53 protein-coding genes and 3 tRNA genes (1 of these 56 only partly in view) are annotated in these 57,671 nt (G+C 50.9%); 25 read left to right on the top strand and 31 right to left on the bottom strand.

What is annotated here, in order from left to right:
• Positions 1-16 precede the first annotated feature (16 nt).
• The 13 genes from rnr to nnr form a co-directional block, all read right to left on the bottom strand.
• Positions 17-2,458, bottom strand: a complete 2,442-nt coding sequence (rnr, locus tag G434_RS07405) for a ribonuclease R (protein WP_000076319.1) — start codon at positions 2,456-2,458, stop codon at positions 17-19.
• Positions 2,459-2,496: 38 nt separating this feature from the next.
• Positions 2,497-2,922 carry a nitric oxide-sensing transcriptional repressor NsrR gene (nsrR, locus tag G434_RS07410; protein ID WP_001177639.1) on the bottom strand — a complete coding sequence of 142 codons (426 nt, stop codon included), beginning with the start codon at positions 2,920-2,922 and terminating at the stop codon, positions 2,497-2,499.
• A 204-nt stretch (positions 2,923-3,126) separates the two neighbouring features.
• The gene (gene purA / locus G434_RS07415) at positions 3,127-4,425 is read right to left on the bottom strand and encodes an adenylosuccinate synthase (RefSeq protein WP_000527955.1); all 1,299 of its coding nucleotides are present in this window, start codon (positions 4,423-4,425) and stop codon (positions 3,127-3,129) included.
• A gap of 103 nt (positions 4,426-4,528) precedes the next feature.
• The gene (locus G434_RS07420) at positions 4,529-4,726 is read right to left on the bottom strand and encodes a DUF2065 domain-containing protein (RefSeq protein WP_001089295.1); all 198 of its coding nucleotides are present in this window, start codon (positions 4,724-4,726) and stop codon (positions 4,529-4,531) included.
• Positions 4,727-4,807: 81 nt separating this feature from the next.
• Entirely contained in the window at positions 4,808-5,812 is a 1,005-nt protein-coding gene (hflC, locus tag G434_RS07425; RefSeq protein WP_001232412.1) for a protease modulator HflC, read from the bottom strand.
• Between the two features lie 2 nt (positions 5,813-5,814).
• Complete coding sequence (hflK, locus tag G434_RS07430) at positions 5,815-7,074, bottom strand: FtsH protease activity modulator HflK (protein WP_000312488.1); 1,260 nt, start codon at positions 7,072-7,074, stop codon at positions 5,815-5,817.
• Between the two features lie 85 nt (positions 7,075-7,159).
• Positions 7,160-8,440, bottom strand: a complete 1,281-nt coding sequence (hflX, locus tag G434_RS07435; protein ID WP_000460360.1) for a ribosome rescue GTPase HflX — start codon at positions 8,438-8,440, stop codon at positions 7,160-7,162.
• Between the two features lie 76 nt (positions 8,441-8,516).
• Positions 8,517-8,825, bottom strand: coding sequence for an RNA chaperone Hfq (hfq, locus tag G434_RS07440; RefSeq protein WP_001051886.1), 309 nt, complete (start codon positions 8,823-8,825; stop codon positions 8,517-8,519).
• Positions 8,826-8,910: 85 nt separating this feature from the next.
• A complete protein-coding gene (gene miaA / locus G434_RS07445; RefSeq protein WP_001280339.1) occupies positions 8,911-9,861 on the bottom strand; it encodes a tRNA (adenosine(37)-N6)-dimethylallyltransferase MiaA in 951 nt (316 codons plus the stop codon).
• Positions 9,854-11,701: a DNA mismatch repair endonuclease MutL gene (mutL, locus tag G434_RS07450; protein ID WP_001122459.1), complete on the bottom strand. Its 1,848-nt coding sequence runs from the start codon at positions 11,699-11,701 to the stop codon at positions 9,854-9,856. The genes miaA and mutL overlap by 8 nt, the downstream gene beginning before the upstream one ends.
• A gap of 9 nt (positions 11,702-11,710) precedes the next feature.
• Positions 11,711-13,048, bottom strand: coding sequence for an N-acetylmuramoyl-L-alanine amidase AmiB (gene amiB, locus G434_RS07455; RefSeq protein ID WP_000990302.1), 1,338 nt, complete (start codon positions 13,046-13,048; stop codon positions 11,711-11,713).
• An 18-nt stretch (positions 13,049-13,066) separates the two neighbouring features.
• A complete protein-coding gene (tsaE, locus tag G434_RS07460; RefSeq protein WP_000981977.1) occupies positions 13,067-13,528 on the bottom strand; it encodes a tRNA (adenosine(37)-N6)-threonylcarbamoyltransferase complex ATPase subunit type 1 TsaE in 462 nt (153 codons plus the stop codon).
• Positions 13,500-15,047, bottom strand: a complete 1,548-nt coding sequence (nnr, locus tag G434_RS07465) for a bifunctional ADP-dependent NAD(P)H-hydrate dehydratase/NAD(P)H-hydrate epimerase (protein WP_001323087.1) — start codon at positions 15,045-15,047, stop codon at positions 13,500-13,502. The genes tsaE and nnr overlap by 29 nt, the downstream gene beginning before the upstream one ends.
• On the opposite strand from nnr, the gene queG reads away from it, so the two are divergent.
• On the top strand, positions 15,046-16,185 hold the full coding sequence (gene queG / locus G434_RS07470) for a tRNA epoxyqueuosine(34) reductase QueG (RefSeq protein WP_001294246.1): 1,140 nt from the start codon (positions 15,046-15,048) through the stop codon (positions 16,183-16,185). The genes nnr and queG overlap by 2 nt on opposite strands.
• On the opposite strand, the gene G434_RS29935 is transcribed toward queG, so the two are convergent.
• From G434_RS29935 to orn, 4 genes are all read right to left on the bottom strand, one after another.
• The gene (locus G434_RS29935; protein ID WP_100664635.1) at positions 16,168-16,221 is read right to left on the bottom strand and encodes a hypothetical protein; all 54 of its coding nucleotides are present in this window, start codon (positions 16,219-16,221) and stop codon (positions 16,168-16,170) included. The two genes, queG and G434_RS29935, sit on opposite strands and share 18 nt — an antisense overlap.
• Before the next feature lie 233 nt (positions 16,222-16,454).
• Positions 16,455-16,530 (bottom strand) — tRNA-Gly (locus G434_RS07475).
• A 157-nt stretch (positions 16,531-16,687) separates the two neighbouring features.
• A tRNA-Gly gene (locus G434_RS07480) sits at positions 16,688-16,763 on the bottom strand.
• Positions 16,764-16,973: 210 nt separating this feature from the next.
• The gene (gene orn / locus G434_RS07485) at positions 16,974-17,519 is read right to left on the bottom strand and encodes an oligoribonuclease (protein ID WP_001295188.1); all 546 of its coding nucleotides are present in this window, start codon (positions 17,517-17,519) and stop codon (positions 16,974-16,976) included.
• Positions 17,520-17,613: 94 nt separating this feature from the next.
• Between orn and rsgA the strand changes: the two genes are divergently transcribed.
• From rsgA to mscM, 3 genes are all read left to right on the top strand, one after another.
• Complete coding sequence (gene rsgA, locus G434_RS07490) at positions 17,614-18,666, top strand: small ribosomal subunit biogenesis GTPase RsgA (protein WP_000041976.1); 1,053 nt, start codon at positions 17,614-17,616, stop codon at positions 18,664-18,666.
• Positions 18,667-18,762: 96 nt separating this feature from the next.
• A complete protein-coding gene (asd, locus tag G434_RS07495; RefSeq protein ID WP_000934920.1) occupies positions 18,763-19,731 on the top strand; it encodes an archaetidylserine decarboxylase in 969 nt (322 codons plus the stop codon).
• Positions 19,732-19,752: 21 nt separating this feature from the next.
• The gene (gene mscM / locus G434_RS07500; RefSeq protein ID WP_001236793.1) at positions 19,753-23,076 is read left to right on the top strand and encodes a miniconductance mechanosensitive channel MscM; all 3,324 of its coding nucleotides are present in this window, start codon (positions 19,753-19,755) and stop codon (positions 23,074-23,076) included.
• A 150-nt stretch (positions 23,077-23,226) separates the two neighbouring features.
• Here mscM and yjeM read toward each other — a convergent pair whose 3' ends face one another.
• Positions 23,227-24,729: a glutamate/gamma-aminobutyrate family transporter YjeM gene (gene yjeM / locus G434_RS07505; protein WP_001446769.1), complete on the bottom strand. Its 1,503-nt coding sequence runs from the start codon at positions 24,727-24,729 to the stop codon at positions 23,227-23,229.
• A gap of 218 nt (positions 24,730-24,947) precedes the next feature.
• Positions 24,948-25,925 (bottom strand): elongation factor P--(R)-beta-lysine ligase, encoded by a 978-nt coding sequence (gene epmA, locus G434_RS07510; RefSeq protein ID WP_000004771.1) that lies wholly within the window; start codon positions 25,923-25,925, stop codon positions 24,948-24,950.
• A 324-nt stretch (positions 25,926-26,249) separates the two neighbouring features.
• Here epmA and frdA point away from each other — a divergent pair, with 324 nt between their 5' ends.
• The 6 genes from frdA (at position 26,250) to blc (ending at position 31,379) form a co-directional block, all read left to right on the top strand.
• Complete coding sequence (gene frdA, locus G434_RS07515; protein ID WP_001192973.1) at positions 26,250-28,058, top strand: fumarate reductase (quinol) flavoprotein subunit; 1,809 nt, start codon at positions 26,250-26,252, stop codon at positions 28,056-28,058.
• Positions 28,051-28,785 carry a fumarate reductase iron-sulfur protein gene (frdB, locus tag G434_RS07520; protein ID WP_000829498.1) on the top strand — a complete coding sequence of 245 codons (735 nt, stop codon included), beginning with the start codon at positions 28,051-28,053 and terminating at the stop codon, positions 28,783-28,785. The genes frdA and frdB overlap by 8 nt, the downstream gene beginning before the upstream one ends.
• A gap of 10 nt (positions 28,786-28,795) precedes the next feature.
• On the top strand, positions 28,796-29,191 hold the full coding sequence (frdC, locus tag G434_RS07525; protein ID WP_000208763.1) for a fumarate reductase subunit FrdC: 396 nt from the start codon (positions 28,796-28,798) through the stop codon (positions 29,189-29,191).
• A 10-nt stretch (positions 29,192-29,201) separates the two neighbouring features.
• The gene (gene frdD, locus G434_RS07530; protein ID WP_000609663.1) at positions 29,202-29,561 is read left to right on the top strand and encodes a fumarate reductase subunit FrdD; all 360 of its coding nucleotides are present in this window, start codon (positions 29,202-29,204) and stop codon (positions 29,559-29,561) included.
• A gap of 62 nt (positions 29,562-29,623) precedes the next feature.
• Positions 29,624-30,757, top strand: coding sequence for a BlaEC family class C beta-lactamase (locus tag G434_RS07535; protein WP_001376670.1), 1,134 nt, complete (start codon positions 29,624-29,626; stop codon positions 30,755-30,757).
• 88 nt (positions 30,758-30,845) lie between these two features.
• Positions 30,846-31,379 (top strand): lipocalin Blc, encoded by a 534-nt coding sequence (gene blc / locus G434_RS07540; protein WP_001238369.1) that lies wholly within the window; start codon positions 30,846-30,848, stop codon positions 31,377-31,379.
• On the opposite strand, the gene sugE is transcribed toward blc, so the two are convergent.
• The 4 genes from sugE to efp all read right to left on the bottom strand — a co-directional run bounded on the left by sugE (position 31,376) and on the right by efp (position 32,868).
• Positions 31,376-31,693: a quaternary ammonium compound efflux SMR transporter SugE gene (sugE, locus tag G434_RS07545; RefSeq protein WP_000118482.1), complete on the bottom strand. Its 318-nt coding sequence runs from the start codon at positions 31,691-31,693 to the stop codon at positions 31,376-31,378. The two genes, blc and sugE, sit on opposite strands and share 4 nt — an antisense overlap.
• A gap of 174 nt (positions 31,694-31,867) precedes the next feature.
• Positions 31,868-32,014, bottom strand: coding sequence for a lipoprotein toxin entericidin B (gene ecnB / locus G434_RS07550; protein ID WP_000239596.1), 147 nt, complete (start codon positions 32,012-32,014; stop codon positions 31,868-31,870).
• A 110-nt stretch (positions 32,015-32,124) separates the two neighbouring features.
• Positions 32,125-32,250: a lipoprotein antitoxin entericidin A gene (gene ecnA, locus G434_RS07555; RefSeq protein ID WP_000977754.1), complete on the bottom strand. Its 126-nt coding sequence runs from the start codon at positions 32,248-32,250 to the stop codon at positions 32,125-32,127.
• A 51-nt stretch (positions 32,251-32,301) separates the two neighbouring features.
• A complete protein-coding gene (efp, locus tag G434_RS07560) occupies positions 32,302-32,868 on the bottom strand; it encodes an elongation factor P (protein WP_000257278.1) in 567 nt (188 codons plus the stop codon).
• Positions 32,869-32,909: 41 nt separating this feature from the next.
• On the opposite strand from efp, the gene epmB reads away from it, so the two are divergent.
• Together epmB and G434_RS07570 are read left to right on the top strand one after the other, a co-directional pair.
• Complete coding sequence (epmB, locus tag G434_RS07565) at positions 32,910-33,938, top strand: EF-P beta-lysylation protein EpmB (RefSeq protein ID WP_000940541.1); 1,029 nt, start codon at positions 32,910-32,912, stop codon at positions 33,936-33,938.
• Positions 33,939-34,172: 234 nt separating this feature from the next.
• Entirely contained in the window at positions 34,173-35,042 is an 870-nt protein-coding gene (locus tag G434_RS07570) for a YjeJ family protein (protein WP_001008025.1), read from the top strand.
• A 49-nt stretch (positions 35,043-35,091) separates the two neighbouring features.
• On the opposite strand, the gene G434_RS07575 is transcribed toward G434_RS07570, so the two are convergent.
• From G434_RS07575 to G434_RS07585, 3 genes are all read right to left on the bottom strand, one after another.
• On the bottom strand, positions 35,092-35,445 hold the full coding sequence (locus G434_RS07575; RefSeq protein WP_000558209.1) for a DUF4156 domain-containing protein: 354 nt from the start codon (positions 35,443-35,445) through the stop codon (positions 35,092-35,094).
• Between the two features lie 137 nt (positions 35,446-35,582).
• Complete coding sequence (groL, locus tag G434_RS07580; RefSeq protein WP_000729117.1) at positions 35,583-37,229, bottom strand: chaperonin GroEL; 1,647 nt, start codon at positions 37,227-37,229, stop codon at positions 35,583-35,585.
• 43 nt (positions 37,230-37,272) lie between these two features.
• Entirely contained in the window at positions 37,273-37,566 is a 294-nt protein-coding gene (locus G434_RS07585) for a co-chaperone GroES (RefSeq protein ID WP_001026276.1), read from the bottom strand.
• Positions 37,567-37,841: 275 nt separating this feature from the next.
• On the opposite strand from G434_RS07585, the gene yjeH reads away from it, so the two are divergent.
• Positions 37,842-39,098, top strand: a complete 1,257-nt coding sequence (gene yjeH, locus G434_RS07590) for an L-methionine/branched-chain amino acid transporter (protein WP_000015852.1) — start codon at positions 37,842-37,844, stop codon at positions 39,096-39,098.
• A 15-nt stretch (positions 39,099-39,113) separates the two neighbouring features.
• Here the strand turns inward: yjeH and G434_RS07595 are convergent, their stop codons facing one another.
• A complete protein-coding gene (locus G434_RS07595) occupies positions 39,114-39,590 on the bottom strand; it encodes an FxsA family protein (protein WP_001267445.1) in 477 nt (158 codons plus the stop codon).
• A gap of 336 nt (positions 39,591-39,926) precedes the next feature.
• Between G434_RS07595 and aspA the strand changes: the two genes are divergently transcribed.
• The 11 genes from aspA to lysS all read left to right on the top strand — a co-directional run bounded on the left by aspA (position 39,927) and on the right by lysS (position 55,054).
• Positions 39,927-41,363: an aspartate ammonia-lyase gene (gene aspA, locus G434_RS07600; protein WP_000069437.1), complete on the top strand. Its 1,437-nt coding sequence runs from the start codon at positions 39,927-39,929 to the stop codon at positions 41,361-41,363.
• Between the two features lie 117 nt (positions 41,364-41,480).
• Complete coding sequence (gene dcuA, locus G434_RS07605; protein ID WP_000961959.1) at positions 41,481-42,782, top strand: anaerobic C4-dicarboxylate transporter DcuA; 1,302 nt, start codon at positions 41,481-41,483, stop codon at positions 42,780-42,782.
• A 114-nt stretch (positions 42,783-42,896) separates the two neighbouring features.
• Positions 42,897-43,235 (top strand): divalent cation tolerance protein CutA, encoded by a 339-nt coding sequence (cutA, locus tag G434_RS07610; protein WP_000883400.1) that lies wholly within the window; start codon positions 42,897-42,899, stop codon positions 43,233-43,235.
• Positions 43,211-44,908: a protein-disulfide reductase DsbD gene (dsbD, locus tag G434_RS07615; protein WP_000068915.1), complete on the top strand. Its 1,698-nt coding sequence runs from the start codon at positions 43,211-43,213 to the stop codon at positions 44,906-44,908. The genes cutA and dsbD overlap by 25 nt, the downstream gene beginning before the upstream one ends.
• A gap of 36 nt (positions 44,909-44,944) precedes the next feature.
• Positions 44,945-45,520, top strand: a complete 576-nt coding sequence (locus tag G434_RS07620) for a transcriptional regulator (protein ID WP_001188520.1) — start codon at positions 44,945-44,947, stop codon at positions 45,518-45,520.
• A 106-nt stretch (positions 45,521-45,626) separates the two neighbouring features.
• A tRNA-Phe gene (locus G434_RS07625) sits at positions 45,627-45,702 on the top strand.
• A 616-nt stretch (positions 45,703-46,318) separates the two neighbouring features.
• Positions 46,319-47,857 carry a lysine decarboxylation/transport transcriptional activator CadC gene (gene cadC, locus G434_RS07630; protein ID WP_001187196.1) on the top strand — a complete coding sequence of 513 codons (1,539 nt, stop codon included), beginning with the start codon at positions 46,319-46,321 and terminating at the stop codon, positions 47,855-47,857.
• 365 nt (positions 47,858-48,222) lie between these two features.
• A complete protein-coding gene (cadB, locus tag G434_RS07635; RefSeq protein WP_000092909.1) occupies positions 48,223-49,557 on the top strand; it encodes a cadaverine/lysine antiporter in 1,335 nt (444 codons plus the stop codon).
• A 79-nt stretch (positions 49,558-49,636) separates the two neighbouring features.
• On the top strand, positions 49,637-51,784 hold the full coding sequence (gene cadA, locus G434_RS07640) for a lysine decarboxylase CadA (RefSeq protein ID WP_001295383.1): 2,148 nt from the start codon (positions 49,637-49,639) through the stop codon (positions 51,782-51,784).
• Between the two features lie 58 nt (positions 51,785-51,842).
• Positions 51,843-53,300: a dipeptide/tripeptide permease DtpC gene (gene dtpC, locus G434_RS07645; RefSeq protein WP_000856848.1), complete on the top strand. Its 1,458-nt coding sequence runs from the start codon at positions 51,843-51,845 to the stop codon at positions 53,298-53,300.
• Between the two features lie 236 nt (positions 53,301-53,536).
• A complete protein-coding gene (gene lysS / locus G434_RS07650) occupies positions 53,537-55,054 on the top strand; it encodes a lysine--tRNA ligase (protein WP_000003806.1) in 1,518 nt (505 codons plus the stop codon).
• A 117-nt stretch (positions 55,055-55,171) separates the two neighbouring features.
• Here lysS and ghoT read toward each other — a convergent pair whose 3' ends face one another.
• The 4 genes from ghoT to yjdI all read right to left on the bottom strand — a co-directional run bounded on the left by ghoT (position 55,172) and on the right by yjdI (position 56,412).
• Positions 55,172-55,345, bottom strand: coding sequence for a type V toxin-antitoxin system toxin GhoT (ghoT, locus tag G434_RS07655; protein WP_001173343.1), 174 nt, complete (start codon positions 55,343-55,345; stop codon positions 55,172-55,174).
• Positions 55,346-55,372: 27 nt separating this feature from the next.
• Positions 55,373-55,669: a type V toxin-antitoxin system endoribonuclease antitoxin GhoS gene (gene ghoS, locus G434_RS0125725; RefSeq protein WP_000398619.1), complete on the bottom strand. Its 297-nt coding sequence runs from the start codon at positions 55,667-55,669 to the stop codon at positions 55,373-55,375.
• Positions 55,670-55,897: 228 nt separating this feature from the next.
• The gene (locus tag G434_RS07660) at positions 55,898-56,170 is read right to left on the bottom strand and encodes a GNAT family N-acetyltransferase (RefSeq protein ID WP_000405647.1); all 273 of its coding nucleotides are present in this window, start codon (positions 56,168-56,170) and stop codon (positions 55,898-55,900) included.
• Positions 56,171-56,181: 11 nt separating this feature from the next.
• Positions 56,182-56,412, bottom strand: a complete 231-nt coding sequence (yjdI, locus tag G434_RS07665; protein ID WP_000373291.1) for a 4Fe-4S mono-cluster protein YjdI — start codon at positions 56,410-56,412, stop codon at positions 56,182-56,184.
• 180 nt (positions 56,413-56,592) lie between these two features.
• On the opposite strand from yjdI, the gene G434_RS07670 reads away from it, so the two are divergent.
• A protein-coding gene (locus G434_RS07670; RefSeq protein ID WP_001216477.1) for a sensor histidine kinase crosses the window boundary here: on the top strand, positions 56,593-57,671 show its 5' portion. 553 nt of this gene lie beyond the right edge of the window; the window shows 1,079 of its 1,632 coding nt (coding positions 1-1,079); it begins with the start codon at positions 56,593-56,595; its stop codon lies beyond the right edge, outside the window.

Below are 57,671 nucleotides of genomic sequence, written 5' to 3'. Positions count from 1 at the left end.
TTGAAGAGGGTAATGATCACTCTGCCACTTTTTTCTTCGCCGCACGCTTCGCTTTGGTCGCTGCAGCTATTTTCTGCGTTTTCGCCGATGGCTTTTTCGCTTTTCTCGCGTCTTTCTTCGCCGCTTTCGGCTTCGTTTTTTTCTCACCGCTGAAGGCGCTGTCTGGCTCAAAGTTTACCTTTTTACCGACCTGACGACGCTTGCCGCCTTTTTTACCTGCATCGCCTTTTTTCGCTTTCTCGCGCGCCGTTTTACCGACGTTGCGCGGTGCGCGTTCGCTGGAGATCAGGCTAAAGTCGATTTTACGCTCGTCCATATTAACCGCTTCGACGCGAACTTCCACGCGATCGCCCAGGCGATAAGTCTGGCCGCTGGATTCACCCATCAGGCGTTGCCCTACCTGGTCAAAGCGATAGTAGTCATTGTCCAGCGAAGAGACATGGACCAGACCATCAATGAACAAGTCGTCCAGACGGACGAAGAAGCCAAAGCCAGTGACGCTGGAAATTACGCCTTTAAAGACGTTACCTACCTGGTCGAGCATGAAGTCACACTTCAGCCAGTCAGCTACATCGCGTGTTGCTTCGTCGGCACGACGTTCCGCCATCGAACAGTGCTGACCCAGTTGCAGCATCTCTTCCATCGAATAATGGTAACCGCCGGTTTCAGTAGTGTTGCCCTGATGCCCCTGCTCTTTCGCCAGCAGATATTTAATGGCGCGGTGCAGCGTCAGGTCAGGATAACGACGAATCGGCGAAGTGAAGTGCGCATAGGACTGCAATGCCAGACCGAAGTGACCACGGTTTTCTGGATCGTAAATCGCCTGTTTCATCGAGCGCAGCAGCATGGTTTGCAGCATTTCTGCGTCAGGACGATCGGCAACCGACTCCAGCAGCTCCGCGTAGTCACGCGGTTCCGGCTTGTTACCGCCCGGCAATTCCAGCCCCAGCTCCGCCAGCACTGAACGGAAAGAGGTAATCGCTTCGGTGCTCGGCTTATCGTGAATACGGAATAGTGCTGGTTCTTTGGCTTTCTCAACGAAACGCGCCGCCGAGATATTCGCCAGAATCATGCACTCTTCAATTAACTTGTGTGCGTCGTTACGCTGAGTCTGTTCGATACGCTCAATACGGCGTTCGGCGTTGAAAATGAACTTCGCTTCTTCGCTCTCAAATGAGATCCCACCGCGTTCTTCACGGGCTTTATCCAGCACTTTATAGAGGTTATGCAACTCTTCGAGATGCTTAACCAGCGGGGCGTACTGCTCGCGCAGATCCTGATCGCCCTGCAGAATATGCCAGACTTTGGTGTAGGTCAGACGTGCGTGAGAGCTCATTACCGCTTCATAGAATTTGTAGCCAGTCAGGCGGCCTTTCGACGAAACCGTCATCTCGCACACCATACACAGGCGGTCTACCTGCGGGTTAAGCGAACACAGACCGTTAGAGAGCACTTCCGGCAGCATCGGGATAACCTGCGAAGGGAAGTACACCGACGTACCACGGTTACGCGCTTCTCTGTCCAGCGGCGTTGGAGGGCGCACATAGTAGCTGACGTCGGCAATCGCGACCCATAAACGCCAGCCGCCGCCGCGTTTTTTCTCGCAGTAAACCGCATCGTCAAAGTCACGGGCGTCTTCGCCATCAATGGTGACCAGCGGTAAATCGCGCAGATCAACACGGCCCGCTTTTGCTTCTTCCGGCACTTCTTCTTTCAGCCCGGCAACCTGTTGCTCAACAGCCTGCGGCCAGATGTACGGAATTTCATGGGTACGCAGAGCAATATCAACCGCCATGCCGGTGCCCATATTGTCGCCAAGTACTTCGACGATTTTACCCACCGCTTTGGTACGGCGAGTCGGGCGTTGGGTCAGTTCAACCACCACCACAAAGCCCATCCGCGCGCCCATGATCTGATCGGGCGGGATTAAGATATCGAAGCTCAAACGACTGTCGTCAGGAACCACAAAGCCGACGCCCGCTTCGGTAAAGTAGCGACCAACAATCTGGCTGGTTTTTGGTACCAGTACGCGGACGATACGCGCTTCACGACGACCTTTACGGTCAGCGCCCAGCGGCTGCGCCAGCACCTGATCGCCATGAATGCAGGTTTTCATCTGCTCGCTGGAGAGATACAAATCATCTTTACGCCCTTCAACCCGCAGAAAGCCGTAGCCATCACGGTGGCCAATAACGGTACCTTTCACCAGGTCGAGGCGTTCCGGCAGCGCATAGCACTGACGACGAGTGAAGACCAGTTGACCATCGCGCTCCATCGCGCGCAGGCGGCGACGCAGGCCTTCAAGCTGCTCTTCGCCTTCAATGTGCAGTTCTACCGCCAGCTCATCACGGCTGGCCGGTTTTTCACGTTTGGTTAAATGTTCGAGGATAAATTCCCGACTAGGGATGGGATTCGCGTATTTTTCAGCTTCGCGTTCCTGGAATGGATCTTGTGACATCTCGGTTCCTCCGTTGCCATCTCTGATGAAGATTTTCGTCACTCCACCAGCAATAATTTATAAAGCGGTTGATTCTCTTCAACCAAATCGGCAAGCGTGTAGTTATCCAGTTCCGTAAGAAAACTTTGCACGGCCTTAGAAAGCGCCTGTTTCAACCGACAGGCAGGTGTAATGTGGCAAAACTCACTGCTGCAATTCACCAGCGATAAGGGCTCCAGCTCGCGCACCACATCACCAATACGTATCGCACTCGCCGGTTTACCCAGACGAATGCCGCCATTTTTTCCACGAACAGCAGTCACGTAGCCGGCACGACTAAGTTGATTGATTATTTTGACCATATGATTACGGGAGACGCCGTAGACGTCAGTCACTTCAGAAATACTGGTCATCCGCCCTTCTGGCAATGACGCCATGTAGATCAGCGCACGTAATCCGTAATCAGTGAAACTCGTTAACTGCACATCAACCTCAAAAGGGAAATCGGGAAAAAATACATTTATATTGATGATAAACCAGCCACAAGCTGTGTCGCTAATTTATTTCAGTTCGGGGAAGGAAAAAAGCGAGGATTTAACACTGTGTCGGATAGCGTAATGGCTTACCCGACACAGCAATGTATCACACTGTTAGCCCGGCAGGCAAAATATCTGCCAGGCGTACCAGAATTACGCGTCGAACGGGTCGCGCAGAATCATGGTTTCAGTACGATCCGGACCGGTAGAGATGATATCGATCGGCACACCGGTCAGCTCTTCAATACGCTTGATGTAGTTCAGCGCCGCCTGCGGCAGGCCGCTACGATCTTTCACGCCGAAGGTGGATTCAGACCAGCCCGGCATGGTTTCGTAAATCGGCTCTACACCTTTCCAGTCGTCAGCTGCCAGCGGAGTGGTAGTCACTTCACGACCATCCGGCATACGGTAAGCCACGCAGAGTTTCACCTCTTTCAGGCCATCCAGAACGTCCAGCTTGGTCAGGCAGAAGCCAGACAGGGAGTTCAGCTGTACCGCACGACGAACGGCAACGGTGTCCAGCCAGCCGGTACGACGACGACGACCCGTAGTTGCGCCGAATTCGTTACCCTGCTTGCAGAGGAACTCGCCAGTTTCATCAAACAGTTCAGTCGGGAACGGACCTGCACCCACACGAGTGGAGTAAGCTTTGAGGATACCCAGAACGTAATCAACATAACGCGGGCCCAGGCCGGAACCGGTCGCCACGCCACCAGCAGTGGTGTTGGAAGATGTTACGTACGGATAAGTACCGTGGTCGATATCCAGCAGCGTACCCTGAGCACCTTCGAACATGACGAAATCGCCACGCTGACGCGCCTGGTCGAGCAGGTCAGAAACGTCAACCACCATAGAAGTCAGGATGTCGGCAACAGCCATCGTATCATCCAGAACTTTCTGGTAATCAACCGCTTCAGCTTTGTAGTAGTTAACCAACTGGAAGTTGTGATATTCCATCACTTCTTTCAGTTTTTCAGCGAAGGTTTCTTTGTCGAAAAGGTCGCCAACACGCAGACCGCGACGTGCCACTTTATCTTCATAAGCAGGCCCGATACCACGACCGGTGGTGCCGATCGCTTTCGCGCCACGCGCTTTCTCACGCGCGTTATCCAGCGCAACGTGATAATCAAGGATCAGCGGACATGCTTCAGACAGCAGCAGACGCTCACGAACGGGGATGCCACGGTCTTCCAGTTCTTTCATCTCTTTCATCAGCGCGGCTGGAGACAGCACAACACCGTTACCGATGATGCTGGTTACATTCTCGCGGAGAATACCTGATGGAATAAGATGGAGAACGGTTTTTTCACCGTTGATTACGAGAGTATGGCCTGCGTTGTGACCGCCCTGGTAGCGTACAACATATTTAGCCCGTTCAGTCAGAAGATCGACGATCTTACCTTTACCTTCGTCACCCCATTGGGTGCCCAGTACGACGACGTTGTTACCCATTTTTCAAAATCACCGTTTGCTTAAAAATGGATTCTACCATCGCTTTTTCAGAGTTACAGCACTTTTTGCACTCAAAAATGACCTCGATCAGTCTGTTTTTTGTTCAGCCAATCGTTTTCCTCAACATGTAGTAGACCACAACGCCCGCAACCACAAGTCCACCGCCAAAACGACGTAAAATATTATCGGGCAAATTGGTCATCGCAGAGATCATCTTCTTCCATGCCTTCGGGTAAAGCATCGGCCCTAAACCTTCCAGTACCAAAACCAGGGCAAGCGCCAGCCAGATTGTCGAATTCATTCATTATCCTTATAGAAAAAGAAAACCACCGACATCCCTGAGGATGCGGTGGCTTTATTGACCTGTACCGCAGTCGTTATATTAACGCGTTGCGGAAGTCGGCGTCTTCATGTAGCGGAAGAAATCGCTGTCCGGGCTCATGACCATCACGTCCTGATTGCCAGAGAAGCTGTTCTCATAAGCACGCAGGCTACGGATGAATGCGTAGAAGTCCGGATCTTTACTGAATGCATCAGCAAACAGTTTGGCTGCTTCGGCATCGCCTTCACCACGCATGATGCGGCCCTGACGCTCAGCTTCTGCCAGCGTTCTGGTCACTTCATAGTCGGCAGTCGCGCGCAGTTTTTCAGCTTCTTCCTGACCTTGTGAACGGTGACGACGCGCTACCGCTTCACGCTCGGCGCGCATACGGTTGTAGATCGCTTCAGACACTTCGGTCGGCAGGTTGATCTGCTTGATACGCACATCGACAACTTCAATACCCAGCGCCGCCATACTGTTCGGGTTGATGACCGGAACTTTGCCCTTCGTCTCAGCCGTTACGCGCTCTGCCGCTTCGGCAATGGCGTTATCTGCCGCCGGGGTAGTAACTTCATCTTCTGTACCCGCAGAACCGGAGTTCAGCGCGTCACGTACTTCGAGGGTCAGACGACCACGGGAATCAGTGACGATATCTTTCACGTCCAGGCGACCAATTTCAGAACGCAGACGGTCAGAGAACTTACGTTTCAACAGCACTTCCGCTTGCGAAATGTCGCCACCACCCGTTGCCAGGTAGTAACGGCTGAAATCGCTGATGCGCCATTTGATGTAAGAGTCGACGATCAGGTCTTTCTTCTCTTTGGTCACAAAGCGGTCGGCCTGGTTGTCCATGGTCTGAATACGTGCGTCGAGCATTTTCACCGTTTCAATGAACGGTATCTTGAAATGCAGACCCGGCTCATAAACCAGAGGTTTGTTGTCATCGTCACGCAGTACCTTACCAAAACGCAGCGTAATACCGCGCTCACCTTCTTTGACGACAAAGACAGACATGTAAAGCACTACCAGCACGATGATGATAATCGCGATAACTGACTTACGCATCGTTATTCCCCCTGACGCTGGTAGTCGTTACGCTGCGCGTTGGCGCGGCGTTGGTCCATAATATCGCCCTGACTGGTGGACGACGTGTTGCTTGCTCCACTGGTTGTGGAGGAAGAGGCTGGCGGCAGACGCAGCAGATTGCTGGCACCGTTATCGCTCTTCGCCGCAGGGGCGTTACCACCTTTCAGCATCTGGTCTAACGGCAGAACCATCAGGTTGCCACCTTTATCGTTAACCAGCACTTTGCGGGTGTTACCCAACACTTTTTCCATCGTCTCGATATACAGACGCTCGCGAGTAATTTCCGGCGCAGCTTTATATTCCGGCAGAAGTTTAGCAAAGCGCGCCACTTCACCCTGAGCTTCCAGGATGGTCTGGGCCTTGTACGCACGTGCCTCTTCGAGGATACGTTGCGCCTGACCGTTCGCACGCGGCTGAACTTCGTTGGTATACGCTTCTGCTTCACGAATGTATTGCTGTTCGTTTTCACGCGCGGCAATCGCATCGTCAAACGCCGCTTTTACTTCTTCTGGCGGACGAGCTGCCTGGAAGTTGACGTCCAGCAGAGTGATACCCATGTCATACGGACGAATCGTCTCTTCCAGTTCGCGCTGAGTATCGCTACGAATCACGGTACGACCTTCCGTCAGAATGCGGTCCATGGTGTATTTACCGATAACCCCACGCAGGGCGCTGTCGGTAGCCTGACGCAGACTGTCATCCGGGCTGGTCACGCTATACAGATATTTTTCCGGATTGGTGACGCGGTACTGCACGTTCATCTCAACGCGCACTACGTTCTCGTCCGACGTCAGCATCACACCAGAAGCGGCCAGTTCACGCACGGCTTCCACGTTCACCGGTTTGACTTCGTCGATAAACGTCGGTTTCCAGTTCAGACCCGGCTCAACCAGATGGCTGAATTTACCAAAGCGTGTTACCACGCCACGTTCGGCTTCTTTAATGGTATAGAAACCACTGGCCGCCCAGATAATGACAATCGCTGCCGCTGCGATGGTAACGACACGACCGCCAAGCTGCGGGCGCGGGCCTTGCGATGAACTGCCACCGCCAGATCCGGTGCCTTTACCGCCGCCCAGACCACCAAGCTTTTTGCTCAGCTTGCGGAAGATATCATCTAAATCAGGTGGCCCTTGATCGCGACCGCCTTTGTTTCCATTTCCCTCAGAGTTGCCGCCAGGTTTGCTGCTTCCCCACGGGTCGCGGTCTTGTCCGTTATTACCGGGCTGATTCCACGCCATGTTTGTGCTCCATATTTGTTATGCGGTGATCCCTGTTGTCTTTCGACGCCAGAGGATATGACTCCACGCTTCAGACGCTACGCCGTTAGATCAGGTAATCGATCAACGCCGGTTCTTGTTTACAGAGGCGACGCCAGTCAACGATCGGCATACGAACTTGCAGACTTACGCTGCCGTCCTCCTCCATCCACTCTTTTTCTATTGCCTGAAGCTGATAAAAACGACTTCTCAGACGCCCTTCCTGCGGTGGCAGACGCAATGTATGCTGCGCCACCTCGCCGGAAAGCCGCTCCGTCAAAGCCTGAAAAAGCTGTGGTATCCCCGCTCCGGTCTGTGCGGAAAGCCAGACACGGATCGGTTTGTTCTCTTCATCCCGATCAATACGCGGTTCGAAATCTTCCAGCATATCGATCTTGTTCATCACCAGCAGGGTTGGGATCTCGTGAGCGTCGATCTCTTCAAGAACCGTATTCACCGCTTCGATGTTTTCTTGTACACGTACATCCGCCGCATCAATGACGTGCAGCAGCAATGTGGCTTGCCGCGTCTCTTGTAACGTGGCTTTAAATGCCGCCACCAGATCGTGCGGCAGGTGGCGAATAAACCCTACGGTATCTGCCAACACGGTTTCACCGACATCCGCGACGTCAATACGCCGCAACGTCGGGTCGAGGGTGGCAAACAACTGGTCTGCCGCGTAGACCCGCGCTTCGGTGATGCGATTGAAAAGGGTAGATTTACCGGCGTTGGTATATCCCACCAGCGAAACAGTAGGAACGTCGGCTTTGATACGCGATTGCCGCCCCTGCTCACGCTGCTTTTCAACTCTTTCCAGGCGCGACTGTATCTGCACGATGCGATTACGCAACAAACGACGGTCGGTTTCGAGCTGGGTTTCACCCGGACCACGCAAACCTATCCCGCCTTTCTGTCTTTCAAGGTGGGTCCAGCCACGCACCAGGCGCGTAGCCAGATGGCGCAGCTGCGCCAGCTCAACCTGCAACTTACCCTCATGGGTACGGGCACGTTGGGCGAAAATATCTAAAATAAGGCCGGTGCGGTCGATGACACGACACTCGCACAAACGCTCCAGGTTACGCTCTTGCGCCGGGCTCAGGGCATGGTCAAAAAGAACGACCGAAGCACCCGTCGCTTTGACAGCTTCCGCAATTTCAACTGCTTTACCTTCACCTACAAAATACTTTGGGTGCGGCGCTTTACGGCTACCGGTAATCACCTGCAATGCTTCGACACCGGCGGAAGAGACCAGAGATTCAAACTCCTGGAGGTCTTCCATATCTTTGTCTTGCGTAAAATAGATGTGTACCAGTACCGCCTGCTCACCAGCATCATAACGGTCAAACAAGCGTATAACCCTCTAAATAGATCAGCGGGGAACGCAGGATCGCTGGCTCCCCGTGTAAAAAAAACAGCCCGAAACCTTATTCGTTTTCTTCGCTGTCCTGTTGCGCGGAAGTATTCTGCGCGCTGCTACCATGATGGTAGTTACTGCTGGTACTGCCACCGGCGTTGTTACTGTGATGAGAAACCGGGCGAGACGGGACAACAGTAGAAATCGCGTGCTTGTAAACCATCTGGCTGACCGTGTTTTTCAACAGGATCACGAACTGATCAAAAGACTCGATTTGCCCTTGCAGCTTAATACCATTCACCAAATAAATAGAAACTGGAACACGTTCCCGACGCAGTGCGTTCAGGAACGGATCTTGTAAAGATTGCCCCTTAGCCATTCTCTCTTTTCCTTATATGCTTATTTGTACTTTGAACCTTTCGATTCTGAAAAAATTGCGCACGATACGTCTCAATTGTACACATTCAGCCTGCGATAGCACCAACAACCTGTAATACTTCGTCACGCGCCTGTTCTGGTTTTTCACTATCAAGCCAGTGAACCCCTTCCCAACCACGCAGCCAGGTTATCTGCCGCTTCGCCAACTGTCTCGTGGCGCAAACACCTCGATAAACCATTTCATCGTATGATATTTCGCCTTCAAGGTAAGACCACATCTGGCGATAACCCACGCAACGAATGGAAGGCAAGTCCGTATGCAAATCTCCTCGGGCAAAAAGCGCCCGGACTTCTGCTTCAAAACCTGAAGCCAACATCTGATGAAAACGCTGCTCAATTCGTTGATGGAGCAGTTCACGGCTCGCCGGGGCGATGGCGAACTGATGCACCTGATACGGTAGAGCGTCTCCTGACGTTTGCGTCAGTTCCGTTAAAGTTTTACCCGAAATGAAAAAAACTTCCAGTGCCCGGGAAAGCCTTTGTGGATCATTTGGATGAATCCTTGCTGCCGCAACCGGATCGATCTCCTGAAGTTGACGATGCAATGACTCCCAACCTTGCTCTGCCGCCTGTTGCTCAATTCTGGCCCGCACTTCCGGGTCTGCCGACGGTAGCGGCGACAACCCTTCCAGCAATGCCTTGAAATACAACATCGTACCGCCCACTAACAGTGGGATCCGCCCCGCCGCGGTGATATCGGCCATTTCCGCCAGCGCATCGCGGCGAAAATCAGCAGCCGAGTAAGCCTGCGACGGATCGCGAATATCCAGCAATCGGTGCGGCGCGGCGAGTAACTCTTCAGCGTTCGGCTTCGCCGTCCCGATATCCATCCCTTTGTAAATAAGGGCAGAATCAACGCTTATCAACTCTACTGGTAAAATTTTACGCAGCTCAATGGCTAACGCCGTTTTACCGGAGGCCGTCGGCCCCATCAAAAAAATCGCCTTAGGCAGGCTCGCCTTACTGATATCACTCATCTTTCAGGGCTTTTATCGCCGGATGTAAATCAACAGATTGTAACAGACCACCCGGCGGCGTTTTCACAAGTTGCGGACATAACCGTTCCACGTCCGCCAGCAGAGTTATGGCCTGCGCCATTGACCACTGCGCATGTTCGCTCATCAGATTTCGTGCAATCCACTGCGCAATATTGCCAGGTTCGAATACGGACTGCTTCGCCAGGTAGCCTATCAGTTCAGGAATCAAGATTTGTAAATTTTGTTGGCGTAAGGGTAAAGGCACGGCCCTGATGGTCACATGCTGTGCATCTGACTGGAAATCAATACCCAATTCCGCCAGGGCAGACTGCGCTTTTTCTAATGCCGATTTTTCTTCGCCAGAAACTTTTAGCCGCAACGGAATCAGCAGCGGCTGGGCGCAAACTGGCGCTTCACCCGGCGTCAGTTGCGCCTGACGCAGCCAACGTTCTGCCACTGGCAAGGCTAAAAGTGAAATGTTGCCGCCGCGCTCCAGCAACGCACAGTCGGAATGGACGATAGTCAGTACCCGACCAAAACTCTGACTGTTCGCCGCAAGTGCAGGTTCCTGCGGTTCTGGCGCTTTTGGTTTTTGCATCGGCGCGGGCGTTTGCAAAAGCTGGCGATACACTTCACCTTGCTGTTTCTGGTAGCCTGGCTGCGCATTCGGCCAGGGGGCAGCCGGACGACTGCCTGAGGCGGGCGCAGGAGTGTAACGCGGAGCTACTGGTTCACGAACTGCCGGTTCAGCAAAGTGATTGCGCCCCGCCGCCACGCGGTTTTCCGGAATGGCACGCGGTGCAGGTTGGGGGTCATCGTCCAGCGGTAGCGGCGTTTCCAGTTGCTGTTGTAGCACGCTCAGCACACCCTGATAGATAAAGTCATGCACCAGACGCGACTGATGGAAACGCACTTCGTGTTTGGCAGGGTGCACGTTGACGTCCACCTGATGTGGGTCGATCTCCAGATACAACACAAATGCCGGTTGCTGATCGGCCCCCAGTTTGTCTTCACAGGCCTGGCGGATCGCGTGATTGATCAGGCGATCGCGCATCATGCGACCATTCACATAGCAATACTGAATTTCCGCCAGTGCGGGCGTGGTGTGATTCGGATCTGCCACCCAGCCGCGCAGCGTAAGATCGCCGTGTTGCCATTCAATCGCCAGCGCTTGTTCGAGAAAAGCGGTGCCGCAAATCGCGCCTAAGCGCCGTTCTTTTTGCCCGCCTTCCGGCACTGCGCGGTACTGACGCACAATTTTACCGTTATGCGACAGGTTGATCGTGACGTCGAAACGCGCCAGCGCAATGCGGCGAATAATTTCATCGATATGGTTAAATTCGGTTTTCTCGGTGCGCAGGAATTTGCGCCGCGCCGGGGTGTTGTAGAACAGATCCAGCACCTCCAGCGTCGTTCCCACCGGATGCGCCGCCGGTTTAACCGTTACGTCCATATCGCGCCCTTCGGCATAGGCCTGCCAGGCTTCCTGCTGTTCTGCGATGCGTGAAGTGAGCGTCAGGCGCGAAACCGAACTGATACTCGCCAGCGCCTCACCGCGAAAGCCAAGGCTGATAATGGCTTCGAGATCGTCCAGAGAGGCGATTTTACTGGTGGCATGACGAGCCAGCGCCAGCGCCAGCTCATCTTTTTTGATACCGCAGCCGTTATCACGAATGCGGATAAGTTTCGCCCCACCGCGTTCGATATCAATATCGATACGCGTCGCACCTGCATCGAGGCTGTTTTCCACCAGTTCTTTGACTACCGACGCAGGTCGCTCGACCACCTCACCTGCGGCAATCTGGTTCGCCAGTTGTGGCGGTAAGACCTGAATTGGCATCAATCGTCCTTAGTTTGGCAGCGTGCGATCTGGCGTCGTCACCGTACTGGCAGTTTGTGCCGTTGCACCCTGCGGCGCAGATTGCATCGGATGCGCAAGGAAATAATTACGCAGGCCTTTGTAAATGGCTTCTGCCAGCTGTTGTTGGTAATCGTCGCTCGCCAGCAAACGTTCTTCGCTGTTGTTGCTGATAAAACCGGTTTCGACCAGTACTGATGGGATATCCGGCGAACGCAGAACGCCAAGGCTGGCGTGTTCTGGTCGACGTTTATGTATTTCGCCAATGCGTTGCAACTGGCTGATCATACTGGTCGCTACATCATACCCTACACGCTGGGAATGGCCGAACTGTAAATCCAGCACAGCCTGGCTTAAATAGGGGTCAGACTGACTGTTCGCCAGCACATCGCCCGCTCCGCCCAATAGCTCCGACTGTTTCTCATGCTGTTCCAGCCAGCTTGCCATCTCGCTGTTTGCACGACGGTTAGAGAGCACCCATACGGAAGCGCCAGTCGCACTGCGGTTTGGTGCGGCATCAGCGTGAATCGACACGAGGAAATTGGCGTTTTGCTTACGAGCCACATCGCTGCGCCCCATCACCGAGATAAAGTAATCCCCGTCACGGGTTAAAACGCCTTTAAACATCGGATCGTCATTGAGCAAAGTACGCAATTTACGCGCGATGGCGATGGTGACATTTTTCTCCCGCGTACCACCGGGGCCGATAGCGCCAGGATCCTGACCGCCGTGTCCGGCATCAATAGCGATGATAATTTTATCGCCTGTGTTAGCCGTCGCGCGCGCTGCCGGACGCGTTACCGTATTACTGCTGATAACACCCGTAGTGCGGTTACTTTCCGTTTTAAACGGATTGCGCGCCGGTTCGCTGACGCGCGGTGCGACAACCGCAGGCGTTTCAACGCGTTTCGCAACCACAGGCGGCGGAGGAGGCGGTGGCGGCACATCGGCGTTAATCGTAAAGACGACAGTGTAATTGCTGCCATTCTGCCGCTTCACCGCTTCGGTTTTACCGTTTTCGGTAAGATCAACCACCAGCCGTAGCGTTTGTGCATCTTTAGGCGTTCCGGAGCGAATCGCCTTCACCAGATTATTGCCGCTGAACAACAACGGCAGCCCCTGAATCACGCCCGTTTGTTTGATATCGAGCGCCACGGTGCGTTTGCTTTGATGGCTAAACGCATAATCAGGATCGCCAATAAAACTCAACGTTATCCGCGCCTGTTGATTACCGTTAGAAACCTGAATATCAGAGAGCGTCGCGGCACCCACCTGCGCGCACAGCAGCAGCAACGTCGCTACCAACCAATTTCTGATGCGATACATCATCCCGCCACCTTTCAAAGGTTAACCGGCTAAACGCGCCAGCAACAATTCACCCGCAGAGGAAACCGCACTCACGCGCGCCTCACGGCCTTGTGCCTGATAATCAATGTGTATTTCGACATCCGGGTCAGGAAGAACACCTGTACCTTGTTGTGGCCACTCCACCAGGCAGATGGCATCGTTGGCAAAATAATCGCGGATCCCCATAAACTCCAGCTCCTCGGGATCGGCGAGGCGGTACAAATCAAAGTGATAAACCATTAAGTTGTCGAGCGTATAGGGTTCGACCAGCGTATAAGTGGGGCTTTTGACATTACCCTGATGGCCCAAAGCCTGCAAAAAGCCCCGGCTAAAGGTGGTTTTACCTGCGCCTAAATCGCCATACAGATAGATTACGGTTGCGCCATCGCAGGCTTTCGCTACCCGCTCGCCCAGGTCTAATGTTGCCTGCTCATCAGGGAGCGGAATTACTCGATTCATCATGGTTTTTATCAGTCACTTCCGGGTTAACAATACGCTGTAGCGTGGAAAAGAGATCGGTTGCCAGCATCCCGCGCGTTCCAAAACGCGCCGCCAGTACGTCAGCTGCCGCACCGTGCGCGACGCAGCCCGCACAGGCTGCATCATACGGCGACAGTTTTTGCCCAAGCAATGCGCCAATAATACCAGAGAGCACATCGCCCATGCCGCCGCTCGCCATGCCTGCATTCCCGGCATCAATAATGCCTAAAGCGTCAGGATGGGCGGCGACCACGGTTCCGGCACCTTTCAGCACCGCTACGCCGCCATAACGTTGTACCAGACGTTTGGCGCAATGTAAGCGGTCACTTTCAATTTCAGCGACGGAACAGCCTAACAACCGTGCGGCCTCGCCAGGATGCGGCGTGATCACGCGATTGTGACGCTTATCGGGATTGATTGCCAGCAGGTTCAATGCATCGGCATCCCACAACATCGGTTTGCGAAAATTCTCAACTTTTTGCAGGGCTTTTTTCCCCCACTCTTGCTGACCCAGACCGGGACCAATCACCAGCACATCGGCCCATTCCAGGCTTTCGGTAAGAGAGTCCATCGTCAGTTCATGCACCATCAATTCCGGTCGTGCAGTCAGCAGCGGCGCAATGTTTTCACTGCGGGTCAATACTCGAACTAAACCAGCACCAGCACGCAGTGCCGCTTCCCCCGTCATACGAATAGCTCCCGCCGTGCCGTGATCGCCGCCAATAATCACCACTCTCCCGTGATCGCCTTTATGCGATGTCGGGCGACGCGGTTTCAGCCAGTGAGAAAGTTGTTCTGCCGAAAACCGCTGAATTTTCGTCTCCTGACCTGCCAGCCAGCTATCCAGCCCCAGTGAGTCAAAATGCAGTTGTCCGGTAACATCCCGCGCTTTTCCAGTGAGCAAGCCTGGTTTCAGCGCAATAAAAGTGATGGTGTGATCGGCGTTGATCACCGCGCCTGGCGTAGCGCCAGTTTCAGCCAGCAGGCCGGAAGGGATATCAACCGCCACAATCGGCGCAGGATGGGAATTAGCGTGGTCGATTAACTGGCTAATGGATTCGCGGGGTGCTTGCTGCAAGCCGGTACCGAGCAGCGCATCAACAATCAGATCTACCGATTCGGGCCAGACAATATTCGAAGCATGGATCTCGCCTCCCGCGTTTAACCATGCTTCGCGTGCCAGCGCGGCCTCTTCCGGCAACGGTTTGTCACTTTCCTGGGCCAGCAGCGTGACCTCAATACCGACCGCTTTGGCCAGTCGCGCGACCACGTAGCCATCGCCGCCGTTATTACCATGACCGCACAGCACCAGCCAGTGGCGGGCGTCAGGATAAGCCGTGCGACACACCAGGAATGCGGCTTCGCCAGCGCGAAGCATCAGCTCATAGAGTGTGAGCCCCAGCGCATCTGCCGCCTCGCGTTCTCCGCGGCGGATATCGTCGGCGTACCAGACGGTGTGTGGTATACTTACGGGGTTTTTCTTCATTGTATGGTCCGTCATGTCAGAGCCCCTCGATCTCAATCAGTTAGCGCAAAATATTAAACAGTGGGGGCTGGAACTGGGCTTTCAGCAGGTAGGTATTACCGATACCGATCTCAGCGAGTCCGAGCCCAAACTGCAAGCATGGCTGGACAAACAATACCACGGCGAAATGGACTGGATGGCGCGTCACGGTATGCTGCGCGCTCGCCCCCATGAGTTATTGCCCGGTACGCTGCGCGTGATCAGCGTGCGGATGAATTACCTTCCTGCTAACGCCGCATTTGCCAGCACGCTGAAAAACCCCAAACTCGGCTATGTTAGCCGTTATGCGCTGGGCCGTGACTATCACAAGCTTCTGCGCAACCGACTCAAAAAGCTGGGCGAGATGATTCAGCAACATTGTGTTTCGCTGAATTTTAGACCGTTTGTCGATTCTGCGCCTATTCTCGAGCGCCCGTTAGCTGAAAAAGCAGGACTTGGCTGGACAGGTAAGCACTCACTTATCCTCAATCGCGAGGCCGGTTCGTTCTTCTTTTTAGGCGAATTGCTGGTCGATATTCCGCTGCCCGTGGATCAACCAGTCGAGGAAGGATGCGGTAAATGCGTGGCCTGTATGACGATTTGCCCGACCGGTGCCATCGTCGAGCCATATACCGTCGATGCTCGCCGCTGTATCTCTTATCTCACCATCGAACTGGAGGGGGCGATCCCGGAAGAGTTGCGACCGTTAATGGGAAATCGTATTTATGGTTGCGATGACTGCCAGCTTATCTGCCCGTGGAATCGCTATTCGCAACTCACTACAGAAGACGATTTCAGCCCGCGTAAGCCGCTACACGCACCGGAACTCATTGAGTTATTCGCCTGGAGTGAAGAGAAGTTTTTAAAAGTCACGGAAGGTTCGGCGATTCGCCGTATAGGTCACCTGCGTTGGCTGCGTAATATTGCCGTAGCCTTAGGCAATGCGCCCTGGGATGAAACGATTCTGGCGGCGCTGGAAAGTCGTAAAGGTGAGCACCCACTTCTTGATGAGCACATAGCGTGGGCGATTGCGCAGCAAATCGAGAGACGAAATGCGTGCATAGTCGAAGTGCAATTGCCGAAAAAACAGCGTCTGGTTCGGGTAATTGAAAAAGGGTTACCGCGTGATGCCTGATTCATCCACAGCTTGTGAATAAAAATAAAAACGCATTGCAATTCAAGACGAATAAAATCGTCAAGTGATCGACTCGACAAAACGAAATCTTAATTTTTAACTTATCTATCAATAGATTAAAAAAATACTATTCACCGTGCGAAGTTTCTTTGAAATTAAGATTACGGCCTGAGGCTGTGGATAACTCTGTTTACAAGAGTTTGTCAGAGACAACAAAAACCAGCAATAACGCATCGCGTCGCTGTGGATATTTTATTGAGAGAAGAATTTGGAGCGGGAAACGAGACTCGAACTCGCGACCCCGACCTTGGCAAGGTCGTGCTCTACCAACTGAGCTATTCCCGCTTAATCTTCGTCTTTCGAACCGCTACTGCCTTGGCTGCCTTCACTCACCTTAGTCACTTACTTTTGTAAGCTCCCAAGGATTCGTTCAGTTGCCGCCTTGTCGCAATTCGAAATACTGCGATTGGGTGGTCTGTGCTTTGCAGCACTTTTCAAATTTTGGAGCGGGAAACGAGACTCGAACTCGCGACCCCGACCTTGGCAAGGTCGTGCTCTACCAACTGAGCTATTCCCGCGTACTACTTAATTTTGCTTTCGTAATTTTCGCATTTCTGCGTCGTTACGGGAGGCGCATTATACGAGAAATCTTTCCCTCTGCAACCCCCCTAAAAAATTTTTTTTGAGTTTTTATCTCAAATGCTGAAATTATCAGCAAGACGTTCAATTTAGCGTCAAAATCACGCCGCCGCAAGTGGATTCCGGCGCTTACGTGACCAGGAAAAATTTTACAGCTTGATAAAATGCTCGCGGTAGTAAGCCAGTTCTGCCACCGACTCACGGATATCATCCATCGCCTGATGCGTCCCCTGCTTGGTAAAACCATCAAGAATTTCCGGCTTCCAGCGGCGCGCCAGCTCTTTCAGCGTGCTGACATCAAGATAACGGTAGTGGAAGTACGCTTCCAGCTCCGGCATGTATTTAAACAGGAAGCGACGATCCTGGCCGATACTGTTACCGCAAATCGGCGATTTACCCGCAGGCACCCACTGTTTTAAAAATTCGAGCGTTGCCAGTTCAGCTTCCCGATCGCCCATCGTGCTCGCTTTCACGCGCTCCACCAGCCCGCTGGCGGTATGGGTACGGACATTCCAGTCATCCATCAGCGCCAGCTGTTCATCAGACTGGTGTACTGCAATGGTCGGCCCTTCTGCCAGAATATTCAGGTTGGCATCGGTCACCAGCGTGGCAATCTCAATAATGCGATCGCGCTCGGGATCCAGACCGGTCATCTCAAGATCGATCCAAATCAGGTTGTTTTCATTGGCACTCATGCTATTTTCCACCCATTCACAGTGACTATATTGATCCACAATTGCGTGTATCATAGATGTTTTGCCCATCAGGGGCGACCAGGAGTCTGTACGATTGAGTAAAAATAAACTCTCCAAAGGCCAGCAGCGCCGCGTGAACGCCAATCACCAGCGTCGTCTTAAAACGTCTAAGGAGAAGCCCGACTACGACGACAATCTGTTTGGCGAGCCTGATGAAGGTATCGTCATCAGCCGCTTTGGTATGCACGCTGATGTGGAATCCGCAGATGGCGACGTTCACCGCTGCAATATTCGCCGTACCATCCGTTCGCTGGTGACCGGCGACCGCGTAGTCTGGCGTCCGGGTAAACCGGCGGCGGAAGGCGTAAATGTCAAAGGGATCGTGGAAGCGGTGCATGAGCGCACCTCAGTGTTAACGCGCCCGGACTTCTACGATGGCGTGAAACCTATTGCCGCCAACATCGACCAGATTGTCATTGTCTCCGCCATTTTGCCGGAGCTGTCGCTCAATATTATCGACCGTTACCTGGTGGCCTGCGAAACCTTGCAGATTGAGCCGATTATTGTGCTCAACAAGATAGACCTGCTGGACGACGAAGGTATGGAGTTCGTCAACGAGCAGATGGATATCTACCGCAATATCGGTTATCGCGTATTGATGGTTTCCAGTCATACTCAGGATGGGCTGAAACCGCTGGAAGAGGCGTTGACCGGACGCATCAGCATTTTTGCCGGGCAGTCTGGCGTTGGCAAATCCAGCCTGCTTAACGCGTTGCTGGGGCTGCAAAAAGAGATCCTGACCAACGATGTTTCTGACAACTCGGGTCTCGGTCAGCACACCACGACCGCCGCTCGGCTGTATCACTTCCCGCACGGCGGTGATGTGATTGACTCCCCAGGTGTGCGTGAGTTCGGCCTCTGGCACCTGGAGCCGGAACAAATCACTCAGGGCTTTGTCGAATTCCATGACTACTTAGGTCTGTGTAAATATCGCGATTGCAAACACGATACCGATCCGGGCTGCGCTATCCGGGAAGCGGTTGAGGAAGGAAAAATCGCGGAAACCCGTTTCGAAAACTATCACCGTATTCTGGAAAGCATGGCGCAGGTAAAAACGCGTAAAAACTTTTCTGATACGGATGACTGACAATTAAGCTAACCGTCGTTAGAATCGTCCCCTTTTTTTCAGGATCCGGCATGTAGGCCGGATCAGGAACGACAAAACAATGGCCTGGAGGCTACCTTGTTAAATTCATTTAAACTTTCGCTACAGTACATTCTGCCGAAACTATGGCTTACTCGCCTGGCGGGTTGGGGCGCAAGCAAGCGGGCAGGATGGCTGACAAAACTGGTTATCGATCTGTTCGTTAAATACTACAAGGTCGACATGAAAGAGGCGCAAAAGCCGGATACCGCCAGCTACCGCACCTTTAACGAATTCTTTGTCCGTCCGCTGCGTGACGAAGTACGCCCAATCGATACCGATCCGAATGTACTGGTTATGCCTGCCGATGGCGTTATCAGCCAGTTGGGTAAAATCGAAGAAGATAAAATCCTGCAAGCCAAAGGCCACAACTACAGCCTCGAAGCCCTGCTGGCAGGCAACTATCTGATGGCGGATCTCTTCCGTAACGGTACGTTTGTGACCACTTACCTCTCCCCACGTGACTACCACCGCGTACACATGCCGTGCAACGGTATTCTGCGTGAGATGATCTACGTGCCGGGCGATCTCTTCTCCGTTAACCATCTCACCGCTCAGAACGTGCCGAATCTGTTTGCCCGTAACGAACGCGTGATCTGCCTGTTCGATACCGAATTTGGCCCAATGGCGCAGATTCTGGTCGGTGCGACGATTGTAGGCAGCATTGAGACGGTCTGGGCGGGCACCATTACGCCGCCGCGCGAAGGCATCATCAAGCGCTGGACCTGGCCTGCCGGGGAAAACGACGGTTCTGTGGCACTGCTGAAAGGCCAGGAAATGGGTCGCTTTAAACTCGGTTCCACCGTTATCAACCTGTTTGCACCGGGTAAAGTGAATCTGGTTGAGCAACTGGAAAGCCTGTCTGTCACGAAAATTGGCCAGCCGCTGGCAGTATCTACCGAAACCTTTGTTACGCCAGACGCTGAACCCGCCCCGCTTCCTGCTGAAGAGATCGAAGCAGAACACGACGCCAGCCCATTGGTTGACGATAAAAAAGACCAGGTCTAATCCATCAAAGGAAACGCTGACGTGCGCCTGATTATCACTTTTCTGATGGCCTGGTGCCTCAGTTGGGGGGCGTACGCCGCGACGGCCCCCGATAGCAAACAAATCTCACAAGAACTGGAGCAGGCAAAAGCGGCGAAACCCGCGCAACCGGAAGTCGTAGAGGCGCTCCAGTCTGCCTTAAATGCGCTTGAGGAACGGAAAGGTTCCCTTGAGCGCATCAAGCAATATCAAGAAGTCATTGATAATTATCCGAAACTCTCCGCTACTCTGCGCGCGCAATTAAACAACATGCGTGACGAGCCGCGCAGCGTGTCACCGGGAATGTCTACCGACGCGCTGAATCAGGAAATTCTCCAGGTCAGTAGCCAGTTGCTGGATAAAAGCCGTCAGGCCCAGCAAGAGCAGGAACGCGCCCGCGAGATTGCCGATTCGCTGAATCAACTGCCGCAACAGCAAACCGATGCCCGCCGTCAGTTAAATGAAATCGAGCGCCGCCTGGGGACGCTTACCGGCAATTCCCCGCTCAATCAGGCACAAAATTTCGCGTTGCAGTCTGACTCCGCACGCCTGAAAGCGCTCGTCGATGAACTGGAACTGGCGCAGCTGTCCGCCAATAACCGCCAGGAATTAGCGCGCTTACGCTCAGAGCTGGCGGAAAAAGAGAGCCAGCAACTGGATGCGTATTTGCAGGCCTTACGTAATCAGTTGAACAGCCAACGTCAGCTTGAGGCGGAGCGGGCGCTGGAAAGTACCGAATTGCTGGCAGAAAACAGCGCCGATTTGCCGAAAGATATCGTCGCGCAATTCAAAATTAACCGCGAACTATCGGCGGCGCTGAATCAACAGGCGCAGCGGATGGATCTCGTTGCCTCGCAACAGCGTCAGGCTGCCAGCCAGACGTTACAGGTCCGGCAGGCGTTGAATACGCTGCGTGAACAGTCGCAATGGCTGGGATCGTCCAACCTGCTCGGTGAAGCGTTGCGGGCGCAGGTGGCACGGCTACCGGAAATGCCAAAACCACAACAGCTTGATACCGAAATGGCGCAGTTGCGTGTGCAACGGTTACGTTATGAGGATCTGCTAAATAAACAGCCGCTGCTAAGGCAAATCCATCAGGCCGACGGTCAGCCGCTGACCGCCGAGCAAAACCGTATTCTGGAAGCACAGCTACGCACTCAGCGTGAGTTGCTGAACTCATTGTTGCAGGGTGGCGACACGCTACTGCTGGAACTGACCAAGCTGAAAGTCTCCAACGGGCAACTGGAGGATGCGCTGAAAGAGGTGAACGAAGCGACGCACCGCTATCTGTTCTGGACCTCTGACGTGCGCCCGATGACCATCGCCTGGCCGCTGGAGATCGCCCAGGATCTGCGTCGTCTCATTTCGCTGGACACCTTCAGTCAGTTGGGCAAAGCCAGTGTGATGATGCTGACCAGCAAAGAGACAATTTTGCCGCTGTTTGGCGCGTTGATTCTGGTCGGTTGCAGTATTTACTCGCGCCGCTATTTCACCCGTTTTCTTGAACGTTCGGCGGCGAAAGTCGGCAAAGTGACTCAGGATCACTTTTGGCTGACGTTGCGCACTCTTTTCTGGTCGATTCTCGTCGCGTCACCGCTCCCGGTGCTGTGGATGACGCTGGGTTACGGCTTGCGCGAGGCGTGGCCTTATCCGCTGGCGGTAGCGATTGGTGATGGCGTAACAGCCACCGTACCGCTGCTATGGGTAGTGATGATTTGCGCTACCTTTGCCCGCCCGAACGGCTTGTTTATCGCTCATTTTGGCTGGCCGCGCGAACGGGTTTCCCGTGGGATGCGCTACTACCTGATGAGCATCGGGCTTATTGTGCCGCTGATTATGGCGCTGATGATGTTCGATAACCTCGACGACCGTGAATTCTCCGGTTCGCTGGGACGGCTTTGTTTTATCCTCATTTGCGGTGCGCTGGCGGTGGTCACTCTCAGTCTGAAAAAGGCCGGGATCCCGCTGTATCTCAACAAAGAGGGCAGCGGTGACAACATTACCAACCATATGCTGTGGAACATGATGATTGGCGCACCGTTGGTTGCCATTCTGGCGTCGGCGGTGGGTTATCTGGCAACGGCACAGGCGCTGTTAGCGAGGCTTGAAACCTCGGTTGCCATCTGGTTTTTGCTACTGGTGGTTTATCACGTTATCCGCCGCTGGATGCTGATCCAGCGCCGCAGGCTGGCGTTTGACCGGGCGAAGCATCGCCGGGCAGAGATGTTAGCGCAACGTGCGCGTGGCGAAGAGGAAGCGCATCATCACAGTAGCCCGGAAGGGGCAATTGAAGTCGATGAAAGCGAAGTCGATCTCGATGCCATCAGTGCGCAGTCCTTACGGCTGGTGCGCTCAATTTTGATGTTGATCGCCCTGCTTTCGGTCATTGTGCTGTGGTCAGAAATCCATTCCGCTTTCGGCTTCCTCGAAAATATTTCGCTGTGGGATGTCACTTCCACGGTACAGGGCGTAGAAAGCCTGGAGCCAATTACCCTCGGTGCGGTGCTGATTGCCATTCTGGTGTTTATCATCACCACGCAGCTGGTACGCAACCTGCCCGCGCTGCTGGAACTGGCGATTTTGCAGCACCTGGATTTAACGCCGGGTACGGGCTACGCCATCACCACCATCACCAAATATCTGCTGATGCTGATTGGCGGGCTGGTCGGCTTCTCAATGATTGGTATTGAGTGGTCGAAATTGCAGTGGCTGGTTGCCGCGCTCGGTGTTGGTCTCGGTTTTGGTTTGCAGGAAATTTTCGCCAACTTTATCTCTGGCCTGATCATCCTGTTCGAAAAACCGATTCGCATTGGCGATACGGTAACGATCCGCGATCTTACTGGTAGCGTGACGAAAATTAACACCCGTGCCACCACCATCAGCGACTGGGACCGTAAAGAGATAATCGTGCCGAACAAGGCATTTATTACCGAGCAGTTTATCAACTGGTCGCTCTCTGACTCGGTCACGCGCGTGGTGTTGACGATTCCGGCCCCTGCCGATGCCAACAGTGAAGAAGTGACGGAAATCCTGCTCACCGCAGCGCGTCGCTGCTCGCTGGTGATCGACAACCCGGCACCGGAAGTCTTCCTGGTGGATCTGCAACAGGGGATTCAGATTTTCGAGCTGCGTATTTACGCCGCTGAGATGGGTCACCGTATGCCGCTACGCCATGAGATCCACCAGCTGATTCTGGCTGGCTTCCACGCCCACGGTATCGATATGCCATTCCCGCCCTTCCAGATGCGTCTGGAAAGCCTCAACGGTAAACAAACGGGGAGAACGCTGACGTCTGCGGGCAAAGGTCGTCAGGCGGGAAGTTTGTAATGCATGAAGCTGCCAAATGATGTCAACGTGGCTCATTTAGCAGCTTAACATCATCTTCAGTTATCACCGGCCCTGGAGAGTATCATCCATACGCATTACTTCCTGACAACTCATCGTCGGAGAGACGATGAGTTGCAGGATTTCATAGGATCAGTCGAGAGCTAACTCAGGTTTATTCGCCATGCGACTGCAATAGTTCTGGTAAATCGCCATCGCTAACAGCGAGAAGAAGACAGGGCCGCCAATCATCCACAATGTGCTGTCCCAGTCTCCGGCTTCAACCACAGGCTGAATAATGGTGAAGACGTTCGCAAATGTCACCACCAGAACGACAACCACCGTCGCAATCATTGCCGACATACGCGTTTTGAAAATCACAAACGGTCTGTCGAGATCCTGACGTGCTTTAAAGAATGGGAAAGCCAGCGCGAGGAACAAGTAAGGAAGCGTCATAGACACGTTCGCCATCAGCGTCAGCTTGTTAAAGAACGCCGATGCGGTACCGCCACCAAACGAAACCAGCAGGATGAAGACAGTAACCAACCCGCACTGCATCCACATGGCGATAGACGGCATCCCCATCGCATTCAGGCGCGTCATCGGTTCCGGCCACAATGCTTTCGGCGTTCCCTGGATGATGGCTTTCAGCGGTGAATAGCAAAGCGTAAAGAACGCACCGGTATAAGCGAGGAACATCGAAAGTCCGGTAATACGCGCAAACCATACGCCCAGCGACAATGACGCTTCTGGTGACAAATGCAGTGCGTTACCCAGCGTCACCCCGAGGCTCTTCATCAGCACATAGGTAATATTGCCGAGGTTAACGGAACCATTACTTAATACCTGCTGCCAGTTTGTGCTGACGCCCCATAAAAATATTGCCAGCGAATAACCGATTGAAATAACAATAGCGGCAAAAACAATACCTTTGGCAAAGTTCTTTTCTGGATTTTCCGTTTTATCGACCAGACCACCAACCGCTTCAATTCCGCCATAGGCAAAAATAGCAAATACCACAAACGATAGCATTGCCAGACCGGACTGATAACCTGGGTTCGGTGATGCAAGGAAATTAATATCCTGCGCGAAATGCCCACCATTTAATAACAAAATAGTAATGCTTACTAACAGCAATACTAAATTCAGACACATTACTGCAATACCGCCCACCGCAGTAATGCGGGCAATTTTATTAATCCCCTTTGAAGCAACGACGGTGACCAGAATCATCCATGCCACTGCCAGCAGACCAACCACCTGCGTAGGCTCCAGTCCGGCAATATGCCAGTGCTGGGTCATGTCGCTACCATAGAGGAATGTTGAGAACGGTACCCAAACTTTCGCGGAGGTACTCACCATCCAGATGATATAAGAGGAAAACCACATAAACGTACCAATGAAGGCAAAACGTGGTCCGACACTATTATTCATCCAGGAATAGATACCGCCTTCTTCTTTGCGATAAGCAGCTCCCATTTCAGCCATCATTAAGGCGAATGGAATAAAGAATAACAATGCAGAAAATATATAAAAGGGAATCGCACTATAACCCATTAAGTAATAAGCCGATGGGCTATTGGCAAATCCAAATACGGAAGTAAAGATCATCAATATGAGTCCTATCAGACTCATCTTTTTTATCGTGTGAGGCATGAAACCATCCTTCATTTCAGCGCGTGTATAAAACGCGCCCACTGAACTGCACTGCCCAACATTGAGCGGGCAGCGTAAAAACCAATACAGAATTGATACCTGGATGATATCAAATATCCAGTCTTAAATTGTGGCCTTTAGCGGAAAAATGAAAACATATGCTACAGAATGGCGCTTATCACGCCATTCTTCGCGGTTAATTCAGTAATTTTTCAGAATTATGCCCGGTCAACGCTAAAGGCGATGACTTCAGCCAGTGTCTCCGCGCCCAGCGCCAACATCACCAGACGATCAACACCTAATGCCACGCCGGAACAGTCAGGCATACCGACTTTCAAGGCTTCAATCAGATTCTGGTCAATGGGGTGCTGCGGCAAACCGCGCGCCGCGCGCTTACGGTTATCTTGTTCAAAACGTTGTTGCTGCTCACGGGCATCCGTCAATTCATGGAAACCATTCGCCAGCTCAATACCTTTATAATAAACCTCAAAGCGTTCAGCGACCCGATGATCTTCGGTACTGATTTGCGCCAGTGATGCCTGGCTGGCTGGAAAGTGGTACACAAAGGTCGGTTTTTCTTTGCCAATATTTGGCTCTACGCCAAAGGTAAACAGCAATTGTAGCAACGTGTCGCGGTCTTCTTCGGTATCAGCAACGTTGCTTAAATCCAGTTTCGCTGCCACTTCCCGCAGTTGCGTTTTGTCGGCAGAGAGCGGGTCAATTTCCAGATAACGCAAGAAAGCTTGTTGATAAGAAAGGCTTTCTGCTGCCGGGCAGTCCAGCACTTGTTGTAAGAGATCGTCCACCTCGTTCATCAACCGGTACATATCATAGTGCGGTCGATACCACTCAAGCATAGTGAACTCAGGGTTGTGATAACGCCCCATCTCTTCATTACGGAAGCTGCGGCACAGCTGGAATACCGGCCCACAACCAGCAACCAGCAGGCGTTTCATATGGTATTCCGGGCTGGTCATTAACCAGAGATTCATCCCCTGCGAATGCCCGGGGCCAACGAAACGTGTCTCAAACGGGACCAAATGAATATCGGTTACCGTCGCCTGGCTCATACAAGGCGTCTCCACCTCCAGCACTCCACGATCGGCAAAGAAACGACGGATCTCCGCCATAATCGCCGCGCGTTTTAATAAGTTAGGGATGGATGCGCTCGGCTGCCAGGATGCCGTTTCGCTCATAGTTAAATCTCCAGTTTTTGACAAGGGCACGAAGTCTACTCGCAACGCGACGGCGAGACAAATTTTACGCAGGAATCAAACAAGGGTGGGCAGTGACTAAAAAAAGCACGATCTGATGGTTTAGTAATTAAATTAATCATCTTCAGTGATAATTTAGCCCTCTTGCGCACTAAAAAAATCGATCTCGTCAAATTTCAGACTTATCCATCAGACTATACTGTTGTACCTATAAAGGAGCAGTGGAATAGCGTTCGCAGACCGTAACTTTCAGGCACTTACCCTGAAGTACGGGGCTGTGGGATAAAAACAATCTGGAGGAATGTCGTGCAAACCTTTCAAGCCGATCTTGCCATTGTAGGCGCCGGTGGCGCGGGATTACGTGCTGCAATTGCTGCCGCGCAGGCAAATCCAAATGCAAAAATCGCACTAATCTCAAAAGTATACCCGATGCGTAGCCATACCGTTGCTGCAGAAGGGGGCTCCGCCGCTGTCGCGCAGGATCATGACAGCTTCGAATATCACTTTCACGATACAGTAGCGGGTGGCGACTGGTTGTGTGAGCAGGATGTCGTGGATTATTTCGTCCACCACTGCCCAACCGAAATGACCCAACTGGAACTGTGGGGATGCCCATGGAGCCGTCGCCCGGATGGTAGCGTCAACGTACGTCGCTTCGGCGGCATGAAAATCGAGCGTACCTGGTTCGCCGCCGATAAGACCGGCTTCCATATGCTACACACGCTGTTCCAGACCTCTCTGCAATTCCCGCAGATCCAGCGTTTTGACGAACATTTCGTGCTGGATATTCTGGTTGATGATGGTCATGTTCGCGGCCTGGTAGCAATGAACATGATGGAAGGCACGCTGGTGCAGATCCGTGCTAACGCGGTCGTTATGGCTACCGGCGGTGCGGGTCGCGTTTATCGTTACAACACCAACGGCGGCATCGTTACCGGTGACGGTATGGGTATGGCGCTAAGCCACGGCGTTCCGCTGCGTGACATGGAATTCGTTCAGTATCACCCAACCGGTCTGCCAGGTTCCGGTATCCTGATGACCGAAGGCTGCCGCGGTGAAGGCGGTATTCTGGTCAACAAAAATGGCTACCGTTATCTGCAAGATTACGGCATGGGCCCGGAAACTCCGCTGGGCGAGCCGAAAAACAAATATATGGAACTGGGTCCACGCGACAAAGTTTCTCAGGCCTTCTGGCACGAATGGCGTAAAGGCAACACCATCTCCACGCCGCGTGGCGATGTGGTTTATCTCGACCTGCGTCACCTCGGCGAGAAAAAACTGCATGAACGTCTGCCGTTCATCTGCGAACTGGCGAAAGCGTACGTTGGCGTCGATCCGGTTAAAGAACCGATTCCGGTACGTCCGACCGCACACTACACCATGGGCGGTATCGAAACCGATCAGAACTGTGAAACCCGCATTAAAGGTCTGTTCGCCGTGGGTGAATGTTCCTCTGTTGGTCTGCACGGTGCAAACCGTCTGGGCTCCAACTCCCTGGCGGAACTGGTGGTCTTCGGTCGTCTGGCCGGTGAGCAAGCGACAGAGCGTGCAGCAACTGCTGGTAATGGCAACGAAGCGGCAATTGAAGCGCAGGCAGCTGGCGTTGAACAACGTCTGAAAGATCTGGTTAACCAGGATGGCGGCGAAAACTGGGCGAAGATCCGCGACGAAATGGGCCTGGCTATGGAAGAAGGTTGCGGTATCTACCGTACGCCGGAACTGATGCAGAAAACCATCGACAAGCTGGCTGAGCTGCAGGAACGCTTCAAGCGCGTGCGCATCACCGACACCTCCAGCGTGTTCAACACCGACCTGCTCTACACCATTGAACTGGGCCACGGTCTGAACGTTGCTGAATGTATGGCGCACTCCGCAATGGCACGTAAAGAGTCCCGCGGCGCGCACCAGCGTCTGGACGAAGGTTGCACCGAGCGTGACGACGTCAACTTCCTCAAACACACCCTCGCCTTCCGCGATGCTGATGGCACAACTCGCCTGGAGTACAGCGACGTGAAGATTACTACGCTGCCGCCAGCTAAACGCGTTTACGGTGGCGAAGCGGATGCAGCCGATAAGGCGGAAGCAGCCAATAAGAAGGAGAAGGCGAATGGCTGAGATGAAAAACCTGAAAATTGAGGTGGTGCGCTATAACCCGGAAGTCGATACCGCACCGCATAGCGCATTCTATGAAGTGCCTTATGACGCAACTACCTCATTACTGGATGCGCTGGGCTACATCAAAGACAACCTGGCACCGGACCTGAGCTACCGCTGGTCCTGCCGTATGGCGATTTGTGGTTCCTGCGGCATGATGGTTAACAACGTGCCAAAACTGGCATGTAAAACCTTCCTGCGTGATTACACCGACGGTATGAAGGTTGAAGCGTTAGCTAACTTCCCGATTGAACGCGATCTGGTGGTCGATATGACCCACTTCATCGAAAGTCTGGAAGCGATCAAACCGTACATCATCGGCAACTCCCGCACCGCGGATCAGGGTACTAACATCCAGACCCCGGCGCAGATGGCCAAGTATCACCAGTTCTCCGGTTGCATCAACTGTGGTCTGTGCTACGCCGCGTGCCCGCAGTTTGGCCTGAACCCCGAGTTCATCGGTCCGGCTGCCATTACGCTGGCGCATCGTTATAACGAAGATAGCCGCGACCACGGTAAGAAGGAGCGTATGGCGCAGTTGAACAGCCAGAACGGCGTATGGAGCTGTACTTTCGTGGGCTACTGCTCCGAAGTCTGCCCGAAACACGTCGATCCGGCTGCGGCCATTCAGCAGGGCAAAGTAGAAAGTTCGAAAGATTTTCTTATCGCGACCCTGAAACCACGCTAAGGAGTGCAACATGACGACTAAACGTAAACCGTATGTACGGCCAATGACGTCCACCTGGTGGAAAAAATTGCCGTTTTATCGCTTTTACATGCTGCGCGAAGGCACGGCGGTTCCGGCTGTGTGGTTCAGCATTGAACTGATTTTCGGGCTGTTTGCCCTGAAAAATGGCCCGGAAAGCTGGGCGGGATTCGTCGACTTTTTACAAAACCCGGTTATTGTGATCATTAACCTGATCACTCTGGCGGCAGCTCTGCTGCACACCAAAACCTGGTTTGAACTGGCACCGAAAGCGGCCAATATCATTGTAAAAGACGAAAAAATGGGACCAGAGCCAATTATCAAAAGTCTCTGGGCGGTAACTGTGGTTGCCACCATCGTAATCCTGTTTGTTGCCCTGTACTGGTAAGGAGCCTGAGATGATTAATCCAAATCCAAAGCGTTCTGACGAACCGGTATTCTGGGGCCTCTTCGGGGCCGGTGGTATGTGGAGCGCAATTATTGCGCCGGTGATGATCCTGCTGGTGGGTATTCTGCTGCCGCTGGGGCTGTTTCCGGGTGATGCACTGAGCTACGAGCGCGTTCTGGCGTTCGCGCAGAGCTTCATTGGTCGCGTATTCCTGTTCCTGATGATCGTTCTGCCGCTGTGGTGTGGTTTACACCGTATGCACCACGCGATGCACGATCTGAAAATCCACGTACCTGCGGGCAAATGGGTTTTCTACGGTCTGGCTGCTATCCTGACAGTTGTCACGCTGATTGGTGTCGTTACAATCTAACGCATCGCCAATGTAAATCCGGCCCGCCTATGGCGGGCCGTTTTGTATGGAAACCAGACCCTATGTTCAAAATGACGCTCTGCGCCTTATTAATTACCGCCTCTTGCTCCACATTTGCTGCCCCTCAACAAATCAACGATATTGTGCATCGCACAATAACCCCGCTTATAGAGCAACAAAAGATCCCCGGTATGGCGGTGGCGGTAATTTATCAGGGTAAACCTTATTACTTTACCTGGGGCTATGCGGACATCGCCAAAAAGCAGCCCGTCACACAGCAAACGTTGTTTGAGTTAGGTTCGGTCAGCAAAACATTTACGGGCGTGCTTGGTGGCGACGCTATTGCTCGAGGGGAAATCAAGTTAAGCGATCCCGCAACAAAATACTGGCCTGAACTTACCGCTAAACAGTGGAATGGGATCACACTATTACATCTCGCAACCTACACTGCTGGCGGTCTGCCATTGCAGGTGCCGGATGACGTTAAATCCTCAAGCGACTTGCTGCGCTTCTATCAAAACTGGCAACCTGCATGGGCTCCAGGAACACAACGTCTGTATGCCAACTCCAGTATCGGTTTGTTCGGCGCACTGGCTGTGAAGCCGTCTGGTTTGAGTTTTGAGCAGGCGATGCAAACTCGTGTCTTCCAGCCACTCAAACTCACTCATACGTGGATTAATGTGCCGTCCGCAGAAGAAAAGAATTACGCCTGGGGATATCGCGAAGGTAAGGCAGTGCATGTTTCGCCTGGGGCGTTAGATGCTGAAGCTTATGGTGTGAAGTCGACCATTGAAGATATGGCCCGCTGGGTGCAAAGCAATTTAAAACCCCTTGATATCACTGAGAAAACGCTTCAACAAGGGATACAACTGGCACAATCTCGCTACTGGCAAACCGGCGATATGTATCAGGGCCTGGGCTGGGAAATGCTGGACTGGCCGGTAAATCCTGACATCATCATTAACGGCAGTGACAATAAAATTGCACTGGCAGCACGCCCCGTAAAAGCGATTACGCCCCCAACTCCTGCAGTATGCGCATCATGGGTACATAAAACGGGGGCGACCGGCGGATTTGGTAGCTATGTTGCGTTTATTCCAGAAAAAGAGCTGGGTATCGTGATGCTGGCTAACAAAAACTATCCCAATCCAGCGAGAGTCACTGCCGCCTGGCAGATTCTCAACGCTCTACAGTAAAATTTCATCGGGTCCGAATTTTTGGACCTTTTCTCCGCTTTTCCTTGCTGTCATCTACACTTAGAAAAAAACCAGTAAGGAAACATTTATGCGCCTGCTCCCTCTCGTTGCCGCAGCGACAGCTGCATTTCTGGTCGTTGCCTGCAGTTCTCCTACGCCGCCCCGTGGCGTGACAGTAGTGAATAATTTCGATGCTAAACGCTATCTCGGTACCTGGTATGAGATTGCCCGTTTTGATCACCGCTTTGAACGTGGACTGGAAAAAGTCACCGCAACATACAGCCTGCGGGATGACGGCGGCCTGAATGTCATTAATAAAGGCTATAACCCTGACAGAGAAATGTGGCAGCAGAGTGAAGGGAAAGCGTACTTTACCGGCGCACCAACTCGCGCTGCGCTGAAAGTGTCATTCTTTGGTCCTTTCTATGGCGGTTATAACGTTATTGCACTCGATCGGGAATACCGCCATGCGCTGGTTTGCGGCCCGGACCGCGACTACCTGTGGATACTCTCCCGCACGCCAACCATTTCTGACGAAGTGAAACAGGAGATGCTGGCAGTCGCGACCCGGGAAGGGTTTGATGTCAGTAAGTTTATTTGGGTACAGCAGCCCGGTAGTTAGTGAGTGCTGAGTTTCAGACCAATAATCCCCAATACGATTAACGCCAGACTCGCCAGGCGCATCGGGTTAGCGGACTCGCCGAGCAGCACAATGCCGGTGATGGCCGCGCCGACTGCGCCAATACCCGTCCACACGGCATAAGCCGTCCCTACTGGTAACGATTTCATCGCCCAGGCAAGTAGCGCCATACTGACAATCATCGCCGTCACAGTAATAACACTTGGCGTCAAACGACTAAAGCCGTGGGTATATTTCAGGCCAACGGCCCATACCACTTCCAGCAGACCAGCAATAACTAAGATAATCCAGGACATATCAGGCTCCGGAGAATTGGGGCCGTCCCCGGTGAAAAGAGGCGTTTGCAGGTCGTCCTGCAAAGCTGATGGTTGAACGGATATTTTGCCAGGTGGCAGGGGAATTTCAACTATTACCTTTGTGACTATCGCAAAAAAACAAACGGCACGACATAACTGTCGTACCGTTATTGCTTACTGCTGCGCTTTCGTTGCTGCGCCAGAAATCGCGTTACCGCCATCAGAAATGTCTTCACCAACGCCACGCGTGGTGTTGCAGGCAGTTAATACTGTTGAAAGCACCAGAACAGAAAAGATCGCTGCAATTGTCTTCTTCACCATAACGTCTTCCTTTTAGGTAATGTTATTTATGTTTGCCTATAGCAAATTAATAATAGACAACATCACCAAAAATGATGGAAATCTGATGATTTTTCGGAAGAGAAGAAAAATTAGCTGGCAGCGCGGGAGATGGAATTACCGAGATGTTTAATGTCTTCACCAAAACCGCGAGCGGTGTTACAGCCCGTGAGCAGCGCACTGGCAAGCAAAACAAGAACGATAAGGCGTTTCATCATCTCTGACCTGAATAAGTGATGGTGCAGCCTGCAGGCCGCACCACAACCGCATTACTTCACGCGAGAGACGTATTCACCAGAGCGGGTATCCACTTTGATGACTTCGCCGATTTGTACAAACAGCGGAACTTTAACCACAGCGCCAGTAGACAGGGTAGCCGGTTTGCCGCCAGTACCTGCGGTATCACCTTTCAGGCCCGGATCGGTATCCACGATTTCCAGTTCAACGAAGTTCGGCGGAGTAACGGAGATCGGCTGACCATTCCACAGAGTTACGATACACTCTGCCTGATCCAGCAGCCATTTAGCGTTGTCGCCAATTGCTTTTGCATCAGCAGACAGCTGCTCGAAAGTTTCGTTGTTCATGAAGTGCCAGAACTCACCGTCGTTGTACAGGTAAGTCAGGTTCATATCGACAACATCAGCGCCTTCAGCGGAATCAGTAGATTTGAAGGTTTTTTCTACGCGAGTACCGGTCAGCAGACGACGCAGTTTAACGCGAGCAAATGCCTGGCCTTTACCCGGTTTTACGAATTCACTCGCTTCAACCGCGTAAGGTTCGCCGTCTAACATGATTTTAAGACCAGCACGAAAATCGTTGCTATAGTACGTTGCCATAAGGCCCTCTGAAATTTGTTAATTGGTAGCTAAGCCACAAAATGGCGCATATTGTAACCCTAAATACCCCATCCAGAGAAGATTGGTTAACGCAACTTGCCGATGTTGTGACCGATCCTGATGAACTTCTGCGTCTTTTGAATATAGACGCGGACGAAAAACTGTTGGCCGGACGCAGCGCCAAAAAGCTGTTTGCCCTGCGTGTGCCCCGCTCATTTATCGATCGCATGGAGAAAGGCAATCCGAACGATCCGCTTTTGCGTCAGGTAATTACCTCGCAAGATGAGTTTGTCGTCGCGCCCGGATTCTCCACCGACCCGCTGGAAGAACAGCACAGCGTAGTGCCAGGTTTGTTGCATAAATACCACAACCGGGCGCTTTTGCTGGTCAAAGGCGGCTGCGCGGTAAATTGCCGCTATTGCTTCCGTCGCCACTTCCCCTATGCCGAAAATCAGGGCAACAAGCGTAACTGGCAAACTGCACTTGAGTATGTTGCTGCGCATCCGGAACTGGACGAGATGATTTTCTCCGGCGGCGATCCGCTGATGGCGAAAGATCACGAGCTGGACTGGTTGCTCACACAACTGGAAGCCATCCCGCATATCAAACGTCTGCGGATTCACAGCCGTCTGCCGATTGTGATCCCGGCACGCATCACAGATGCGCTGGTTGAACACTTTTCACATTCTACGCTGCAAATCTTGCTGGTGAATCACATCAACCATGCCAATGAGGTAGATGAAACATTCCGTCAGGCGATGGCTAAGTTGCGCCGGGTAGGCGTTACTTTGCTGAACCAGAGCGTTCTGTTACGTGGTGTGAACGATAACGCGCAAACGCTGGCAAACCTGAGTAATGCGTTGTTCGATGCGGGCGTGATGCCGTATTACCTGCATGTGCTCGATAAAGTACAGGGCGCGGCGCATTTTATGGTGAGTGATGACGAAGCACGGCAGATTATGCGTGAGTTGCTGACACTGGTGTCGGGATATCTGGTGCCTAAACTGGCGCGAGAAATTGGCGGCGAACCCAGCAAAACGCCGCTGGATCTCCAGCTACGCCAGCAGTAACTGATTAAACAGGGAAGTTTAATCTTTGCACGTTGCATAACCTTTAATTATTCATATACATTGCTGTTATTACTTTTTATATAACCAACACCAATAATTAACCTTTCTTTTCTGTTTATATAGAGTGAGCACGGCTATTTATGTTATTTTAACAACTATTACTACCAAGCCCATTTATCTGGCTTATAAATTAAAATTAATTATTTAATTGAGAAATGGTTAGGGAGAACCTACATGGCCATAAGCATCAAGGGTGTTAATACCGGTGTTATTCGCAAGAGCAATAATTTCATTGCACTGGCGCTGAAAATTAAAGAGCCTCGCAATAAAGAATCGTTGTTCTTTCTGTCTGTCATGGAACTGCGCGACCTTCTGATTGCGCTGGAAAGCCGTTTGCATCAAAAGCATAAACTGGATGCTGCTGCACGCCTTCAGTATGAGCAAGCTCGCGATAAAGTCATTAAGAAAATGGCAGAAAATATCCCAGAAATTCTGGTTGATGAGCTTAAAAATGCCGATATTAATCGTCGGGTTAACACGCTGGAACTTACCGATAATCAGGGTGAAAATCTTACCTTCGTATTAACGCTACATGACGGTAGCAAATGTGAATTAGTCATCAATGAATTGCAGATTGAAATGCTGGCGCGAGCAATCATTCATGCAATTAATAATGCGGAAATGCGTGAACTGGCATTACGTATTACCTCACTGTTAGATTTCCTACCGTTATACGATGTTGACTGCCAGGACAATGGCAATCTGGAATATGACACCTATTCCCAACCGGAATGGAAACATAACTTGTTCAACCATTATCTGGCGGTGCTTTACCGCTTTAAAGATGAAAGTGGCAAAGAACAATTTAGCGGCGCAGTGGTGAAAACGCGTGAAGCAACGCCGGGTAAAGAAGTGGAGGCGATCACTCGCCGAATGCTTGATTTCAGCCCACGACTGAAAAAACTCGCGGGTGTACCATGTCAGGTCTATGTTCGCACCGTAGCGGCAAATAACGCCCAACCGCTAACCCAGGATCAATGCTTACGCGCGCTACATCACTTACGTGTTCAATCCACCAGCAAAACTGCACCACAGGCGAAATAATCCCATCTGTTTTACTACGAGGCTGGAAGTATCCAGCCTCTGGATCCCATCAGTTCGGGCACTTATATACCTGGCCGATAATCTGGCTATCCGTCGGGACAAAACTGGACAACATCCCCTGCGACGGGCTGCTGATGCCATAAATCACGTTACCGCCCATTGCAGCAGCCTGGTTGCGCAGATCGTTTGCTGCGCCGCGCATAGAACCGCCCTCTTCACCGTGTTGCCCGGAAAGCCAGTTGCTTTGCTTACCTGTCGCAGTACCAATCAGCTGGCACTCTGCGCCTGGCTGCTCGTCCACAATGCGTACACTCTGACCGGCAGCACTCAATTCGTTGCTGGAGCTACAACCCGCCATCAGTAGCGCGGCACCGACAATCCCTGCTAAGTATTTTACGTGCATGTTATTCCCCATAATCAATGAGCTGGACGCCACTCGCGTCGTCCGTGTCTGAATCTTATACTAGAAAGATGACCAAAAGAAAAACCCCCAGACATTTCTGCCCGGGGGTTTGTTTATTTCTGCGAGGTGCAGGGCAATTACATCATGCCGCCCATGCCACCCATGCCGCCCATACCGCCAGCAGCGCCTAAGTCAGCTGCATCGTTTTTCGGCAGGTCGGTAACCATGCACTCGGTGGTGATCATCAGGCCAGCCACAGAAGCCGCGTACTGCAGAGCAGAACGGGTTACTTTGGTTGGATCCAGGATACCCATGTCGATCATGTTGCCGTATTCTTCGGTTGCTGCGTTGTAACCGTAGTTACCGTCGCCGCCTTTAACGGTGTTAGCAACAACAGACGGTTCTTCGCCGCAGTTCAGGACGATCTGACGCAGCGGAGCTTCCATTGCACGCAGTGCAACTTTGATACCCACGTTCTGGTCTTCGTTCTGACCACGCAGGTCAGCCAGTTTAGACGCTACGCGGATCAGCGCAACACCACCACCAGCAACCACGCCTTCTTCTACCGCAGCACGGGTCGCGTGCAGGGCGTCTTCAACGCGTGCTTTTTTCTCTTTCATTTCAACTTCGGTAGCAGCACCTACTTTGATAACTGCAACGCCGCCTGCCAGTTTCGCTACACGCTCCTGCAGTTTTTCACGGTCGTAGTCAGAAGTTGCTTCTTCAATCTGCTGACGGATCTGAGCAACACGGCCCTGGATTGCAGCTTCTTCACCCACGCCATCGATGATGGTGGTAGTGTCTTTGTTGATCACAACACGTTTAGCCTGACCCAGGTCTTCCAGGGTTGCTTTTTCCAGCTCCATACCGATCTCTTCAGAGATTACGGTACCGCCAGTCAGGGTTGCGATATCCTGCAGCATAGCTTTACGACGATCGCCGAAGCCCGGAGCTTTAACCGCAGCAACTTTCACGATGCCACGCATGGTGTTAACAACCAGAGTTGCCAGCGCTTCGCCTTCTACATCTTCAGCGATGATCAGCAGCGGTTTGCCTGCTTTGGCAACAGCTTCCAGAACCGGCAGCATTTCGCGGATGTTGGAGATTTTCTTGTCAGCCAGCAGGATGAACGGGCTTTCCAGTTCTACTGCGCCAGTTTCCGGCTTGTTGATGAAGTAAGGAGACAGGTAGCCACGGTCGAACTGCATACCTTCAACCACGTCCAGTTCGTCCTGCAGACCGGTACCGTCTTCAACGGTGATAACGCCTTCTTTACCGACTTTGTCCATCGCTTCAGCGATCAGTTTACCTACGGTTTCGTCGGAGTTAGCGGAGATGGTACCAACCTGAGCAATCGCTTTAGAGTCAGAGCACGGTACGGACAGCGCTTTCAGTTCTTCAACTGCAGCGGTAACAGCTTTGTCGATACCACGTTTCAGGTCCATCGGGTTCATGCCCGCAGCAACAGCTTTCAGACCTTCAGTGATGATAGCCTGAGCCAGTACGGTTGCAGTGGTGGTACCGTCGCCTGCAGCGTCGTTCGCTTTAGAGGCAACTTCTTTCACCATCTGCGCACCCATATTTTCGAACTTGTCTTCCAGTTCGATTTCACGAGCAACGGAAACACCATCTTTGGTGATGGTCGGTGCACCGAAAGATTTATCCAGAACTACGTTACGGCCTTTCGGACCGAGGGTAACTTTCACTGCATCTGCCAGTACGTTTACGCCGCGCAGCATTTTCACACGAGCGTCGTTACCGAATTTTACGTCTTTAGCTGCCATTATCTTTATTCCTTAAATTCGTATGTTCAGTGTCGTGCGCGGATTACGCTTCAACAATTGCCAGAATGTCGCTTTCGGACATGATCAACACTTCTTCATTGTCGATCTTCTCAGATTTCACACCGTAGCCATCGTTGAAAATAACGATGTCGCCAACTTTCACATCCAGCGGCTTCACTTCGCCATTTTCAAGGATACGGCCATTGCCGACAGCCAGCACTTCGCCGCGGGTGGATTTAGCCGCTGCAGAGCCGGTCAGAACGATGCCGCCAGCAGATTTAGTTTCAACTTCTTTACGCTTGACGATCACGCGATCATGCAATGGACGAATATTCATTGATAACTCTCCTTTGAGAAAGTCCGTATCTGTTATGGGTGACGCCGGAGCTTACGTGGTTTCCCGGCTGGTGACCAGAGAAATGGGGATGAGGCTTCGCCCCTTCAAGGGGGAAAAAGAAAAAAAATTCTGATCAGCACAAAATCGGGTGAAAACCCTGATTCACCTCACATTTCATCGCAATTTCTTCATCACCGTCATAAGCGAATCTGATTGTGCTACCATCGAAAATCTACGCAGTTGCCCATAATTTGGGCGCAATCGGACATCAACCCATGAGTGGACTCAAACAAGAACTGGGGCTGGCCCAGGGCATTGGCCTGCTATCGACGTCATTATTAGGCACCGGCGTGTTTGCCGTTCCTGCGTTAGCTGCACTGGTAGCAGGCAATAACAGCCTGTGGGCGTGGCCCGTTTTGATTATCTTAGTGTTCCCGATTGCGATTGTGTTTGCGATTCTGGGTCGCCACTATCCCAGCGCAGGCGGTGTCGCGCACTTCGTCGGTATGGCGTTTGGTTCGCGGCTTGAGCGAGTCACCGGCTGGTTGTTTTTATCGGTCATTCCCGTGGGTTTGCCTGCCGCGTTACAAATTGCTGCCGGGTTCGGCCAGGCAATGTTTGGCTGGCATAGCTGGCAACTGTTGTTGGCAGAACTCGGTACGCTGGCGCTGGTGTGGTATATCGGTACTCGCGGTGCCAGTTCCAGTGCTAATCTACAAACAGTTATTGCCGGACTTATCGTCGCGCTGATTGTCGCTATCTGGTGGGCGGGCGATATCAAACCTGCGAGTATCCCCTTCCCTGCACCTGGTAATATCGAACTTACCGGGTTATTTGCTGCGTTATCAGTGATGTTCTGGTGCTTTGTCGGTCTGGAAGCATTTGCCCATCTTGCCTCGGAATTTAAAAATCCAGAGCGTGATTTTCCTCGTGCTTTGATGATTGGTCTGCTGCTGGCAGGATTAGTCTACTGGGGCTGTACGGTAGTCGTCTTACACTTCGACGCCTATGGTGAACAAATGGCGGCAGCAGCATCGCTTCCAAAAATTGTAGTGCAACTGTTCGGTGTAGGAGCGTTATGGATTGCCTGCGTGATTGGCTATCTGGCCTGCTTTGCCAGTCTCAACATTTATATACAGAGCTTCGCCCGCCTGGTCTGGTCGCAGGCGCAACATAATCCTGACCACTACCTGGCACGCCTCTCTTCTCGTCATATCCCGAATAATGCCCTCAATGCGGTACTCGGCTGCTGCGTGGTGAGCACGTTGGTGATTCATGCTTTAGAGATCAATCTGGACGCTCTTATTATTTATGCCAATGGCATCTTTATTATGATTTATCTGTTATGCATGCTGGCAGGTTGTAAATTATTGCAAGGACGTTATCGACTACTGGCGGTGGTTGGCGGGCTGTTATGCGTTCTGTTACTGGCAATGGTCGGCTGGAAAAGTCTCTATGCGCTGATCATGCTGGCGGGGTTATGGCTGTTTCTGCCAAAACGAAAAACGCCGGAAAATGGCATAACCACATAATCCGGCGTTTCGACATTAATCCTGGCGATCGTCTTTATGATCAAGGCGGTCGCGGTCATCATCCTTTCGCTGGTACTCACCATCAAAAGTATTACCGCCACCGGTCCCGGCGCTAAAACCGCCGCCTGGCATGCGAGAAAAGCGCAAATGCGGCATCAACTTCACTGTCAGATGCTTTTGCACCGGCGGCAATAAAAGCAGAAGACCGAGGAAGTCGGTAAAAAAGCCCGGTAATAAAAGCAGCAAACCAGCAATGATCAGCGAAACACTTTTAATCATCTCCGCCGCTGGGTTTTCACCCGCCGCCATTTTTTGCTGCATCAGCACGAAATTCTTAAAGCCCTGGTTGCGTACCAGTGACATACCGATAACTGACGTGAATATAACCAGCACGAGGGTCAGCAATACCCCCAATACATGGGCAACCTGAATAAAGATTGAAATCTCAATATAGACATAAAGAAAAATGGCAATAAAAGGTAACCAGCGCAAAGGTTTCTCCTGTAATAGCAGCCGGTTAAACCCGGCTACCTGAATGGGTTGCGAATCGCGTTCAGCTTATATTGTGGTCATTAGCAAAATTTCAAGATGTTTGCGCAACTATTTTTGGTAGTAATCCCAAAGCGGTGATCTATTTCACAAATTAATAATTAAGGGGTAAAAACCGACACTTAAAGTGATCCAGATTACGGTAGAAATCCTCAAGCAGCATATGATCTCGGGTATTCGGTCGATGCAGGGGATAATCGTCGGTCGAAAAACATTCGAAACCACATATATTCTGTGTGTTTAAAGCAAATCATTGGCAGCTTGAAAAAGAAGGTTCACATGTCAAACAACATTCGTATCGAAGAAGATCTGTTGGGTACCAGGGAAGTTCCAGCTGATGCCTACTATGGTGTTCACACTCTGAGAGCGATTGAAAACTTCTATATCAGCAACAACAAAATCAGTGATATTCCTGAATTTGTTCGCGGTATGGTAATGGTTAAAAAAGCCGCAGCTATGGCAAACAAAGAGCTGCAAACCATTCCTAAAAGTGTAGCGAATGCCATCATTGCCGCATGTGATGAAGTCCTGAACAACGGAAAATGCATGGATCAGTTCCCGGTAGACGTCTACCAGGGCGGCGCAGGTACTTCCGTAAACATGAACACCAACGAAGTGCTGGCCAATATCGGTCTGGAACTGATGGGTCACCAGAAAGGTGAATATCAGTACCTGAACCCGAACGACCATGTTAACAAATGTCAGTCCACTAACGACGCCTACCCGACCGGTTTCCGTATCGCAGTTTACTCTTCCCTGATTAAGCTGGTAGATGCGATTAACCAACTGCGTGAAGGCTTTGAACGTAAAGCTGTCGAATTCCAGGACATCCTGAAAATGGGTCGTACCCAGCTGCAGGACGCAGTACCGATGACCCTCGGTCAGGAATTCCGCGCTTTCAGCATCCTGCTGAAAGAAGAAGTGAAAAATATCCAACGTACCGCTGAACTGCTGCTGGAAGTTAACCTTGGCGCAACAGCAATCGGTACTGGTCTGAACACGCCGAAAGAGTACTCTCCGCTGGCAGTGAAAAAACTGGCTGAAGTCACTGGCTTCCCATGCGTACCGGCTGAAGACCTGATCGAAGCGACCTCTGACTGCGGCGCTTATGTTATGGTTCACGGCGCGCTGAAACGCCTGGCTGTGAAGATGTCCAAAATCTGTAACGACCTGCGCTTGCTCTCTTCTGGCCCACGTGCCGGCCTGAACGAGATCAACCTGCCGGAACTGCAGGCGGGCTCTTCCATCATGCCAGCTAAAGTAAACCCGGTTGTTCCGGAAGTGGTTAACCAGGTATGCTTCAAAGTCATCGGTAACGACACCACTGTTACCATGGCCGCAGAAGCAGGTCAGCTGCAGTTGAACGTTATGGAGCCGGTCATTGGCCAGGCCATGTTTGAATCCGTTCACATTCTGACCAACGCTTGCTACAACCTGCTGGAAAAATGCATTAACGGCATCACTGCTAACAAAGAAGTGTGCGAAGGTTACGTTTACAACTCTATCGGTATCGTTACTTACCTGAACCCGTTCATCGGTCACCACAACGGTGACATCGTGGGTAAAATCTGTGCCGAAACCGGTAAGAGTGTACGTGAAGTCGTTCTGGAACGCGGTCTGTTGACTGAAGCGGAACTTGACGATATTTTCTCCGTACAGAATCTGATGCACCCGGCTTACAAAGCAAAACGCTATACTGATGAAAGCGAACAGTAATCGTACAGGGTAGTACAAATAAAGAAGGCACGTCAGATGACGTGCCTTTTTTCTTGTGAGCAGTAACTTAAAAATAACAATCCAATATCAACTTGTTAAAAAACAAGGAAGGCTAATATGCTAGTTGTAGAACTCATCATAGTTTTGCTGGCGATCTTCTTGGGCGCCAGATTGGGGGGAATAGGTATTGGTTTTGCAGGCGGATTGGGGGTGCTGGTTCTTGCCGCTATTGGCGTTAAACCCGGTAACATCCCGTTCGATGTCATTTCCATTATCATGGCGGTTATCGCCGCTATTTCTGCCATGCAGGTTGCTGGCGGTCTGGACTATCTGGTTCATCAGACAGAAAAGCTGCTGCGCCGTAACCCGAAATACATCACGATCCTCGCGCCGATCGTGACCTATTTCCTGACAATCTTTGCTGGTACTGGCAACATCTCTCTGGCGACACTGCCAGTTATCGCTGAAGTTGCGAAGGAACAAGGCGTCAAACCTTGCCGTCCGCTGTCTACTGCAGTGGTATCCGCGCAGATTGCGATCACCGCATCGCCAATCTCAGCAGCAGTGGTTTACATGTCTTCCGTAATGGAAGGTCATGGCATCAGCTACCTCCATCTGCTCTCCGTGGTCATCCCGTCCACCCTGCTGGCGGTTCTGGTGATGTCCTTCCTGGTCACTATGCTGTTCAACTCCAAACTCTCTGACGATCCGATTTATCGCAAGCGTCTGGAAGAAGGCCTGGTTGAACTGCGCGGTGAAAAGCAGATTGAAATCAAATCCGGTGCAAAAACGTCCGTCTGGCTATTCCTGCTGGGCGTAGTTGGCGTGGTTATCTATGCAATCATCAACAGCCCAAGCATGGGTCTGGTTGAAAAACCGCTGATGAACACCACCAACGCAATCCTGATCATCATGCTCAGCGTTGCAACTCTGACCACCGTTATCTGTAAAGTCGATACCGACAACATCCTCAACTCCAGCACCTTCAAAGCAGGTATGAGCGCCTGTATTTGTATCCTGGGTGTTGCGTGGCTGGGCGATACTTTCGTTTCCAACAACATCGACTGGATCAAAGATACCGCTGGTGAAGTGATTCAGGGTCATCCGTGGCTGCTGGCCGTCATCTTCTTCTTTGCTTCTGCTCTGCTGTACTCTCAGGCTGCAACCGCAAAAGCACTGATGCCGATGGCTCTGGCACTGAACGTTTCTCCGCTGACCGCTGTTGCTTCTTTCGCTGCGGTGTCAGGTCTGTTCATTCTGCCGACCTACCCGACGCTGGTTGCTGCGGTACAGATGGATGACACGGGTACAACCCGTATCGGTAAATTCGTCTTCAACCATCCGTTCTTCATCCCGGGTACTCTGGGTGTTGCCCTGGCCGTTTGCTTCGGCTTCGTGCTGGGTAGCTTCATGCTGTAATGATCAATCGCGGGGCTTCAGGCCCCGCTTTCTTTCCCGCCGACTAACATCCTTCCCCCGTCCGTTGTATAGTGACCTCTCTCTTGCGGTTCCATCTGTTCTTGCGAGGTGTTTATGCTTGATGAAAAAAGTTCGAATACCGCGTCTGTCGTGGTGCTATGTACGGCACCGGATGAAGCGACAGCCCAGGATTTAGCCGCCAAAGTGCTGGCGGAAAAACTGGCGGCCTGCGCGACCTTGATCCCCGGCGCAACCTCTCTTTATTACTGGGAAGGTAAGCTGGAGCAAGAATACGAAGTGCAGATGATTTTAAAAACTACCGTATCTCACCAGCAGGCACTGCTGGAATGCCTGAAGTCTCATCATCCATATCAAACCCCGGAACTTCTGGTTTTACCTGTTACACACGGAGACACAGATTACCTCTCATGGCTCAACGCATCTTTACGCTGATCCTGCTACTTTGCAGCACTTCCGTTTTTGCCGGATTATTCGACGCGCCGGGACGTTCACAATTTGTCCCCGCGGATCAAGCCTTTGCTTTTGATTTTCAGCAAAACCAACATGACCTGAATCTGACCTGGCAGATCAAAGACGGTTATTACCTCTACCGTAAACAGATCCGCATTACGCCGGAACACGCGAAAATTGCCGACGTACAGCTGCCGCAAGGCGTCTGGCATGAAGATGAGTTTTACGGCAAAAGCGAGATTTACCGCGATCGGCTGACGCTTCCCGTAACCATCAACAAGGCGAGTGCGGGAGCGACGTTAACTGTCACCTACCAGGGCTGTGCTGATGCCGGTTTCTGTTATCCGCCAGAAACCAAAACCGTTCCGTTAAGCGAAGTGGTCGTCAACAACTCAGCGCCACAGCCTGTGTCTGTTCCGCAGCAAGAGCAGCCCACCGCGCAATTGCCCTTTTCCGCGCTCTGGGCGTTGTTGATCGGTATTGGTATCGCCTTTACGCCATGCGTGCTGCCAATGTACCCACTGATTTCTGGTATCGTGCTGGGCGGTAAACAGCGGCTCTCCACTGCCAGAGCATTGTTGCTGACCTTTATTTATGTGCAGGGGATGGCGCTGACTTACACGGCACTGGGTCTGGTGGTTGCCGCCGCAGGGTTACAGTTCCAGGCGGCGCTACAGCACCCATACGTGCTCATTGGCCTCGCTATCGTCTTTACCTTGCTGGCGATGTCAATGTTTGGCTTGTTTACTCTGCAACTCCCCTCTTCGCTGCAAACACGTCTCACGCTGATGAGCAATCGCCAACAGGGCGGCTCACCTGGCGGTGTGTTTGTTATGGGGGCGATTGCCGGACTGATCTGTTCACCATGCACCACCGCACCGCTTAGCGCGATTCTGCTGTATATCGCCCAAAGCGGGAACATGTTGCTGGGGGGCGGCACGCTTTATCTCTATGCGTTGGGCATGGGCCTGCCGCTGATGCTAATAACCGTCTTTGGTAACCGCCTGCTGCCGAAAAGCGGCCCGTGGATGGAACAAGTCAAAACCGCGTTTGGTTTTGTGATCCTCGCACTGCCGGTCTTCCTGCTGGAGCGAGTGATTGGTGATATATGGGGATTACGCTTGTGGTCGGCGCTTGGTGTCGCATTCTTTGGCTGGGCCTTTATCACCAGCCTACAGGCCAAACGCGGCTGGATGCGCGTGGTGCAAATAATCCTGCTGGCAGCGGCATTAGTTAGCGTGCGCCCACTTCAGGATTGGGCATTTGGTGCGACGCATACCGCGCAAACTCAGACGCATCTCAACTTTACACAAATCAAAACGGTAGATGAGTTAAATCAGGCGCTCGTTGAAGCCAAAGGCAAACCGGTGATGTTAGATCTCTATGCCGACTGGTGCGTCGCCTGTAAAGAGTTTGAGAAATACACCTTCAGCGACCCGCAGGTGCAAAAAGCGTTAGCAGACACGGTATTACTTCAGGCCAACGTCACTGCCAACGACGCACAAGATGTGGCGCTGTTAAAGCATCTTAATGTCCTTGGCCTACCGACAATTCTCTTTTTTGACGGACAAGGCCAGGAGCATCCACAAGCACGCGTCACGGGCTTTATGGATGCTGAAACCTTCAGCGCACATTTGCGCGATCGCCAACCGTGAACGACACTTGCAGTGGGAAAGACGGAGGAAAATAGCGTGCAACGTGAAGATGTACTGGGAGAAGCCCTGAAATTATTAGAATTACAAGGGATTGCCAACACCACGCTGGAGATGGTTGCTGAACGTGTGGATTATCCACTGGACGAGCTGCGCCGTTTCTGGCCAGACAAAGAGGCAATCCTCTACGATGCGCTGCGTTATCTTAGCCAACAGATAGATGTCTGGCGTCGTCAGCTGATGCTGGACGAAACGCAAACCGCCGAACAAAAGCTGCTGGCACGTTATCAGGCGTTATCGGAGTGCGTTAAAAACAACCGCTATCCGGGCTGTCTGTTTATCGCTGCCTGTACGTTTTATCCCGATCCTGGCCACCCTATTCATCAACTGGCCGATCAGCAAAAAAGCGCGGCCTACGATTTCACCCACGAACTGTTAACCACGCTGGAAGTTGACGATCCGGCGATGGTAGCAAAGCAGATGGAACTGGTGCTGGAAGGCTGTTTAAGCCGAATGCTGGTGAATCGTAGCCAGGCGGATGTCGACACCGCACATCGGCTGGCAGAAGATATCCTGCGCTTCGCTCGCTGCCGCCAGGGTGGCGCACTGACCTGACAGAAACACAGAAAAGAAGCGATTTGCCGCAATCTTAAGCAGTTGAATCGCTTTTACTGAAATTAGGTTGACGAGATGTGCAGATTACGGTTTAATGCGCCCCGTTGCCCGGATAGCTCAGTCGGTAGAGCAGGGGATTGAAAATCCCCGTGTCCTTGGTTCGATTCCGAGTCCGGGCACCAAATTCATATAAACGGACCTCCACGGAGGTCCGTTTTTCGTTTCAGGACGCCACAATTTAAGCGTTCTGCCTAAAAATCATTTCTACCGAACTCAACCAGATTCTCCCCACATCACCAGCAATTTGCGGGCATATCCCAATTCGGGAAAATTTGTTCCTGAGCGATAGCACTGACTGACGTGAAATGTCGCGCGGCCCCGTGATGCTGTTGAACGTCAAATGACGTCATCAGGAGCGTAACGCATCCATAAAGCACAACCTCGGGCAGAACGCCGACTGATGAGATTTTCTGAATGAGAACAAAGAGAAATGTATCAGTCCGCTTGCTCATGCAAAGACTAACAATCCATAAAAATAGTAAGCGCTCCGGGCAATTTTCCATGGATTATTTTCTGAACATTTTTCTTTGGCAAAGATGATGAATTTTGATGGTAAGGAATATTACTTCTGGTTCTCAGTAAAATCCTTTCGTAATACTATGTGATCAAGAAGTTTATGGCTGGTAAAAATAACGTCTTGCATTCACCAATAATATGTAAATAAACCCATCTATAGATGGTAAAAATAGGTTGTGGCAATTATCATTGCATCATTCCCTTTTCGAATGAGTTTCTATTATGCAACAACCTGTAGTTCGCGTTGGCGAATGGCTTGTTACTCCGTCCATAAACCAAATTAGCCGCAATGGGCGTCAACTTACCCTTGAGCCGAGATTAATCGATCTTCTGGTTTTCTTTGCTCAACACAGTGGCGAAGTACTTAGCAGGGATGAACTTATCGATAATGTCTGGAAGAGAAGTATTGTCACCAATCACGTTGTGACGCAGAGTATCTCAGAACTACGTAAGTCATTAAAAGATAATGATGAAGATAGTCCTGTCTATATCGCTACTGTACCAAAGCGCGGCTATAAATTAATGGTGCCGGTTATCTGGTACAGCGAAGAAGAGGGAGAGGAAATAATGCTATCTTCGCCTCCCCCTATACCAGAGGCGGTTCCTGACACAGATTCTCCCTCCCACAGTCTTAACATTCAAAACACCGCAACACCACCTGAACAATCCCCTGTTAAAAGCAAACGATTCACTACCTTTTGGGTATGGTTTTTTTTCCTGTTGTCGTTAGGTATCTGTGTAGCACTGGTAGCGTTTTCAAGTCTTGATACACGTCTTCCGATGAGCAAATCGCGTATTTTGCTCAATCCACGCGATATTGACATTAATATGGTAAATAAAAGTTGTAACAGCTGGAGTTCCCCGTATCAGCTCTCTTACGCGATAGGCGTGGGTGATTTGGTGGCGACATCACTTAACACCTTCTCCACCTTTATGGTGCATGACAAAATCAACTACAACATTGATGAACCGAGCAGTTCCGGTAAAACATTATCTATTGCGTTTGTTAATCAGCGCCAATACCGTGCTCAACAATGCTTTATGTCGGTAAAATTGGTAGACAATGCAGATGGTTCAACCATGCTGGATAAACGTTATGTCATCACTAACGGTAATCAGCTGGCGATTCAAAATGATTTACTGGAGAGTTTATCAAAAGCGTTAAACCAACCGTGGCCACAACGAATGCAGGAGATGCTCCAGCAAATTTTGCCTCATCGTGGTGCGTTATTAACTAATTTTTATCAGGCACATGATTATTTACTGCATGGCGATGATAAATCATTGAACCGTGCCAGTGAATTATTGGGTGAGATTGTTCAATCATCCCCAGAATTTACCTACGCGAGAGCAGAAAAAGCATTAGTTGATATCGTGCGCCATTCTCAACATCCTTTAGATGAAAAACAATTAGCAGCACTGAACACAGAAATAGATAACATTGTTACACTACCGGAATTGAATAACCTGTCCATTATATATCAAATAAAAGCGGTCAGTGCTCTGGTAAAAGGTAAAACAGATGAGTCTTATCAGGCGATAAATACTGGCATTGATCTTGAAATGTCCTGGCTAAATTATGTATTGCTTGGCAAGGTTTATGAAATGAAGGGGATGAACCGGGAAGCAGCTGATGCATATCTCACCGCCTTTAATTTACGCCCAGGGGCAAACACCCTTTACTGGATTGAAAATGGTATATTCCAGACTTCTGTTCCTTATGTTGTACCTTATCTCGACAAATTTCTCGCTTCAGAATAAGTAACTCCCGGGTTGATTTATGCTCGGCAATATTTGTTGTTGAGTTTTTGTATGTTCCTGTTGGTATAATATGTTGCGGCAATTTATTTGCCGCATAATTTTTATTACATAAATTTAACCAGAAAATATCCCGCAATCCATTGTAAACATTGAATGTTTATCTTTTCATGATATCAACTTGCGATCCTGATGTGTTAATAAAAAACCTCAAGTTCTCACTTACAGAAACTTTTGTGTTATTTCACCTAATCTTTAGGATTAATCCTTTTTTCGTGAGTATTCTTAGCGCCAGTTTGGTCTGGTCAGGAAATAGTTATACATCATGACCCGGACTCCAAATTCAAAAATGAAATTAGGAGAAGAGCATGAGTTCTGCCAAGAAGATCGGGCTATTTGCCTGTACCGGTGTTGTTGCCGGTAATATGATGGGGAGCGGTATTGCATTATTACCTGCGAACCTAGCAAGTATCGGTGGTATTGCTATCTGGGGTTGGATTATCTCTATTATTGGTGCAATGTCGCTGGCGTATGTATATGCCCGACTGGCAACAAAAAACCCGCAACAAGGTGGCCCAATTGCTTATGCCGGAGAAATTTCCCCTGCATTTGGTTTTCAGACAGGTGTTCTTTATTACCATGCTAACTGGATTGGTAACCTGGCGATTGGTATTACCGCTGTATCTTATCTTTCCACCTTCTTCCCAGTATTAAATGATCCTGTTCCGGCGGGTATCGCCTGTATTGCTATCGTCTGGGTATTTACCTTTGTAAATATGCTCGGCGGTACCTGGGTAAGCCGTTTAACCACTATTGGTCTGGTGCTGGTTCTTATTCCTGTGGTAATGACAGCTATTGTTGGCTGGCATTGGTTTGATGCTGCGACTTATGCTGCTAACTGGAATACTGCGGATACCACCGATGGTCATGCGATCATTAAAAGTATTCTGCTCTGCCTGTGGGCCTTCGTGGGTGTTGAATCCGCAGCAGTAAGTACTGGTATGGTTAAAAACCCGAAACGTACCGTTCCGCTGGCAACCATGCTGGGTACTGGTTTAGCAGGTATTGTTTACATCGCTGCGACTCAGGTGCTTTCCGGTATGTATCCGTCTTCTGTAATGGCAGCTTCCGGTGCTCCGTTTGCAATCAGTGCTTCAACTATCCTCGGTAACTGGGCTGCGCCGCTGGTTTCTGCATTCACCGCCTTTGCGTGCCTGACTTCTCTGGGCTCCTGGATGATGTTGGTAGGCCAGGCAGGTGTACGTGCCGCTAACGACGGTAACTTCCCGAAAGTTTATGGTGAAGTCGACAGCAACGGTATTCCGAAAAAAGGTCTGCTGCTGGCTGCAGTGAAAATGACTGCCCTGATGATCCTCATCACTCTGATGAACTCTGCCGGTGGTAAAGCATCTGACCTGTTCGGTGAACTGACCGGTATCGCAGTACTGCTGACTATGCTGCCGTACTTCTACTCTTGCGTTGACCTGATTCGTTTTGAAGGCGTTAACATCCGCAACTTTGTCAGCCTGATCTGCTCTGTACTGGGTTGCGTGTTCTGCTTCATCGCGCTGATGGGCGCAAGCTCCTTCGAGCTGGCAGGTACCTTCATCGTCAGCCTGATTATCCTGATGTTCTACGCTCGCAAAATGCACGAGCGCCAGAGCCACTCAATGGATAACCACACAGCGTCTAACGCACATTAATTAAAAGTATTTTCCGAGGCTCCTCCTTTCATTTTGTCCCATGTGTTGGGAGGGGCCTTTTTTACCTGGAGATATGACTATGAACGTTATTGCAATATTGAATCACATGGGGGTTTATTTTAAAGAAGAACCCATCCGTGAACTTCATCGCGCGCTTGAACGTCTGAACTTCCAGATTGTTTACCCGAACGACCGTGACGACTTATTAAAACTGATCGAAAACAATGCGCGTCTGTGCGGCGTTATTTTTGACTGGGATAAATATAATCTCGAGCTGTGCGAAGAAATTAGCAAAATGAACGAGAACCTGCCGTTGTACGCGTTCGCTAATACGTATTCCACTCTCGATGTAAGCCTGAATGACCTGCGTTTACAGATTAGCTTCTTTGAATATGCGCTGGGTGCTGCTGAAGATATTGCTAACAAGATCAAGCAGACCACTGACGAATATATCAACACTATTCTGCCTCCGCTGACCAAAGCACTGTTTAAATATGTTCGTGAAGGTAAATATACTTTCTGTACTCCTGGTCACATGGGCGGTACTGCATTCCAGAAAAGCCCAGTAGGTAGCCTGTTCTATGATTTCTTTGGTCCGAACACCATGAAATCTGATATTTCCATTTCAGTATCTGAACTGGGTTCTCTGCTGGATCACAGTGGTCCACACAAAGAAGCAGAACAGTATATCGCTCGCGTCTTTAACGCAGACCGCAGCTACATGGTGACCAACGGTACTTCCACTGCGAACAAAATTGTTGGTATGTACTCAGCTCCGGCAGGCAGCACCATTCTGATTGACCGTAACTGCCACAAATCGCTGACCCACCTGATGATGATGAGCGATGTTACGCCAATCTATTTCCGCCCGACCCGTAACGCTTACGGTATTCTTGGTGGTATCCCACAGAGTGAATTCCAGCACGCTACCATTGCTAAGCGCGTGAAAGAAACACCAAACGCAACCTGGCCGGTACATGCTGTAATTACTAACTCTACCTATGATGGTCTGCTGTACAACACCGACTTCATCAAGAAAACACTGGATGTCAAATCCATCCACTTTGACTCCGCGTGGGTGCCTTACACCAACTTCTCACCGATTTACGAAGGTAAATGCGGTATGAGCGGTGGCCGTGTAGAAGGGAAAGTGATTTACGAAACCCAGTCCACTCACAAACTGCTGGCGGCATTCTCTCAGGCTTCCATGATCCACGTTAAAGGTGACGTAAACGAAGAAACCTTTAACGAAGCCTACATGATGCACACCACCACTTCTCCGCACTACGGTATCGTGGCGTCCACTGAAACCGCTGCGGCGATGATGAAAGGTAATGCTGGTAAGCGTCTGATCAACGGTTCCATTGAACGTGCGATCAAATTCCGTAAAGAGATCAAACGCCTGAGAACGGAATCTGATGGCTGGTTCTTTGATGTATGGCAGCCGGATCATATCGATACGACTGAATGCTGGCCGCTGCGTTCTGACAGCACCTGGCACGGCTTCAAAAATATCGATAACGAGCACATGTATCTTGACCCGATCAAAGTCACCCTGCTGACTCCGGGGATGGAAAAAGACGGCACCATGAGCGACTTTGGTATTCCGGCCAGCATCGTGGCGAAATACCTCGACGAACATGGCATCGTTGTTGAGAAAACCGGTCCGTATAACCTGCTGTTCCTGTTCAGCATCGGTATCGATAAGACCAAAGCACTGAGCCTGCTGCGTGCTCTGACTGACTTCAAACGTGCGTTCGACCTGAACCTGCGTGTGAAAAACATGCTGCCGTCTCTGTATCGTGAAGATCCTGAATTCTATGAAAACATGCGTATTCAGGAACTGGCTCAGAATATCCACAAACTGATTGTTCACCACAATCTGCCGGATCTGATGTATCGCGCATTTGAAGTGCTGCCGACGATGGTAATGACTCCGTATGCTGCGTTCCAGAAAGAGCTGCACGGTATGACCGAAGAAGTTTACCTCGACGAAATGGTAGGTCGTATTAACGCCAATATGATCCTTCCGTATCCGCCGGGAGTTCCTCTGGTAATGCCGGGTGAAATGATCACCGAAGAAAGCCGTCCGGTTCTGGAGTTCCTGCAGATGCTGTGTGAAATCGGCGCTCACTATCCGGGCTTTGAAACCGATATTCACGGTGCATACCGTCAGGCTGATGGCCGCTATACCGTTAAGGTATTGAAAGAAGAAAGCAAAAAATAATTAGCTCGTACAAGGGAAGTGGCTTGCCACTTCCCTTTTTTGCTCATAAGGAGAACACATGAAAACACCCTCACAGCCGCGCGCGATATACTATATCGTGGCGATCCAAATCTGGGAGTACTTCAGTTTTTACGGCATGCGTGCCTTACTCATTCTCTATCTCACCCATCAGCTTGGTTTTGATGATAACCATGCCATCAGCCTGTTCAGCGCATATGCTTCTCTGGTTTACGTTACCCCTATTCTCGGCGGCTGGCTTGCCGACCGCCTGCTCGGCAACCGCACTGCAGTGATTGCCGGCGCGCTGTTAATGACCCTTGGCCATGTGGTGCTGGGCATTGATACAAATACAACCTTTAGCCTGTATCTGGCGCTGGCAATCATTATTTGTGGCTACGGTTTATTCAAATCAAACATCAGCTGTTTGCTTGGCGAGCTCTACGACGAGAACGATCATCGACGTGATGGCGGTTTTTCGCTGCTGTATGCTGCGGGCAATATCGGTTCTATCGCCGCCCCCATCGCCTGCGGCCTGGCTGCTCAGTGGTATGGATGGCATGTTGGCTTTGCCCTTGCGGGTGGCGGCATGTTTATCGGTTTGTTGATTTTCTTAAGCGGTCATCGTCATTTCCAGTCCACGCGTAGTATGGATAAAAAAGCGCTCACTAGCGTTAAATTTGCCTTACCGGTATGGAGCTGGTTAGTGGTGATGCTCTGTTTAGCCCCAGTATTTTTTACCCTGCTGCTGGAGAACGACTGGTCCGGATATTTGCTGGCGATCGTTTGCCTTATTGCCGCACAAATCATTGCCCGCATGATGATCAAATTCCCCGAACACCGCCGTGCTCTTTGGCAAATTGTATTGTTGATGTTTGTCGGGACGTTGTTCTGGGTACTGGCACAACAGGGCGGCAGTACCATCAGCTTGTTTATCGATCGCTTTGTGAATCGTCAGGCATTCAATATTGAAGTACCTACTGCACTATTCCAGTCGGTGAACGCAATTGCGGTGATGCTCGCTGGGGTTGTTCTGGCCTGGCTGGTGTCGCCAGAAAGTCACGGCAACTCAACATTGCGCGTCTGGCTGAAGTTTGCCTTTGGCTTACTACTGATGGCTTGTGGCTTTATGTTGTTGGCATTTGATGCCCGACATGCAGCAGCTGACGGTCAAGCGTCAATGGGCGTGATGGTATCCGGGCTGGCGCTAATGGGCTTTGCCGAACTCTTTATTGACCCGGTGGCGATTGCGCAAATCACGCGTCTGAAAATGTCTGGCGTATTAACCGGGATTTATATGCTGGCAACAGGCGCGGTCGCCAACTGGCTGGCAGGCGTAGTGGCACAGCAGACGACAGAGTCGCAAATTAGCGGTATGGCAATTGCAGCTTACCAGCGATTCTTTTCTCAAATGGGAGAGTGGACGTTGGCTTGTGTCGCGATCATCGTCGTATTGGCCTTTGCTGCCCGTTTTCTGTTTAGCACGCCGACGAACATGATACAGGAGAGCAACGATTAACTGTCGTAAAAACAATTGGTTATGAATAAATTAACTTTCAGTTTATCACACTAGTAAATTGAGATTAATAAGTCATTTAAACCATTTTGATGGTTATTTATTAGTGATATCAACTTGAGGTAAGCGTTAGTTTCGATAAGATAAACTGAGTTATTAATAGTCGAGGCAGATAATACAGTGTACCGATCTGTCTCTTTATCTACGCTAAATTGAAAGCTGGATTTAGAGGAACCAAAATGTCTGAACGAGAAACACGGGGAGCCAATGAGGCTATTGATTTTAACGATGAACTGAGAAATCGCCGCGAAAAACTGGCGGCACTGCGTCAGCAAGGTGTGGCGTTTCCCAATGATTTTCGCCGCGACCATACCTCTGACCAGTTGCACGAAGAGTTTGATGCGAAGGATAACCAGGAACTGGAATCCTTAAACATTGAAGTCTCGGTTGCTGGCCGAATGATGACCCGTCGTATCATGGGGAAAGCCTCCTTTGTAACGTTGCAGGATGTCGGTGGCCGTATTCAACTGTACGTTGCAAGAGATAGCCTGCCAGAAGGTGTTTATAACGATCAGTTTAAAAAATGGGATCTGGGTGACATTATCGGTGCCCGCGGTACGCTGTTTAAGACGCAAACGGGTGAGCTTTCCATTCACTGTACTGAGCTGCGCCTGCTGACTAAAGCACTACGTCCTTTACCAGATAAATTCCATGGTCTGCAGGATCAGGAAGTCCGTTATCGTCAACGTTATCTGGACCTCATCGCTAACGATAAATCCCGTCAAACGTTTGTTGTCCGTTCAAAAATTCTGGCCGCTATCCGTCAGTTCATGGTCGCGCGCGGCTTTATGGAAGTAGAAACCCCGATGATGCAGGTAATTCCAGGTGGGGCATCTGCTCGCCCGTTTATTACCCATCATAATGCTCTGGATTTAGATATGTATCTGCGTATCGCGCCGGAGCTGTATCTGAAACGTCTGGTTGTAGGCGGTTTTGAACGGGTATTCGAAATCAACCGTAACTTCCGTAATGAAGGTATTTCTGTTCGCCATAATCCTGAGTTCACAATGATGGAACTCTACATGGCGTATGCGGATTACCACGATTTGATTGAACTGACGGAGTCCCTGTTCCGCACCCTGGCACAAGAGGTTCTTGGTACCACTAAAGTCACTTATGGCGAGCATGTGTTTGATTTCGGCAAACCGTTTGAAAAACTTACCATGCGCGAAGCAATCAAAAAATATCGTCCAGAAACCGATATGGCCGACCTGGATAATTTTGATGCTGCTAAAGCATTAGCTGAATCTATCGGTATTACGGTAGAGAAAAGCTGGGGGCTGGGACGTATTGTGACGGAGATCTTTGATGAAGTGGCAGAAGCACATCTGATTCAGCCAACCTTTATTACGGAATATCCGGCAGAAGTGTCACCGCTGGCACGCCGTAATGATGTTAACCCGGAAATCACCGACCGTTTTGAATTCTTCATCGGTGGTCGTGAAATCGGTAATGGTTTTAGCGAATTAAACGACGCAGAAGACCAGGCTGAACGTTTCCAGGAACAGGTTAACGCTAAAGCTGCAGGTGACGACGAAGCCATGTTCTATGACGAAGATTACGTGACTGCGCTGGAATATGGTCTGCCGCCAACCGCTGGTCTGGGTATTGGTATCGACCGAATGATTATGCTGTTTACTAACAGCCATACTATTCGCGACGTTATTCTCTTCCCAGCGATGCGCCCACAGAAATAAATTTCACTAAATGAACGAAGCAGTCAGGCGACTGCTTCGTTCGTCGTTCCGCAAATCCAGTTTTGAGGAGAGACGCTTCGTTTCAAGATAACCAGCGGGTCCACTCAACTACAGCTCCTAAAAGAGAGAAAAAAGTAATGCCACAGGCAGACTCATTGGCCAGGTTATTCCTACCAGGAATGCACTAAGTAAACGAATATGTGTTTTCTCATGTGAGATAAACCAGATAATGACAAAGGATATGTTCACACCAATCACATAAAAAATTAATATTTTAGAGAATAGTGCCATTTTTTATGTTCTTCTTATCCTTCCTGGCTACTTGTAAAACTGACGGAAATAGTCATCAACGGTCATAATGTTGAGGTCAAAATCAATATCCGGTAAGTCTAAGCATTTAAGCCTGATTAAATCTTCGATTTCACTTGCGGCTAACGATGTCGTTATTGCGAAGGAATTTTCATTCAATTGTCGTGGTATCCCATATTCATCAGCCACGATAGAGGAGAAATTCATATCATACATCAATGATCTTAACCTTAAGAACACTGAGGAATAAGATGATGGATAATCAAAAGAAACAACATAAGTATTGAACTTGTTTTTACCTTCCATAATATGACTCCTATCAATTTTAAACGCTCTGGGGACGCAAAACTTATTAACCCCGATCGATGATTCTCATATAGGAGATATTCTTTTTTTTTTGCTCAGTAAAGGGGATGACTTGGGACAAAAAAACGCGCTCTCTGACCATTCTTTGTGCATCCCCCTACCCTTCAGATGCTCTCCTGCATCACCCCGCGGAGAGCATGAAAAATATCGTGACTCTGTACTCTCCCATCAACTGCGAATATCATCATACTCCCGCGTTTTATCAAATTCGTGTTTCGCAAATGGACATAATGGGATAATTTTTCGTTTTTCCCGACGCATTTTTTCCACGACTTTCGCAACCAGCTGTTTACCAATCCCTTGCCCTTTCAGGCTTTCATCGACATCGGTATGTTCGATAATCGCTAAATTCTCTCCGGTCGGCACAAAGACAATTTCAGCGATTTGCTTGCCCTGTTCGTCATTAATGTAAAATTTATTGTGGCCTTCGCGTATTTCCATTTTACCCTCGCTTATTTATGACGGTATTTCAGCGCGCCACTCGGGCACGTATCAATCACTTTCACCACAGTGGCGACGTCGACTTCATCCGGCATGATCCACGGCTTACGTTTGAGATTAAATAACTTGCCGTTGCCACGTACGCAATTGCCAGAATGCTGACATATCGCAGTATTGAAATAGACATCGATCTTTTCGCCGGTATAACAGCGATAACCCCCGTCCAGTAGCGCCCGATCCATGACCTTCCCTCTCTCATCAGTATGGTTTTCACTATAAGCATAGCCCTGGAATCTTCATACAGCACTGGCAGTTTCCGTTGCCAGAATCTCTTCCCCTATATAGCCAATCATTCTTACTCCCTTTGAATTACCCGCCTCATCAGAGATAATGCTTAAGAAATTTGTCACACAAGGAAGCTGATGAGACATTCATTGCCCTACCGCATGTTACGCAAACGTCCGATGAAATTGAGTACCACTGTGATCTTAATGGTCAGCGCGGTACTGTTCTCGGTGCTATTGGTGGTGCATCTGATTTACTTCTCGCAAATCAGTGATATGACGCGAGACGGGCTAGCCAACAAGGCACTGGCGGTGGCGCGTACCCTCGCCGACTCGCCGGAAATCCGTCAGGGCTTGCAGAAAAAACCGCAGGAGAGCGGCATCCAGGCCATCGCGGAAGCCGTGCGCAAACGCAACGATCTGCTGTTTATTGTCGTTACCGATATGCAAAGTCTTCGCTACTCGCATCCTGAAGCCCAGCGTATTGGTCAGCCATTTAAAGGTGATGACATCCTTAAAGCGCTGAATGGCGAAGAAAATGTCGCTATCAATCGCGGTTTTCTGGCGCAGGCTTTACGCGTATTTACCCCCATCTACGATGAAAATCATAAGCAAATTGGCGTGGTGGCGATCGGCCTTGAGTTAAGCCGCGTGACCCAACAGATCAATGACAGTCGCTGGAGCATTATCTGGTCGGTATTATTTGGCATGCTGGTCGGACTGATTGGCACCTGCATTCTGGTTAAAGTACTGAAAAAAATTCTTTTTGGCCTGGAACCCTACGAAATCTCCACGCTGTTTGAGCAGCGCCAGGCCATGTTGCAGTCCATCAAAGAAGGCGTCGTTGCCGTGGACGATCGCGGTGAAGTCACGCTGATCAACGATGCCGCACAAGAATTGCTGAATTACCGTAAGTCGCAGGACGATGAGAAGCTGTCGACGCTAAGCCACTCGTGGTCACAGGTAGTAGATGTCTCGGAAGTGTTACGCGACGGTACGCCGCGCCGCGACGAAGAGATTACGATTAAAGACCGGCTATTACTGATCAACACCGTTCCGGTGCGCAGTAATGGCGTTATCATCGGTGCCATTTCAACCTTCAGAGACAAAACTGAAGTACGTAAACTGATGCAGCGACTCGACGGTCTGGTCAACTATGCTGACGCACTTCGTGAACGATCCCACGAATTTATGAATAAATTGCATGTGATTCTCGG

Origin of the sequence: Escherichia sp. KTE172, from assembly GCF_000408845.1 — a bacterium.
GTDB classification, from domain to species: domain Bacteria; phylum Pseudomonadota; class Gammaproteobacteria; order Enterobacterales; family Enterobacteriaceae; genus Escherichia; species Escherichia coli.
The sequence above is the reverse complement of the archived record's forward strand: the minus strand, read 5'-3'. Positions and strand labels throughout refer to the sequence as shown.

Excerpts from the sequence above, each read along its gene's own strand:
- rnr (WP_000076319.1), bottom strand. The coding sequence starts at position 2,458 with ATGTCACAAGATCCATTCCAGGAACGCGAAGCTGAAAAATACGCGAAT.
- purA (WP_000527955.1), bottom strand. The coding sequence starts at position 4,425 with ATGGGTAACAACGTCGTCGTACTGGGCACCCAATGGGGTGACGAAGGT.
- G434_RS07420 (WP_001089295.1), bottom strand. The coding sequence starts at position 4,726 with ATGAATTCGACAATCTGGCTGGCGCTTGCCCTGGTTTTGGTACTGGAA.
- hflC (WP_001232412.1), bottom strand. The coding sequence starts at position 5,812 with ATGCGTAAGTCAGTTATCGCGATTATCATCATCGTGCTGGTAGTGCTT.
- hflK (WP_000312488.1), bottom strand. The coding sequence starts at position 7,074 with ATGGCGTGGAATCAGCCCGGTAATAACGGACAAGACCGCGACCCGTGG.
- hfq (WP_001051886.1), bottom strand. The coding sequence starts at position 8,825 with ATGGCTAAGGGGCAATCTTTACAAGATCCGTTCCTGAACGCACTGCGT.
- miaA (WP_001280339.1), bottom strand. The coding sequence starts at position 9,861 with ATGAGTGATATCAGTAAGGCGAGCCTGCCTAAGGCGATTTTTTTGATG.
- mutL (WP_001122459.1), bottom strand. The coding sequence starts at position 11,701 with ATGCCAATTCAGGTCTTACCGCCACAACTGGCGAACCAGATTGCCGCA.
- amiB (WP_000990302.1), bottom strand. The coding sequence starts at position 13,048 with ATGATGTATCGCATCAGAAATTGGTTGGTAGCGACGTTGCTGCTGCTG.
- tsaE (WP_000981977.1), bottom strand. The coding sequence starts at position 13,528 with ATGATGAATCGAGTAATTCCGCTCCCTGATGAGCAGGCAACATTAGAC.
- queG (WP_001294246.1), top strand. The coding sequence starts at position 15,046 with ATGTCAGAGCCCCTCGATCTCAATCAGTTAGCGCAAAATATTAAACAG.
- nnr (WP_001323087.1), bottom strand. The coding sequence starts at position 15,047 with ATGACGGACCATACAATGAAGAAAAACCCCGTAAGTATACCACACACC.
- orn (WP_001295188.1), bottom strand. The coding sequence starts at position 17,519 with ATGAGTGCCAATGAAAACAACCTGATTTGGATCGATCTTGAGATGACC.
- yjeM (WP_001446769.1), bottom strand. The coding sequence starts at position 24,729 with ATGCCTCACACGATAAAAAAGATGAGTCTGATAGGACTCATATTGATG.
- epmA (WP_000004771.1), bottom strand. The coding sequence starts at position 25,925 with ATGAGCGAAACGGCATCCTGGCAGCCGAGCGCATCCATCCCTAACTTA.
- frdB (WP_000829498.1), top strand. The coding sequence starts at position 28,051 with ATGGCTGAGATGAAAAACCTGAAAATTGAGGTGGTGCGCTATAACCCG.
- frdC (WP_000208763.1), top strand. The coding sequence starts at position 28,796 with ATGACGACTAAACGTAAACCGTATGTACGGCCAATGACGTCCACCTGG.
- frdD (WP_000609663.1), top strand. The coding sequence starts at position 29,202 with ATGATTAATCCAAATCCAAAGCGTTCTGACGAACCGGTATTCTGGGGC.
- G434_RS07535 (WP_001376670.1), top strand. The coding sequence starts at position 29,624 with ATGTTCAAAATGACGCTCTGCGCCTTATTAATTACCGCCTCTTGCTCC.
- blc (WP_001238369.1), top strand. The coding sequence starts at position 30,846 with ATGCGCCTGCTCCCTCTCGTTGCCGCAGCGACAGCTGCATTTCTGGTC.
- sugE (WP_000118482.1), bottom strand. The coding sequence starts at position 31,693 with ATGTCCTGGATTATCTTAGTTATTGCTGGTCTGCTGGAAGTGGTATGG.
- ecnB (WP_000239596.1), bottom strand. The coding sequence starts at position 32,014 with ATGGTGAAGAAGACAATTGCAGCGATCTTTTCTGTTCTGGTGCTTTCA.
- ecnA (WP_000977754.1), bottom strand. The coding sequence starts at position 32,250 with ATGATGAAACGCCTTATCGTTCTTGTTTTGCTTGCCAGTGCGCTGCTC.
- efp (WP_000257278.1), bottom strand. The coding sequence starts at position 32,868 with ATGGCAACGTACTATAGCAACGATTTTCGTGCTGGTCTTAAAATCATG.
- epmB (WP_000940541.1), top strand. The coding sequence starts at position 32,910 with ATGGCGCATATTGTAACCCTAAATACCCCATCCAGAGAAGATTGGTTA.
- G434_RS07570 (WP_001008025.1), top strand. The coding sequence starts at position 34,173 with ATGGCCATAAGCATCAAGGGTGTTAATACCGGTGTTATTCGCAAGAGC.
- G434_RS07575 (WP_000558209.1), bottom strand. The coding sequence starts at position 35,445 with ATGCACGTAAAATACTTAGCAGGGATTGTCGGTGCCGCGCTACTGATG.
- groL (WP_000729117.1), bottom strand. The coding sequence starts at position 37,229 with ATGGCAGCTAAAGACGTAAAATTCGGTAACGACGCTCGTGTGAAAATG.
- G434_RS07585 (WP_001026276.1), bottom strand. The coding sequence starts at position 37,566 with ATGAATATTCGTCCATTGCATGATCGCGTGATCGTCAAGCGTAAAGAA.
- yjeH (WP_000015852.1), top strand. The coding sequence starts at position 37,842 with ATGAGTGGACTCAAACAAGAACTGGGGCTGGCCCAGGGCATTGGCCTG.
- aspA (WP_000069437.1), top strand. The coding sequence starts at position 39,927 with ATGTCAAACAACATTCGTATCGAAGAAGATCTGTTGGGTACCAGGGAA.
- dcuA (WP_000961959.1), top strand. The coding sequence starts at position 41,481 with ATGCTAGTTGTAGAACTCATCATAGTTTTGCTGGCGATCTTCTTGGGC.
- cutA (WP_000883400.1), top strand. The coding sequence starts at position 42,897 with ATGCTTGATGAAAAAAGTTCGAATACCGCGTCTGTCGTGGTGCTATGT.
- dsbD (WP_000068915.1), top strand. The coding sequence starts at position 43,211 with ATGGCTCAACGCATCTTTACGCTGATCCTGCTACTTTGCAGCACTTCC.
- cadC (WP_001187196.1), top strand. The coding sequence starts at position 46,319 with ATGCAACAACCTGTAGTTCGCGTTGGCGAATGGCTTGTTACTCCGTCC.
- cadB (WP_000092909.1), top strand. The coding sequence starts at position 48,223 with ATGAGTTCTGCCAAGAAGATCGGGCTATTTGCCTGTACCGGTGTTGTT.
- cadA (WP_001295383.1), top strand. The coding sequence starts at position 49,637 with ATGAACGTTATTGCAATATTGAATCACATGGGGGTTTATTTTAAAGAA.
- dtpC (WP_000856848.1), top strand. The coding sequence starts at position 51,843 with ATGAAAACACCCTCACAGCCGCGCGCGATATACTATATCGTGGCGATC.
- lysS (WP_000003806.1), top strand. The coding sequence starts at position 53,537 with ATGTCTGAACGAGAAACACGGGGAGCCAATGAGGCTATTGATTTTAAC.
- ghoT (WP_001173343.1), bottom strand. The coding sequence starts at position 55,345 with ATGGCACTATTCTCTAAAATATTAATTTTTTATGTGATTGGTGTGAAC.
- ghoS (WP_000398619.1), bottom strand. The coding sequence starts at position 55,669 with ATGGAAGGTAAAAACAAGTTCAATACTTATGTTGTTTCTTTTGATTAT.
- G434_RS07660 (WP_000405647.1), bottom strand. The coding sequence starts at position 56,170 with ATGGAAATACGCGAAGGCCACAATAAATTTTACATTAATGACGAACAG.
- yjdI (WP_000373291.1), bottom strand. The coding sequence starts at position 56,412 with ATGGATCGGGCGCTACTGGACGGGGGTTATCGCTGTTATACCGGCGAA.